We start from the raw sequence: 57,671 nt of genomic DNA on the forward strand, positions 1-57,671 counted from the left end.
GTAGCGACATCGCTCATCGCACTTTTCATCTTCAAGGAATTCATTCATAAAAGACTCTGGATCGCCATTGGCCTTATTACGCTTTCAAGCATCCTTCTCTCTGTAGAGGATTTCGGCAGCCTCTCATTTTCTGCAGGTTCCATACTGGTCCTTCTTGCCGCGATCAGCTGGGGACTGGAAAACAACATGACAAGGATGCTGTCTGTAAAAGACCCTCTACAGGTGGTCATACTGAAGGGATTCGGTGCAGGTACAGGCTCGCTGCTCATCTCCTTTATCCTCAAGGAGACCACAACTGACATTCCATATATTCTTTTCACGCTCTTTCTTGGCTTTGTTTCCTATGGCCTCAGCATCTATCTCTATGTATATGCTCAGAGGTACCTCGGTGCAACCAAGACCAGCGCCTACTATGCGGTGGCACCATTTATCGGTGCCGCACTGTCATTTATCATCTTTCTGGAGCGCCCGTCTCTTACCTTTATTATTGCCCTCACCATTATGATCATCGGTACGTACTTTGCCACAACAGATTCAAAATAAGAACCGATCCACCCGCCTGATTCAGCTTAGGCTCAACAAGCTGAATCGATCAGCATAATGATCATGCCAGGCTATACGCTTAAGAACCGAAAAAGACAGAAGCTTCTTCGCTCCTGTCTTTTTCTATTATCCTCAGTTTTCCAGATCTTTTAAGTTATTTTCTATCTAACTTCCAGCTGCCCCATCATCCCTGCTTCTTCATGTTCCAGAATATGGCAGTGATACATAAACAGGCCTTTATAGTTGAATCTGACGATAATCCTTACCGTTTCTCCTGAACCCACAAAGATGGTGTCTTTCCAGCCACTCTCATTCGGTGGAGGTTCCCGGCCGTCCCGCGTCAGCACCTGAAACTGCGTCCCGTGAATATGGAAAGGATGTCCCGAAGAACCCATCATCATGGATCTCTGCGTGGAGATTTCCCATATCTCGATTTCTCCAAGAGTCGCATCATCATCGATACGATCCATATCGAACTGCCTTCCGTTTAAGGTGACCATATGGCCCATACCATCGAGTTCTATGGTTTTCACTGCAGATGCCTGTTCCTCGGCTAATTTCTCGATGGTGGTGAGCTTCTTAGGCATTTCTGTGGTATCCTCTTTATCTTTGCCCACTGTAAAGGTCATGACGAGCTCCCCGTCACTTCTAAGTTCCAATGTATCGCCTTCAGCATATTCAGCGAAATCAATAATGATCTCCGCTCTTTCGCCAGGGGAGATAAATAACGAACTTTTCTTCACCGGAGCTTCAAGTAGTCCTCCGTCAGAGGCGATCTGGTGAAAATCACTACGATCGCTCAGTTCAAGATCAAAATTTCTCGCATTGGCGCCATTCACAACCCTGAATCTCATCTTAACCTGCTCAACTTCCAGATCAGGCTCCAGAGCACCATTTACAAGGATGTACTCACCTATCGCTCCATCCATCATATTGTCATAGTAGAAGAAGGATCCATCCTCAGCGAAGCTTCTGTCCTGAATAATCAGAGGAATGTCATTCACGCCATAGTCGTCCGGCAGATTGAGACTTTCGGAATATTCATCTTCAATGATGATCAGCCCCGCAAGACCATAATAGACCTGCGTAGCAGTTGATCCGATCACGTGCGGATGAAACCAGAGGGTAGAGGCCGGCTGATTTACGGTAAATGAGGGTTCCCAGATATCTCCTGGGCCAACGAGCTGGTGAGGTCCACCGTCTAGAGCTCCTTCAACGAGAAGTCCATGCCAGTGAACGGAAGTATCTTCTGTCAGCTCATTTCTGACATGCATGTTTACTGTCTGTCCTCGAGTCATTCGGATAACAGGGCCCAGATAGTTTCCGTTATAGCCTAAAGTCGGGGTCATCTTATCCCCTATAAATCGGGTTTCTCCCGCCTGAACATTAAGGTTGTAATCCGATACAGTTTCATCAGGATTATCATCTTTAAGAAGTGCGGGAATGGGCAGCTTTACCGCTTCTCCTCTGACCCTGTCTTCATTGTCATCATCAGCCACACCATTATCGTTTCCGGGATTCATAAACCTTTCTCCTGGAATCCTGTTCAGCGCAAACACGCCAAACAGGATCAGAAGTATTCCGATCCCGATTCCTGCAATCCATTTTCCTTTCAAAATCCCTCACCTCCTGTTTCTGCGAGAGAATAGGGAGACGCTCCTTATCTTGTCAACTAATCTTCATCGATTACCCGTTTCTTAGCCCGATATTCTTCCTCTGTGATCTGTCCGTTAATGAGTTTCTCCTTCAGGAGTTTTCTCAGATGATCCTTTGAATCAGTCTTGGGTCTCCGATCTGACATTATTTTCACCACTGAAATAACGAGTATGATGACGCCTATTAGAATCAGGATATGCCAAGGACTGAAGCAGTTGAATCTGCCGGAAAAAAACCTCTCTGGATCATAGTAGTTTCTGTTATACATCATAAGGATTTCCCTCCTTTAATCATTCTAATCTTCATCGATGACCGACTTCATCTTGTAGTAGGTCTGTTCATCGATTTCGCCTCGGATGAATCTTTCCTTTAAACGGTTCTGCGGATCCTTGCTGTCTTTTGTCAGATTGACTTTGTTGTCTTTTGTGAGGATATAGAATAGCCCCGCAATAAGAACAATCGGTATGAACATCATAGTATCTTCTCTCCTTTATTCCTTATGACCATTTCCTGATCATAAGGGTATCGTGAGACTAAGTTCAGATGGTTTAAACCCGTCACTTTGCTCACGCTATCTTCATTTATCTACGCCCTGTTATGCTTAATGCTGTGAATCCGTCGAGTAAGCGCTATTTACTGTTCTCGCGGTTTATGTTACAGCAGTCCAGTCTTTTTCCTCCGAACTCTTTTCTGTTTGATTCTCCCAGTCTTTTGATGAAATTCTTCCACCATTTCAGCACTATACGCCACCTCTTTCTTTTATTCATATCATCCTGATATCATTATTTCTACAATATGATCGTATCATACAATTGTGGCGAAACTAAGGCAAACCTTACTGCTATAGATAATAACCAGCCCGAAATCATCCGCTTGAAATCACCTGAGATTATCCGCCATAAGGCTGCTTGATTTTCAGGCTTATCCGTTGTACCGTTTAGATATCATAAATTAAATGAGTCTTCTGACAATGTTTAAGTTTAGAACCTATCTTTGAGATTGTCGGAAGCGCAGGTTCTCACTATTTCAATGAGAACAGATATCCTGATGCTGGATTTCGCGATAACACAAATGAGGAGGTCGTAAAAATGGCTAAACTGATCTACCCGATCAACATATCTCTGGACGGCTACATGGAGGATAAGCATGGCAATCTTGAATGGTCCATTTCCGATGACGAGGTATTTTCATTCTGGACTGACTTTCAGCGTTCCATCGGCACTTACCTATATGGACGCAGGATGTATGAATCGATGGTATTCTGGGATACATCAGATATAAAAAAAGGAGATGAGTCTCAGAAAATCCGGGAATTTGCCTATATCTGGCGAGATGCAGAGAAAATCGTCTACTCAAAGACGCTTTCTTCTGCATCAAGCGCCAGAACGAGTATAGAACATGAATTCAATCCTCATGCAATCCTCAGGCTTAAGGCATCCTCAGATAAGGATCTTACCATCAGTGGTCCCGAACTTGCCGGACAGGCAATGAGTGAGGGACTGATTGACGAGTTTCGTGTGCTTGTTCATCCCGTCGTTTTAGGTGGTGGTAAAAAAGCATTTCCGGAAAATCTGAGCATAAAACTGGAACTGCTCGATGAGCATCACTTTAGAAGCGGAGCTGTTCATCTTCACTACCGCGTAATCGTCTGAATCCGTCATGAAACTTATCACAAATGAACAAGCAGTCAGGCTCCGCATTATGGAACCTGACTGCTTTTCGTTAACTTCGTTAAGACTTAAATGACTTCTTCTGCCCACGTATCGGATCTGTAGATCCAGAAACCGTAGAGTACGACAAGAATATTTGATACGTTCATTGCAATCCATATTCCTCTCTGTCCCAGGCCCGTAAAGTTCGAGAAGATGAGGATCAGAGGTATTCTTATGAGCCACAGACGCCCGATGGCCATAAACATGGAATACCTTGTATGACCTGAACCCTGAAAGAGTCCCTGGAAAATGGAGAAGAGTCCCATGAGCGGTATGGTCGGCAGGATATAGATAAGATATTCAAGGCTCTGACTCACCATCAGATCATCCGCTGTAGGTGTGAAGAAGTAGATGAGCCTATAACGGAAGAGGTAAATCACGACTGCTCCGATGACACTGATGAGCGTCGAAAGCTTCACCGCCTTCCAGAAGCTGTCCCTCACCCTTGAGGGCTGACTTGCGCCCATGTTCTGTCCCACTATGGAGGTCAGTCCAGATCCGATTCCCATGGCAGGCATCATAATCATATTGTTGATGCGGTTGATCAGTGAAAATGCTGCGAGAAGGGAAGTTCCATAGCCGGCAATGAAGGTATTGAGCAGGATGAATCCGAAAGCTGAACCGGAATGTCCAGCAGAGCTAGGAAGACCGACACGTATGATCTTCGCAAGCTTTGCTTTGTCAAAAGGGATGTTCCTGAACTTTACAGGAACCGTCCTGCTTGTTTTTCTCATGACATAATAACCGAGGATCATAAGGACAAGATGGGAAATCGATGTAGCTATCGCAGCTCCGCCCACACCAAGTCCAAGGCCCTTAAGACCTATAAACGGGATCCTTTCAAAAATGAAGAACGGATCCAGTATGATATTGACGATTGCGGAAAAGGAATTGACTAAGGTTGACGATCTGGTGTTTCCCTGAGCATTCATTATGGCCACAAAACCCATAAATACAATCTGAGGCGGAACGCCAAGAAATATAAAACGCAGGTATTCCAGAGAGAGATCTCCGAACCGTCCGGTTCCGCCCATGAACTGGATGATAAAGGGCGAAATATAAAATCCTGCAAATCCCAGAAAGAGACCCGCTCCAACGGTAAACAGGATGACATGATAAGCATACTCTTTGGCATCATGGATTTTATCCTTACCGATCAGCTGTGCAAGAATCGATGTTCCTGCAATCTGGATGCCCATTCCGATGGACTGAAAGAGAAACATGACCGGATTGACAAAAGATACAGCAGCAAACTCCGTGGTACCCAGCTGACCCACGAAAAAAGCATCAGCCATATTATAGAGCGTCATGATGAGATTGTTGATGATCAGAGGCAAAGATATGGCAAGGATGACTTTGTACATCGGACCGCTTAGAATCATCTCAGTTTTTGATCTGTTTTTGACTATAGGTATAGGCTCATTTACCGCCATTTCGTTTCTTCCTTTTCTCACTGTCCCTTAAACTGTCCACTTTCTTCAGAATCCTTGTAAGGGAAGGAAATATTTTTCATCTTAAAAATAATATACCACGTAGGCGTGAGAAGACGTTTTTCTGAGGATACAGATTATCCCGAAAAGGATACACAATACCTGAAACGTATTGAAAAAATGTATAACTTTTCATAACCTTGTTTTTGTTATGGTTTCCTTCCTGAAGATACGGTAAAATGAAACTGCTGAGCAATCAGGCAACCTGTTCTCGCTCAATAATTAAGCCTTGGCATCCTCGCTTTTATGGGCATAGCCATCTACGGCTATCTGGTTCTCAAAACAAGAGTTGCTGACCGTGTAATCGGTGCGAAAGCGGCAGGTGCACGTCGAAGATTCAGAATCAGCTGATGTGTCCATAGGATTTGAGCCTGTATCAGGATAACTTCAGTTTCGCCATCGATCATGTCATAACCGATTCTGGGTCCTGCAGTTCAGATGCAGGACCTTTTCTTATGGTATGATCTTGAGAAATCTGAGATATTCAGCTGCTCTTTTTCAGCTGATTCCTTCTCCCATCTGAAAAGGAACCCAAAATAAAGGCCAGCTGCAGAGCAGCTGGCCTTAAAGGTTATTAAGGAAGGCTATTTTCCGAACTGGGCATCATTGTTTCCTGAGTCTGATGTCCACATTTCAAGCATGTTGATCGGATCATTGAAGTCTGCAATCCAACCGTTTCTGGCTACATCGAAGTTTCCTGCTTTTCTTTCATTCAGGAATACACTCCACTCCAGAGTCTTGATCTTCATGTCGATTCCTACAACTGCCAGATCCTGCTGAATGGCTTCTGCGACAGCTACGTGAGCTGTTGCATCATTGGTCAGATATTCAAAGCTGATCGGATTGGATGCATCAAGCATACCGTCTGCAGTCATTTCGAATCCGGCTTCTTCAAGAAGTGCAACTGCTTCATCCACACTTGCATCTGAGTATTCAGGATCGAAGTAACCTGCACTGTCTTCTACAGGATAGGTATAGCCGTCATTGTTTTCTTTGAATATGCCACCGTTACCATCCATCATGCCTGCTGGAATAAATGCGTTGGCTGGCTGCTGTCCTGTCTGACCGATATTCTCTGCAATGTATCCTCTGTCGATGAGAAGCGCGATGGCTTTTCTCATTGCATTAGCCTGCTCTGCAGTTTTACCTTCAAACAGCGGACTCTTGACGTTGAATGTTACATAGTATGTACCAAGCTGGTCTACAATATTGAATTCTGGATTATCAAGAAGAGACGCGATTTCATCTGTTGGTATGACATCGATAAACTGAAGATCTCCGGAATTGTATGCGGCAAATATTGCTGCATCGTCATCACTGAGCATAAGTTCCAGTTTTTCTATGGTGACCTTGTCTGCTTCATAGTAATTAGGATTCTTGACATAGACCATGTTCTCGTTATGGCTCCATGACTGAAGTGTGTATGCGCCGTTTGATACAAATCCAGCTTCCAGTGCCCATGCTCCAGGATTGGTTGCATAGTCGGCAGGAGCTTCTACGGCTTCTTTCTTAAGTGGAAGATAGGTTGGGAATGCAACCAGGTCAAGGAAATAAGCTGTCGGAGCTGCAAGAACTACTGTTAGTTTCTTGCCGTCTTCTGAAGCTGTGACCTGAAGATCGTTGTCATCAAAACCTGCAATGGTATTGAACATGTAGCTGTAGTCAGCTCCTGTATCAGGATTTGCTGCACGTTTCCATGCATATTCAAAATCCTTAGCGGTAAGTTCTGATCCGTCGCTCCATTTAAGTCCATCTTTCAGGGTGAACTCGTAGGTCAGGCCATCTTCTGACTCGGTGTAGTCTGCTGCTAGTGCAGGAACCAGTTCACCCTTCTCATTATAGGTGAACAGTCCGACAAATGTATTGGCAGCAAGTGTTGCACCGTCGACTGTACTGTTCAGCGCTGGATCTAGTTTGTCCGGTTCGCTGGCCAGCTGCAGTTTAAGAACGTTATCTGGTGAAGTTCCATACATAAAGTACTTGGTACCGTATGGATTGGAGTAAATACCTTTAACATCCGGTTTCTGAAGATAGATATCATTGTAGTAATAGAGGGGAACGAGTCCGAAAGTCTCCATGAGCATATCTTCTGCTTCATGCATCAGCGCTTCACGGGCTGCGAAGTCTGTACTGGATTTGATTTCCTTGATGAGCGCATCGTATTCATCCCACTCTGGTAATGGATTGGCTTCCCCGGTCGGTTCTTCAGCTGGTGTTTCTGCTGGAGATTCCGGTGTTGCATCTGGATTGTCATCATCGTTGCCGCAGGCTGCGAGCACCGACAGGGACATCATTAAAGCAAGTAACAGTGCAGTTAGCTTTTTCATACAATTTCCTCCTTTATCGTGAGCTTGACATCATTTATTCAACACTTCCGGTCGATGAAAAATCCGTTGCTGTCCGGAAATGTGAGAATCAGAAGTGATTTTTTATTTGTTCCAGCAGGCTACGAAATGTTCACCACCACGGTCGATGAGCGGCGGAACTTCCTCCGCACACTGTGCGGTGGCATATCTGCATCGGGTTCTGAAAGAACATCCGCTAGGCATATTGAGAGGACTTGGCACATCTCCCTCAAGAATGATCCTTTTTCTCTGTCTGCTGATAATAGGATCCGGTATGGGTACTGCAGATAAAAGCGAAAGTGTATAGGGGTGGATTGGACGATCATTAAGATCATCAGCCGCAGCAACCTCCACGATCTTTCCCAGATACATCACAGCGATTCGATCCGCAAGATGGTGGACGACTAGAAGATCATGGGCAATGAAGAGATAAGCAACACCCAGTTTATTCTGAAGGTCTTCAAACATATTCAGCACCTGCGCCTGGATGGAGACATCCAGTGCAGAAACCGGTTCATCGCAGACGATAAATTTCGGATTCACTGCAAGAGCTCTTGCGATACCGATTCTCTGTCTCTGACCTCCTGAAAATTCATGGGCATATCTTGCAGCATGCTCTGCATTGAGTCCGACCAGTTCCATAATAGACAGTATCTTTTCTCTGCGTTCCTTTCTTGTCTTATACAGTTTATGTACGTCAAACGGTTCGCCGATGATATCCTCTACGGTCATTCTCGGATTCAGCGAGGAGTAGGGATCCTGAAAGACCATCTGCATATTACGGCGCATGGCCTGGATATTCTCCCCTGACACCAGTTCACCTTCAAAGAGCACTTCTCCTGCAGTCGGTTCATAGAGACGGAGGAGAGATCTTCCTACTGTAGTCTTTCCGCAGCCTGATTCCCCGACAAGTCCCAGGGTTTCCCCATGTCTGATCTTGAAGGACACATCGTCCACCGCTTTTAGATTTCTGGTTTTAAACCACCCCATTTTTATAGGGAAGTACTGTTTCAGATGATCAACTTCAATCAGATATTCTTCAGCCATGGTCCACCTCCTTAATTGTTTCTTCTGTCAGTTTTCTGACATTCAGCCAGCATGCCGCTTTATGAGTATCACTGAGCGTCAGCTCATCAGGGACCACTGTGAGACAGATTTTCATGGCATTGTCGCAGCGGGTTGCAAATGCACATCCAAGAGGCATACTGAGAAGGTTGATCGGAGTACCCGCAATGGGCTTCAGTCTTTCTTTGATTCTAGTGATGTTCGGGATGGAATTCAGAAGTCCTTTGGTATATTCATGGGAGGGATGATAAAAGATATCCTCCGCAGTTCCACGTTCACATACTCGTCCGCCGTACATCACGATAATCTCATCACACATCTCCGCGATGACGCCCAAATCATGAGTGACGAGGATAATGGACATCCCCATCCTCTCCTGCAGTTCCTGCATCAGTTCTAGAATCTGAGCCTGAATGGTCACATCAAGCGCAGTGGTTGGTTCATCGGCAATCAGAATATCAGGCTCACATGCCAGTGCCATGGCAATCATGACTCTCTGTCTCATGCCTCCTGAAAGCTCATAAGGATACTGTTTCACTCTTTTCCCAGGTTCATTGACCCCCACAAGCTCCAGCATTTTTATAGCATGTTCTCTTGCCTCTTTTCTGCTTCGTCCAGTATGAAGAAGAATGGCCTCCTCCAGCTGATTGCCTATGGTGAATACTGGATTGAGACTTGTCATAGGATCCTGAAATATGATACTGACATTTTTTCCTCTGAAATTATGGATCTTCTTTTTACTGTACTTCAGCACATCTTCTCCGTTATAGAGAATCTCTCCTTCGGTCACTTTTCCTGCATCATCAAGGATACTCATGATGGAATAGGCTGTTACACTTTTTCCTGATCCGGACTCTCCTACTATACCCAGTATTTTCCCTTTTTTGAGGGTGAAGGATACGCCGTTTACTGCCTGAACCTCACCGGCATCTGTAAAGAATGATGTATGGAGATTCCTGACTTCCATTAAATATTCACTCATAAGATCACTTCCTTAATTTTGGATCGAAGGCATCTCTCATGCCGTCACCCAGAAGATTGAGGGAGAGTACGATCAGGCAGATGATCAGTGCCGGAAAAAGCAGCTTGGAGGGATAACTCTGAAGACCTTCTCTCGCGGCATTCGCTAGACTTCCAAGTGAAGGCATCGGAGCCTGAACGCCAAGCCCCACGAAGCTCAGGAAGCTTTCGGTAAAAATAGCCGATGGAATCTGAAGCGCTGTTGAAATGATGATGACGCTGATGCTGTTCGGCAGGATATGTTTCAGTATGATTCTTGGCGCCTTTGCCCCTACGGCTTTAGCCGCAAGTACATAGTCGTTTCTCTTGATGGACAGAATCTGCCCTCTGACAAGTCTTGCCATTCCTACCCAGTAAAGCAGACCGAAAACGGTGAATATACTGATCATGTTACTGCCTAGTTTATCGACAAGTCCTCCACCCATATTCGTGAACACCTGATCCAGTACCACAGAAAGCAGTATGATGATCAGCATGTCCGGAAGCGAGTAGATGATGTCGACAATTCTCATCATGACAAGGTCTGTCCGACCGCCCACATATCCTGAAACACTTCCATACAGAAGTCCGATGACCAGTACGATAAGGCTGGCAAAAAGTCCGACACTTAGGGATACTCTAGTACCATATACCACTCTTATAAAATAGTCTCTTGAGAGCGCGTCCGTTCCGAAGATATGCGGAAAGACTTCTCCTCCATTTTCGATGTATTCCTGTTCAAGTTCCGAATACTCAAATGGCGCCAGATTCTTGGCCCCTCTGTCTCTTACTCCGTTGACCTGTATGATTTCGGAATACTTGTAAGGCACGATTAATGGAGCTGCAAGAATTGTGACCAGTATGACTGCAAGGACAACCAGACTGAATACTGCCAGAGGATTTTTAAGAAGTTTCTTCACGCCATCCTTCAGAAAGGTGGTTGATTCTCCCATGACATCCTGCTGTCTCTTCTCTTCTTCCGTCGCCAGTTCAAATACGGCGGGATCAAGCTGCATACTGAATGGTCTGACTACTTTAGGCTTTTCGATGTTTTGCATGTCCTGTTCCCTCCTAATCAAAACTGATTCTTGGATCGACCATCTTATAGATCAGGTCACTGATCAGATTGGCAATGACCATGAGCGTTGCGAGGAATATCGTTGTGGCCATGATCATCGGATAATCTCTGTTTGTAATGCCGCTTACAAATTTGGAACCGAGTCCGCCTATGGTAAATACGGTTTCCACAACAAGGCTTCCTGTGAGGATATACGCCGTCATAGGTCCGACATAAGTGACGATGGGGATAAGTGCATTTCTTAATGCGTGCTTGAATATGATCTTCCAGCCGGATACGCCCTTCGCCTTTGCAGTTCTTACATAATCCTGTCCCAGTGCATCCAGCATGCTGCTCTTTGTGAGCCTTGTGATGTAGGCCATCGGATACAGGGATAGCGCAATTACAGGCAGGATATAGTTTGTCTTCTCAGCGCTCCATACCTGAATCCATCCAAGCTGAATGGAAAAAATCAGAAGCAGAAGAGTCGCCAGCACAAAACTTGGTACCGCTGTAGAAAGAGTTGAAAAGAAGATGATGATCCGGTCGGGGAGTTTGTTTCGTGTCAGGGCCGCCAGGCTTCCAAGAACAAGTCCGACTGTAAGGGCTACGATAACAGCCATTCCACCGAGTCTTGCTGAGATTGAGAATGACTCGGATATGGTGAGTGCGATGTCTCTTCCGGTCTTCAGTGAAACACCGAAGTCTCCATCAAAGATATCACGCAGATACAGTACATACTGTTCGGGAATCGGCTTATCCAGATTATAACGCGCCTGAAGCACTGCTTTCACCGCTTCACTAGGTGCTTTCTCTGAATCGAAAGGCCCTCCGGGGATCGCGTTCATTGTAAAAAAAGTGATGGCAGTGATGATCAGAACAGTCAATCCTGCAAGACCGACACGTTTGATAACATAACGAAGCAAATCTAACTCCTCCTTCCAGATGCTTTATTGATTAAAAATTAAATAATTATAGATTATATTAACACTTATGTTATTCCTTTATTAATAAATTGTCAATTATATAATAACATAGGTATTAGTTTATCAATTTAAAGCTTCGTCGTTATAATTCAGTCAAAATATTCTAATAATTAACACTTAAATTTAATAACCTGTGAAATTTTCAATTTTCCGCCAATTATCAGTATGTTCATTCTTTTATACCACCGTTAATCTCATGTGATATGATGAGGATATTAAATAATTTCAGGAAAGAAGGACTGCCATCATGGCTGGTTTTAATGACAGTGAAATCACCATCACCTATCTTTCAGATGCCTATCAGAAATCCAACCGAGAAGAACTGGACAGACAGAAGTTCGAGTTTCGGAAGAAGACAGATATTACGCCCATCTACAGATTCCTCAGCAATGTCAGTCTCAGAAATCGCGAGCGCATCAACCGTTAATAAAAGAAAGCAGAAAGAGCCCAGCGCAGGTTTATCCTGACGTCCTGTGACTCTTTCTGCTTTTTGTCCTGAACTATAGAGATTCGAAGGCTAGTCTTCTGATGATGGATTCATGCTGAGGATAAAGCTCCATGAGTTCCTTCTGTGAAAACAGCCTGAAATCGGCAAAGTCGAATCCGGGAACCACCATACAGCTGACAAGGGCATATCCCTCTTCCACTGTGGATCCGAATACGGTCCCTGAAGGTACGGTATGGTTCAGCTTCTGCCCTTCTCCAAGCCCTAAGATAACCGCCTCATATCTGCCGTCCGGGTAGATCGAATGCACCGTCAGCGGACTGCCATCGTGAAAGAACCACAGTTCATCCGATGTAAGCTTATGGAAATGAGACGGATTGTCTTTCATCAGAAGGAAGTTGATGTTCGTATATAGTGGTAGACCTTTCCGATCGATGTTGTATTCAAAAGGGGAACGATCCGTCTGTCTGTAATATCCCCCTTCAGGATGAGGTTCCAGTTTCAGTTCTTTTACCCATTCTTCTGCAGATTTCATTGTCATTCTCCTTGTACCAAGCTTTTAGTTATATTGTAACAAAAATGAAATGAAGATGGATACCTCAGGATATAAAATATGAAGTGAGCTAAAAGATTTTCAGAAACCGGCTGAAAACCGGTACGTGTTTCATCAGCCATAGATGATATAGGGGGAAAGACTGTGGAATATGAAATTATTCATCTGCCTAAAGACAAATGGAAAGGGACACCACTGCCCATCGGATATACGACCACTCAGTATTATGACGTGAGCGTAAAGGAAAATTCAGCCGGATTTTCTGTGGAGATGATTCGCAGAAATTTCCCTGAACCGGTGACGCACTCACCTGAAGAATACGACTACCCCGATAAACTGTACCAGGATCATTATGAGAATGCCCATGCCTGGGGAATCGTTCATGAGAATCAGCTGATCGCTGCAATGGAAACCGATCCTGAGCTATGGTCGAACAGACTGAGAATAACGGAGCTGTGGGTTTCTGAGCCTTTCAGGAGAAAAGGCATCGGACATGCACTCGTAGAAATCGCAAAAGAGCAGTCAAGACGTGAAAGAAGACGTGCTGTGATTCTTGAAACCCAGTCCTGCAATGCAGACGCTCTGGATTTCTACAGAAATGAAGGCTTTACGCTCATCGGATTTGACAGCTGCTGCTATACAAACAGCGATCTCGACAGAAATGAAGTCAGGCTAGAGATGGGATGGTTCCCACAAGTGAAGACGAAGCTCAGCCTTCTGGATCTCGAAATCAGAAAAGAAACCGAAGAAGATCATTATGCGGTTGAACTCATGACCAGAAACGCTTTCTGGAACAAACATCACCTTGGCTGTGATGAACATTATCTTGTACACAGAATGAGAAAGCATGAAGACCATCTGCCAGAGCTTTCCAGAGTAGCCGTGAAAGACGGTAAAATCATCGGTTATATCATGTACTCCAAAGCGAGAGTCGCCAGTGAGACGGAAACTCATGAAGTCCTGACCTTCGGCCCCCTTTGTGTGGATCCACAGTGGCAGGGTTTCGGCGTCGGAGAACTGCTTGTCAAGGAAACCATGAAGGCTGCAGAAGAAATCGGCTATAAAGGCATCGTGATCTTTGGAGAACCGGACTATTATCCGAGACTGGGATTTGTCACCTGCGACCATTTCGGCATCACCACTTCCGAGGGAAAGAACTTTGATGCATTTATGGGGATCGAGCTCCGTGAGGGCAGCATGAAGGGTATTACCGGTAAATATTACGGCTCGGAAGTCTTTGATGATCTGCCGGAAGATGAAGTCGAGAAATATTCAAGGAATTTCCCTCCTCTGAAAAAGCAGAGGTTCCCGGGACAATGGGATTAGATGGGAAACCGCATTGTACATAGATCAGGAAACGTTCAGATTACTCCACTTTTTACTGTCTGGTACTAAGAATCGTTTCGTGTTAGACATTAAGATGTCAGGAGGGATATCATGCCTAAAAAAATTGCTGTTTTACTGCTGCTCGTCCTGTCTGTGATCACTTTCACTTATATCTTTTCGCTGAAGGAAGCTGGTGAGCCGCAGCTGCCCCCTGAAGAAACTGAAGTTCCATCAGATTCAGAAGCTCCGGCGAAAGGCAGGAATACCGAAATAATCACTGAAATCTATACACAGTCTCTTAAAGGAATGCTTCCGGACATCTCACTTATTTCAGGAGAATCCGAAAAGGAAGAAGTCCTGAAAGAATATGGGAAGCCTTCCACATCTGATGACACCCAAACGGGCCGTTATGAGACGTATCCAGGGGAAAGCCTGACCGTGGGATATGAGGGAGCTGCAGTATATGATCTGAGAAGTGATAAAGCCACGTATCAGGCGATCAAGAAGAACGAAATCCTTGATGAGCTGGGTCAGCCGGATGAAACGACCTTCTATAAAGAAAGCGGATATGATCATACGATTATAATCTACAAAGTAAGCAGCTCCTATGAGCTGAAGTGGATTCTTGATAACAGTCTGAATTCTGAAAATCCTCCTACGGATCATATCTCAGTAGTCAGTACAGCTGCAACAGCTGACGAGCCACCCGCATCTCAGGATAATCCGCCGTTATCCCAGATCGAGGAGACTTTATCCAGAATGACTCTTGAGGAAAAAATCGGTCAGATGATCTTTGCCGGAATTTTTGGAACGAAGCCTGATGCGGCATCGCTGAAACTGATCACCGATGATCATGTCGGCGGAATCATCTTCAACAGCAAGAATCTTTCAGATCCTCATCAGACGGTCAGATATGTCAATTCTCTGAAAGATGCCAACAAGAGTAATCCTGTTCCGCTTTTCTTCGGAATCGATCAGGAGGGCGGCAGAATTTCAAAACTGCCCGGTGACATTCTCCCTCTCCCCTCCGCTGCAGCGACCGGTGAGAAAAACAGTGAAGCGTATTCCTATGAACTGGGTCGTACACTTGCAGAACTTGTGCGTGCCTATGGCTTCAATCTGGACTTTGCACCGGTTATGGATGTGAGCAGCAATCCCGATAACCCCGTCATCGGTGACCGCTCTTTCGGAAACACTCCGGATCTTGTGACAAGGCATGGCATAAAGGTTATGAAGGGACTCCAGGATGGAAAAATCATCCCGGCAGTCAAGCACTTCCCCGGTCATGGAGATACCTCAGTGGATTCCCATCTGGCGCTGCCTACAGTATCAAAAACCAGAGAGGAGCTGGAGAAACTGGAATTCATTCCCTTTGAGCATGCGATTTCGCAAGGCGCAGACATGGTGATGATTGCTCATCTTCTTCTTCCTGAACTGGATCCGGATTTCCCCTCATCGCTCTCCAGAATCGTCATAAACGATCTTCTCAGAGAACGCATGGGTTTTAAAGGTGTCATCATAACTGATGATCTTTCCATGAATGCCATTTCAGATCACTACAATCTTGGGGATGCCGCTGTCAGGACTGTTCAGGCAGGAAGCGACATCATCATGGTGGCACACGATCATACTCTTATAATGAGTGCCTTATCCGGCTTAAAGAAAGCTGTGGAAAGCGGAAGTCTTACCGAAGAGAGAATTGATGAAAGCGTAATGAGAATCCTTCAGCTTAAAGAAAAGTATGCCATAGCTGACAATCCGGTAGAAAACCCGAACCTTGAAAAACTGAATTCCAGGATCAGATCGCTGGAAGATGTCAATTAGAAATCCTGAGTTCTAGACTTGTGGACGTAGCAGGAGACAGGCTGAATGTTTTTCATTCTACCTGTCTCCTGCTCCCCTTTAAGTTCCGGGTTTAGTCTTCATGTTCAGTTTCGAATTCTTCTATCTTTCCGCTGAAAGCGCTGATCTTCATTTCGTACTCTTTTCCATCCAGTCTGATTTTGAAATCATAAGAGTCATCGTCGATTTCTTCCTCTATGATCGTTCCATTCACGTTATCCAGAGCAATCCTCCTCGCTTCTTCCAGCGTAATGCTCGCCCCTTTTCTTCCTTCATTCTTTTTGACTTTGTCCTCTTTCCTATTCTTCCCTGTATTTCTGTGGTCATCCTCTTTGAATTCTTTTAAAGCTCCTGTGACCGCATTGATTTCAATCTCGTATTTCTTTCCATCCAAGAGGATATCGAACTCGTAGCTGTCATCATCTCTTTCTTCTTTGATTATGGTTCCACTTACTTTTTCAAGGGCGATTTCTCTGGCTTCTACAAGAGAAATATCTGAGTTTCTTCTGATTCTTTCTTTATGATCGTCGTCCTCCTCTTCAAGCTCTTTCACTTCCCCTGTAAAAGCATCGATCTTCAGCTCATATCTGACACCATCCAGAAGAATTTTGACCTCATATTCATCATGATCATCCATTTCCATCCTGATGATTTCGCCTGGCACTTTCTCGAGGGCAATGGACCTTATCTGTTCTGTCGTCAGCATTCCTTCCCTGACTGTGCTCTCTTTCGTCACATACCCGCTGACTACTCTGAATAAAGACTCTTCTGAAATATTTTCTTCTCTGCTGTATGCGAAGAGTTCTTTTAGGGTCATCTGAGACAGCTCTTCATCACTCAAATGGACACCAAGCTCACGCATTTTGCCGATTATCCTCTCTCTGCCTGTCGTGTCATCAGAAGTTTCATCCATATCACTTAAAAGAAGGGTTGCTTCGATCTTTTTATTTTCAAGATAAGCCTTAATCGACTCATTGATTCTGGCAACAAGTTCTGAATCTAAGACTTCATCCTGAACACTGATCATTACAAGATTGTCCTCTCCTCCGTGGATGTAACCTTCCAGAATCATACGATCAACAAGGCCGTTGATGGTATTTTCCAATGAGCGGTCATTAACCACATAGCCGCTGAGCATTTTTTCTGCATCCTCATTGAGCGGATTCACTTCGACCACCCGTTCCAGTCTGTTGGTGACAATTTCAATACTAGGATTAACATCCATGGTCATTCTGAATGATGGCTGTGTAAGATACACCATCACAATGATCACACCAGCCATAAGAGCACCGGGTATAAACCACACTTTCTTCAGCATCTTAATGTTCATCTTTCATATCCTCCTTTGTTCTATATCAGGTTAACTGACAAACCGCTTCTTTTATTGCACCTGATGTGAAGTTTTTTAATCATCTTCTTCATCGTCTTCTTTTTCATCCTCATCATGCTCATCTTCTTCATCATCATGCTCGTCTTCTTCTTCATCCTCATCGTCATCATGTCCGTTATCCTCATCGTCTACATCATCATCGTCATCATGATCCGGATTCTCTATTTCAGGGTCATCATGAATTTTTTCCAAGTCCCGACTTTCAATGATGTTTCCAAGATCCAGGCCCAGCTGTCTGCTTAAATACACCAGATCCTGAAGGGACATGGGCACCAGCTCTTCTATGGTCAGATCCGGGTGAAGAATCATGAGATTTCTGATAAAGGTCATTTTGCTTTCAGATACTCCATATTCCTTGGCATATTCAGTGATGGTACTGGTCTTGTCAATTTTCTGTCCCAGAATCACCGGATCAATGCCTCTTTGTGTAAGGTAATCATGTATGAAAACATCAAGCTCTGTCAGCTGACTGCTCTCTTTATTCCCGTTCTGATTATGAACAGAAAGCAGCATCATGCCCTCAGTCTCATCCAGATAACCGTTCAGGATCATAAGATCCAGAATTTCCTCAGTAACCGCCATATAATCTTCACCTTTATAGCTTAGGCTTTCGATCAGATTCTTTCCGTCATCATTTCCCGCCTGAATATCAATGACCTCATTTCTTCGGTTCGTCACAAGCGCTATACTTGGATTGATATCCATATAGATTTCACTGTCAGGGGATCTGAACTGATACTTCCAGGTCCCGAATATCATAAAAACTGCAGCGGCGGCAGCCAGTGGAATGATTTTCTTAACCCTCGAACCTTTTTTCTTCTGAGCGGTGATCTCATCATGTCTGAGCATTTTTGAGACAGGCTGTGCTTTGATTCTGTCCAGAAGATCAAGAGGTGCCTGGTCTACAACCCTTTTGATGCTCTCTTCGATTTTTCTGTCATTCATGAACTTTCTCCCCCTTCTTCCAGATGACTTCTTAACTTCTTCAGCCCTCTGTGATACTTCGACAGTAAAGTTGAAAGCTTCATATCGAGACTTTCGGCGATCTCCCGGTGCTTCATACCGGATACCGCGTAAAGCATAATGATTTCTCTTTCTTCTTCAGTCAGTTTTTCAAGCACCCCTTCCAGCACCAGTCGGTCATCGGCATCTGTCACGTAGGAGAACCTCCTGTCATTCATGATATTCGAAGGATCCTCTATCGAGAAACGGCTGCTTCTTTTCATTTCCGTATAGTAGAGGTTCCTGGCAATGGTAAACATCCAGGCGAGCGGCTTACCCATGGGTTTATAGAGATGTGCAGATGAAAGTATCTTAAGGTAGGTTTCCTGCATCAGATCCTTAGCCTGTTCATGATCCCTCGTCAGAGAAACTGCATACGCATAAAGGGTTCTTTCAGACTTATGATACAGCTCGTCCAGTGCACTGGAGTCACCCCTGCCGATTCTTTCGAAAATACGCTCGTCTATCTCGGGGGAATGATCTCTATCTTTAATGGGTTCATCACTCATGACGAAAGTAAAAAGCATCATCTCTTCAGTCCTCCTATTGATATAACGTTCAGCCTTACGATTTTATTGCATGTTTTTAAAGCTTCATGAATTTTTAACAATTTAAAACGGAGAAAGCCATGATGACCTCCCCCGCAGTTCACTTTATTTATACTGATATCTGGATTGTATCATATATCCTGAAACCAGTTGTTAATTTTTGTCATGAATATGGTTCAGGGAATTTTCTAAAGACCTGCCTCAAAAGCTTCTGCTTACCGATCAATATTGAAATATGCTATGATTATCCATATCACCATCTGATGGGAAAGTATGAGGTACCCTATGATACAGTTTGAAAAAAATCCGATGCTTACGGAAACCATGAAGAATCTAATGAAGTCCATGAGAGATATGCGCAGCTATCTGTCTGATGTGCTCAATTATCTGGAAGACTATATGACACCTGCAAAGGAAAAAGAACTTTTATCTTTACTGAAAAAATACGATATTCCAGAAGATCATCTGGACAGGGATATCCGAAGTCTCCTGGAAAATCCCTACTTCAAAGACATCAGACTGGAGAAAGTGGAAACGGATACCGTGAGGTATCAGAGAACCGTCATTCCAAAAAGAACCCTGATGAATATGGATTTTCATGTTCCACTTGGTATGTACCTTTTCCATTACCATCCTATCGGATATTTCAATGAAGACCTGGAACTTCCAGTACTCATGGAAGGAAAGAACGTCTGGATGTCTCCTGCGGTCAGTGAGATAGAAAGCATGCGCATCGGCATAGACAAAGGTCATGGGAAATGCGTGACCTTCGGGCTGGGTCTTGGACTCATCATCTATCTCTGGCTTTTGAAAGATGAGGTGGAAAGCGTCACTGCAGTTGAAGTGAATAAAGATGTCATCGATCTCTTCGAGAAATACATTCTTCCCCAGTTCAAGACAGATAAAAAGGTCCAGATCATTCATGCCAGCGCCTATGACAAGTGGAACAAGGACTTTCTGGATGAATTTGATTATGTCTATGCTGATTTCTGGGAGTCCAATGAAGACGGCCTTGAGTGTTATACAAAACTCATGGAAAAGAAGATTGACCTGCCTCATATCGATTACTGGATTGAAGACTCCATACTTTCTGACATCAAATATATGGTCACATCGTATCTCAATACATTGTATAGAGGCGAGAGCGTCATGGTTTTCATGTCATCCATTGATGCAGACATGAAAAAATATGCCATCAAAATCAATAAGTATTTCAAAAGAAGAACAGATACTATAAGGACTGAAGAAGAGCTCCTTGAGCTCATTCATTCTAGAAAAGTATTAAGAGAGATTCTATCCATTTAAAATGTTTACTGAATAAAAGCAGACAGCTGATATGCGCTCTCTATGGTAAGAGGATATCCACTGTCTCTTCATTTGTATTCTTATTTAATATCATCAATCTCGATGAAGTAACCACCCTTTTCCACCTGGTAATCCTGGGTGTAGTATAGAATCAGTTTATTACTGTCGATATGTGTGGCCACATACATCGGGATCTGAAAACCATCTTCAAGCTCAACAGGATAGCCTTCTTTCTTCCAGTAAACTGTATAACCCGTATTCCCCATTTCATCTATTGGAATCAGATCGAATCTGTTAAAGCTGAATTTATCCTTATCTGGAACAGAGTAGCTCATCAGAACTTCGTAGAGAAAAAGATCTCCGATTCTCAGATCTTCAGGATAAGTATCCATCTTTCTTACAGAATCCACGGTAATGGTGTAATCTATCTTTGCATCCACGAGAATCATAGGTTCTCCGATCTTATATGATTTTTTATACTCAGGCATTTTACCTTTCATATCCGCGATGATTCTTTCACCTATATCAGCCTGAAACTCTGTTGACTCACCCTGATAGTCTGGAAATCTAAAATCGAAGCGCTTTTTTCCTGATTCATTATGATAGACGAACTTCTGCAGTGACTTAGTTCCAACAGGAGTATGCTGGACCACTTGGCTGTATGATAAATCCATACTATCTCCAATACTGGGCACTCCATCATTCAGGCCTAATTCGAAACCGTTTGACTGTGAGGTTTCAAGTTTATGCACAGGATGATTCTCATCTATGGATATATTCTCATATAGAAATTCAATGAGCAGTGTCTGAGTACCGTTTGAGATTTCTGCATCAGTGATCTCAGTCACACCTATAAGGGTAACCGCATAATCTCCCCTTACCTGTACTCGATCTCCTACACCATAAACAGCTTTCTCCTCCACCACTTCTTTTTCTTTCCGGATAATTGTCGGCTTATCTGAATTCGTCTCCACATCTGATTCCAGAGTGTTCTCTGTCTTATTGCAGCCAGCGGATATTACCATGGCCAATAAGGTGATTATAATCGATAACTTTTTCATTCTAGTCCCCCGAATCTGCGTGATTAATTTATATTTTTATTATATCATAACCTTTTAATTAATATCAATTATATTGATTTGATAACCTTATTTTACCTCTATTATTGTATGTTTATGATATAATAAAACTCTAATTGCGTGATATCATAGAAAGAGCATCCCGCTTGTCAGATGAATCTGATAGGATGCTCTTTCTACTACTTATTCTATTCTTCTGGAAATACCGATTCCTCGATGATCTCTTCTGTTTCCGCATCGATATACTGAAGGTTGAGTTTAAAATCCTCGCCCTGAATCGTGTGATAGAAGCCTACTGAAAAGAATATGGTCATCCCCGACAGATCAAATGAATTCTCATATCCTGCGCGATCAACAAACACTTCCACTTTCCGGTAATCTTTGGAAGATTTGATGTCCAGGATATAAGGAGTTTCCTCTCCTTCGATCAGCTCATTGAAAGAAGTGATCATATTTTCTTCCATCTGTTTTATAAGCTCTTTATGTTTTGTCCGGGACATCTTCAGCCATAAAGAACCATCGTCTAACACCTTAGCATCGCTGATCCCAGGATTTTCTTTGAGATAGGTATCCCTGCTAAAGCCTCCAAGATCACCTGCAAACTCAGACGGTAGTGTCAGCTCCACGCTCATTAGGTTTTTCTCCACATTGAATCCTTCTGATTCCTCGTTCTCTTTCTTTTCCACTTCCCCTTCAACTTCGGTTTCAGTGCCTGTTACGTCCTCAGGTACCCCAGCGGGATCATTTTTCATCTCCTGGTCTGAGCACCCCATCATGGCTATAAGAAGTAGAGACAATAACAGAATAACTATTTTCTTTTTCATACTGACCTCCTGTTTCTATTTGATGCCATCTAGGCTGATGTAGCAGTCGGAGTTTGTGGTGAACATATTGTCCTTAAAGGTAAGGATGATACTGCTGCTGTCTTTGTGTGCCGCAAGATACATGATTCCCTTACTTCTTGCACCTTTAACCGTTTCGCTGGGATAGACATCCGAGAACAGAGGGTAGCTGTATCCTGTGTTTCCATGTTCATCTATCAGTGTAAAAGAATACTCAGTGATCAGCAGGGGTTCATCCAGGCTGATATTGGAATAGGTATATTCAATCTCATATACCGCTTCAGGTTTTCTGCGCTCAAACTCATTTCTTTCCTCAGTTTTTTTCACTGAATCGATTGTTACAGTATATGCACCCTGCTCAGTGCTCACTTCAATAATTTCGCCCATAGTGAATGTGTTGTCATACTTCGGCAGGATTCCTTCCATGCTGACCTCGACGGATTCACCTACAGGAAGAGAAAAGGTGCAGTCAGATTGGGATGAAAAAATGTTGTCATAGTAATGCATATCAATTTTACCGCTTTCAGATGTTGTCCCTACCGCAAATGAAGCTAAGGTCTTCGCGCCTTTAGGTGTATATACCGAAGTGTGTGTAGCTTCTACAGGGTAGGTATCCATCATATTACCGCCTTCATCTACGAGCTTGAACTCCATTTCAGAAATATAGATTTCATCGTCGCTGTTCAGATTCTCATACAGATACTCAATAATCAGCACCTGTTCCACTTCCTTCTCCGAAAACTCGTTTCTTTCATCTGTTTCCTTTACACTGATGATGGTAAGCGCATACTCATCATCAAAGAGGATTCTGTCTCCTATTGTGTAGACTTTATCTGCTGCAGGAGCATCCTCTTCTGTATTTTGAGCATCTGCCTGAAGAGGCGCATCTGTATCGGTTTTCTTTACAGACTCCACACTTGAACCACATCCCGTCACGCCAAGCATAAGAATAAGCATCAAGACGACCCCAGTTTTTTTCATGATCTTCCCTCCTGATTATGGTTGTTCAGCATCGAGCAATTCGAGGCTTTTCTATATCTACACCATACCAGATCAGGTGTCCTCAATTAAGGACAGTTAATTCTCCACTTCCTTGATCCGTTACTGTTCACACCCTTAAATAGCTGCAACAAAAAAAGAGCGAATGAATACGCTCCACTTAAGTGTCCTTGAATCACTTCCTCAGAGGTGACCAGATATCATCCTCATCACTGAATATGTTACGGATTGTCTGATAAACTGGGCTACCTTTGCACTTTGAAGTTTCTGATATGCTGAGAAAGTCACAATATCTTTGCAAACCATCTTTCATGCTCCGAAAGGTGCCTGCAACTTTCGTTTTTCCTTTAGCCACTCTCAGTGATCGTTCTGATAGGTTGTTGTCAAAAGGAACCAGGAAATTCTCTAGAAACAGAAGGTGATTCTTTTTATATTTACCAAGCCTTGCGGCGAGATTGAACCCATTAATATAGTATTTGGTTGGCGGATGAGTCGAATATTCTTTGCTGGACTCACTGAGAATCTCTTCGTATTTATGACGATATTCTAGCAGAGCTTCCTCAGCGAAGGACGTTTCTCCAGCTGCAAGGAGGACCTTGCGGTCTCTATTCATGTCCAGCAGAAGTTTTCTCATCTGGATATGCCACTTCAAATGAGGCTCATTCTCGGCTGCATCTAGGAGATAGCGTAGCACATGTACATTACATTCCTGATGGTCCGCACCAAAACGGTAAAAAGAGCGATCATGATCATGCACGATTATTCCGCCATAGTCATCGATAGGACTGCCCGTAAGGGCAGCGATTCCTTTATGAGCATTTGCAGAGTAGACCTTTCCGTTTTTGTTGGCATACACATAGATATGGGCATTCTTTCCACTTACTCTTGCGTTTGTCGCATCAGTATGGATCACCGGAGACTGTCTAAGGTCTTTGATGATTTCATTGAGAGATGAAGATGCCCTGTTAGAGAATTCCGTTGATAGGTTGCTTAGGGTGCCTTTGGAGATGGAGATTAATCCATCGCTCATTTCCCATAGTGTTTCTGCGGTCTTATCAAGAGAAACGTTACAACGGTTGTTGAGAAAAACAGAAAGCGCTTTGATCTCAGGACCATAATTGACTTCGTTTGGCAGGCCTTCAGGAAATTCCGTATAGAAACTAGTGCCGCATTTGTCACACTTGAATTCTTTCGATATATAGTCCGTGGCAGAAACGGTCACCTTAAGGTCAATCAGCTGCCTTGTCTTGGATCGACCTGTCGTGTGAAGATTATCAGAAGAACAGAAAAGGCAGGCACAGGGAATCGAAAGATTCACCTGGCTGCTGGAAATCTGTTTTTTTCTATGATATCCCTGATGTCCAGGCTGACCTCCGGGCTTTCGCCTGGTTTTCTCTCTGCCGTTATGGATTGTTTCATGTCCCATACACAGCGAAGATGGAATGGATGAGTTGGTATAGTCCCGATTGATTTGAGCCTTAAGTTTCTGGATGATTCCATCCCGCTCAGAGAGATCTTTACAGGAGATTTGCATCTGATGTTCCATCTGGACTTTCAAATCTGCTGCATCAAGTTCGGCGATGCTAAGATCGAACTCCAAGCTTCGGATTCTTTTGAGGTCGGATGAATGCTGTTCTGAAAGTTTCGCGTTTTTCTTCTCTATTTGCGCGATTCTGCGGTCTTTTTTAGCAATTTCTTCCTCGTGGAGTGAAATCAATGAGCCTAAATATCCTTCTGACTGAATTTTATTCAGCTGCGTACGCAGCTTGAAATTCTCTGCGTGAAGACGATTATCTTGCTTAAACAAAACAGGCATAAGACCCCACCTTCTTAAAAGAACTGTAAACTTTCATATAATATCAATATAATAATTATATCATATACAACCAATAAAGTCCAGTTATTTAAGGATTATTTTTTATTGAAACATAGTTATTTCAATGGTTATATGGATTTTAGCACAAGAAAATAGACCAGTTTTTATACTGGTCAAATGGAACTATTTCAGCCAAGTTATATCATTTAATTGTTTAAGGGTGTGAACAGTAACCTTGATCCGTTCGTTTAAATTTTCTCATTTTAAATGTATAATATTCATTAATATATATGCTATGCAAATAGAATTATGAGGGATTAAAAATGAGATTAACATGTGAAAAGTACAAGAAGAACTACATACAGGAAATAAAGAATCTTCTCACAGAGGATGAATTCGTCAGAAAGGATACACTTGGCTGCCTTGAAGATTTTCCTGAGTGTGCGGTAGTTGTGAAATCAGACCATGACACTGTAGCCATAGGCGTTTATACCGGTAGAACAAAAAGGACCAGTATGACTTTTACAGTCAGCCCAGGTCGAAGAAATGAAGGGATAGGGTCCTTTCTTCTAAGCGCTCTGGAAAATGAGATGCTGGAATACGGAGTAGAAGAAATCATCTGTGATTATAAGGTAGACGATTCAATCCGCGCTTTTCTCCTGAAAAGAGGATATGAGAACTGGTTCCGCTCCAACCATATGATCTATTCAGGGGACAAATTCGATGTTTCCCAAATCTCTGTATCAGATTACTCAGACAAAGATTATGACGCTGTGCAGAAAATACTCAGCGAAGCCATCCATAGAATGCGGCTTTCTGTGGGTCTTGAATCCGTGCCATCAGAACCTTCGGAGGAAGAAAAAGAGACATATCAGAAAAAATCAGAAGATATCTTTGTGCTCAGAGAAAACGAAGAAATTGCAGCGGCAGTAATGGTCGAAAATAATGAAATCGACAAACTGGCAGTATCCGTCAATAAGCAGGGTATGGGTTACGGGAAAGAACTTCTGGCTTATACCGTAAACAGGCTGAAAGAAAGAGGCTTTTCTGAAATCAGTCTGTGGGTGGTGGAAAGTAATCCGGCAAAAATACTCTATGAGAAAGCAGGCTTCAGCCTGAACAGACAGCACGAATTCATCAGAAAGAAACTCATATAGTAAAGAAGGATTGACGGATATTTCATCTAAGTCGATCCTTCTTTCATTTCTTTTCACATTATGATCTGGAATAGTTCATGATCATCTTCTCAAGGATTTCTTTTTCACCGCTTCCATTGGTGGAAAACCTCACGAGCGGAATCCGGTACAGGTTGAACACTCTGTCTTTGATGATGTCTCTCTCCTTCTGTCTCGTACCTTCTTTATGGAAATGGAATCCGTCCACTTCTATGGCAAATACCGGCTTCTTGGTTATTCTGCTGTAAATCAGGAAGTCCACATGGGTGGCCTTGTTCATGACATACCTGCATTCCTCGTCCGACAGATGTTTCGGGTCTCTGATGAGCATATTCAGCGGCTGATGACAGATCACCCCTAAAGACAGATGCTCATGCTTTCTCAGAACATCCGTAATGGTCCCGAACATGAGATTTTCGGAGTCATACTTCGATTCTCTTTTATGGCTTCTTAGAAATGCCAGTCTTTCTTTCGTGTACTGAGTATAGAGATAGTCAAAAACAGAGTAAAGTTCACTTTCGACCACCTGAAAATTGTTGTACTCGATATAGGATATGAGATCACCGATATTACTGTCTGCTGGCTGCTCATTCCCTGAAACCACCAGACAAAGTCTTTTCTTTGCTCTGGATATGGCTACATTAAGAAGATAGGGGTCATCAGAAAAATCAGTGACCACATCATCCACAGAGGTCATGATGATCGTGTCCTTTTCTCGTCCCTGAAACTTATGAACCGTTGCCACATCGATGCTGCCCGTACCTTCCAAGGTGCTCACTATTGCATTCACCTGTTCGTTATAAGGTGCAATGACACCTATATCCGGACTGCCCGATTTAGAGAGTGCGGGCAGCGCTTCCTGAAGAAGTATATCAATCTGTCTCTGATTGAAATGATCCCTTTTATGGTTACCCATAACTGTCTTGTAAACCGACAGCGCATCTGCCTCTCCTCTATCCTCGGTCATGATGATCAGTTCATTGTTATAGAACTTCTGGTTGCAGAATCCGATGATTTTCGGATGGCACCTGTAGTGTTCTCTTAAAAGAGTCTGGGGCAGATCAGGGATGACTCTGCAGACGGACTTCAGAAAACTGTTGCTGCTGAAGGCATATCCTTCGGAGATATCATATTTCCTGAAGATGTCATCCGTCTTTTCCTTCATCTCCTCGCTGATCACATTAGGCAGCTGCTTCAGATCACCAACAATCACAGCGTTTCTTGCACAGGACATGGCTAGTGCACCAGTTGCCACATCCACCTGGGAAGCTTCATCCATGATGAGATAGTCAAACATCGCATCTTTACCCAAGCTGCTTCTTGAGGAGAATGTGGTGCTCAAGGTGATCGGATATTCGCTGATTACCTCTCTGGGGCTTTTCCAAAGATCATGAGACGTAAATACTTTGCGAACTGCGCTTCCCCCATATCTGTCATAAAGTGCTGACTTTAAGTAAGACAGCGATACCCGTGTCAGATCCTCTATCTTGTTCCGATCCAGTTCCTTATACTGAGACAGCTTTTCAATTTCTGATTTCAGCTCAGCGTGTTTAGCCTCATAGTATAGCTCCTGAAAGTAAGTGATCACTTGAGGCAGTCTTTTTTCATACAGCTTCCAGCTTCTGATGCCGATGATTCTGATGTTTTTCAGTTTGAACCATAAGGATATCTTGTTATCCTCTTCTGAATAGGCATAGCATTCCTGCCAGATGTTCATGAGCTTTTTAGATGAGTGAGCGCGGTCATTTCTCCTGATTTCAATACCGGTTTCTTTACAGTACTTCCTGAAATGTCTGATTTCCGTCTCAAGAGCTTCAAACTCCTGACGTGCTCTGGCCAGACGCTCCTGTCTGTCAAAAACCTCCCCGAGCTCCATGGATACCTTTCTGATTTTCCGATTAAAGAATCCCTGTTTTTCTTCATCTGCACGCCATCCTGAGAACGAGGGATAGCTGCCAGTCTGGTTCTGTATGAAGATATCCTTGTTTTTTACATTGCCTAAAGAAGCAGCAAGAAATCCAAGTCCACATTCCTCTGATGACAGCTTTTCCTCCACATTTGAAATGGCGGAATTGTTGTTTGAGACAACTAATACGGATTTCCCCTCCATCATGATGTTTGCAATGATATTGAGGATGGTCTGGGTTTTCCCGGTTCCAGGAGGACCCTGTATGACACTGATCTGATTCGTCATGGCATTTCTGACAGCTTTGAACTGGCTGGCATTTCCACCGAAAGGAAATATGAGAGAAGGTTCCTTATAGCTGCGCATCGGGTATCTGTCGGGATTCATATAGGTTGCCATGGCAGAATCCCTGTCGATGAAATCCAGTTTCTCATACTGTTTATGAAGAAGAACCTGTCCATCTTCCGTACGCAGCTCATTTACAGATGCGATTCTTCTTAGATATTCCAGGGTACTTGTTGTGGACTCATTGTTCAGGCAGGAGCCAAGAATATCCAGATGACGTTTGTCGTAGCAGTTCCCGCTACCGTCATTGAATCTGATGACCCAGTATTTATGACGGGCTCCAGAAAATTCCCATATCTCACTGATGTTGAAGAGTTCCCTGTCACTATGTCTGATGCTGATCCATTGCGTACTGATCTGTTTCGGATTCCGGATCCATTCGATGGACGGGTAATTATAGTGATATACTTTTCCGTTTGTAAAAGTGACATCAAATTTTTTGGAAAGAAGATTATATACACAGAACCGGACGTTCTCCGTAATGTCCTTTTCTTTGCATAGGATCAGATTCTCACTGGTATTCATTAAGCATCCTCCACACGATATTTAGGATATTGAGCTGATGGCTAAGCTCATCATTCTCATCTGACTTAATTCACTGATGGAGGATATTCAGAATATCCTGTCCGTATTTACTTACCTTGACCTCTCCGAATCCCGTAATCTGTCTTAAACTCTCCAGCGATAAAGGTCTGACATGAACCAGCTCCTCCAGCTGGGCATTGGTGAAGATATAATATGCCTTCACCTCTTCCTCACGACTTCTGTTCAGCCGGTATTCTTTCAGCATCTGGTAGAGAACATCGGGATTTTTCGGTTCTCTATCTGAGGGTGAAGAAGACTGTGCCGCCTTCTCCTTATCTGACTCTTCTTCAGCTGCATCCACAAGATTCTCCCCCTGAAGAACTCCATACTTAGCCGTATAGTCCTTCCTGTTCGGTCTGTGCATCCTGAGAAATCTGTCTGCGATTTCATACATGGTCTTATCTGAAGAGGCAACATCCCTGCTTGCACCATTGACAGCTTTTAAATGACTGATCAGCTGGTCATTACGTAGGATCAGATTCCGGATCCCTTTATCCGCCTTACGTGTACTTAGAACCGTCTTGCTGTTGGCCAGCACGACAACAGACTTATAGTTTTCATCAAAATACTTTTCAAACATGCTTCTCATGAGGAGATTACTCATCTCATCTTTCCTGATGGCTTTAAGGAGATCAAGATGTCTTCTGTTCTGAGTGGTGGGGCTGTAGATTCCTTCCCTGTATTTCCTGCCGCCGTAACTGAGTGTTCTGACGAAATCACCCGCTTCATTGACCTCGATATCTCCGAACAGATTTTTGCACTCGATGACGAAGATCACTTTTCTCATGATCACCACAAAGTCGATCTGAGCACTTAGATCGCCAGATTCAAGATGAAGATCTCTTAGAATAATCATCGGCGTAAAACTGTTCATGAGTTCAAATAGAAGAGATTCCTCGCCCTGCAGTCCATATTCCAGAAGCTTCCTGTCTTTCAGAATCAGTTTTTCCGTTTCTCCCGACGTTCTGTCTTTAAGTTCCGAGAGAATTTCAATCTGTCTCTTCATTCCATTCGAGTCCTTATATAGAACTGGTCCTTTCAGCTTGTCAAATAAACCCATATGATACCTCTTTATCCTATTGATTGTTCTTTATATTAGTCTCTGTATGAGCGTAGTGTTGATATTATGTTATTTATTAAAGGATTCTTAGAACCCCTTAAATGCATCAAGCCTTATTTAGTTTCCTTTTTTCTTTTGACTTAATAATGGCAATCCATCCGATAATTACCGCAAACAATGCAGGAAACTGATATATTGCATTCTGCAAATCATGGCGACCCAACCAGAAAATAATGAGAAAAAGAAATATATTCACGAATCCACTTATATAATGCATCTTACCCCCCCCTCTTGAGTAGCTTCTTTATGTTGGTTCAGTGATAATCGGTACTCAATATAACTCATCTTTTTGTGCATAAAAGAAAGAATGTATATCTTTCTTAATAAATTCTTCGAGAAAGTATATATTTTGATATTATAACATATCTCATTTAAGTAATCTATTTTCAACATAGCATTCATACAGAGCCTTATATTAACTATACTAAATATTCCTCTGAAATAATACCTTATATGATCATTCTATATTGATTTACTGAAACACATTTAATGGTACTTTATGGCATCAGATAGTCTCAGGTACCTGCCCTCGCAAAAAATACTTCTCTCAGACGAAGTATGACTAAACTTCCTCTGAGAGAAGTACAGATGAATAAGCCTATCGCACTATATATTCATTACAAGACGTATGGAAGCATAGCTGTGAACACTTGGAAGAAGAGTATTTACACCGATATAGGTAAAGAGGACACAGATGAATCCGATGACAGCAAAAAGTGCCGCTTTCTTTCCTCTCCAGCCTCTTGTGATGCGAAGATGGAGATAGATGGAGTAAATGATCCATGTGATGAAGGACCAGGTCTCTTTCGGATCCCATGCCCAGTACCTGGACCAGGCCTGTTCTGCCCATATGGCTCCTGTAATCATGACCAGAGTGAGAAAGAAGTATCCTGCTGCCACCGCTCTGTAGCTGATGAAATCCAGCTGCTTAAGCTCCGGTACATGCTTTGTGATGAAAGCTTCCTCGCCCATTCTGTCTCTTACCAGATACATGGCGGAAACTCCGCAGGCAACACCGAATGCACCATAGCTGATGACCGCTGTCGCCACATGGAATACCAGCCAGTTGCTCTGAAGAGCCGGCATCAGCGGATGGATATCCTTACTCTGCATTGCTGCATAGCCGATGACAAGAAGGATGAGCGGCATGACGAACGTACCCATGGCTTTGAAACTGAATCTTCTCTCGAAAATCAGAAAGAGCAGAACAATTCCCCATGCAAAACTGGTGGCAAATTCATACTGATTGGTTAAAGGAACTCTTCCTGAGGCGATACCTCTTATGATGAGGGCTGCAGTATGTGCAAGAAACCCGCCATAGAGGATATAGGTTGCGATCCTTCCAGACTTCTCCCGTCTTCCGATGAAAAAAACGATGTATAAGATCATGGAAATGGTATAAATAATCAGTGCCAGATAAAACAGAATATTCTCGGCCTCCGTCAAATCATTTCCCTCCCTTTTCTAAAAACCTACTGAGTCTGTCTTCCATCTGCAGCCTGTATGCCTCCTTGTTTTTGTACGAACCGCCAGATAATATGAGCTTGCCTTCTCTCTCCTCAGCCATGATATAGCCTGGTACATAGTAGAAGGTCAGAAGCAGCCCGATGAGCATAAAGAAACCGCCAAGAGCGGCAAATATGGCTCCAGGATCCCTGATCACCTGCAGTACCGTGAAGAGCTTAGGGTCAAATGCCTGAAATTCTATGTCCCCATAACGTATGGTCTCACCAGGGGATGCCACATTCATATATACGCTCTTTCCCCCTTCATAAAGGATAAAAAGGTACTTCGGCCTGTTCAGAAAAGGTGTCTTTGTATAAGCCTTTCCTTCAGAAAGCACAAAATCCGGATAGAAGCTGCGAAATTCCAGAGCAAGATCCTGCTCCTCAAGCATGACTGCTCCTGACTGATAGAATCTTTCTCTGAGGATTTCCTCTCCTCCCCTTTTAGCAACAAGCTCCATCATCCATCCTGTTCCGCTCTGATAGATTTTGTATCCTCTTGTTCTCATGGGACTGTTCACAGAAATATCCCCCGATTCAATGACTTCATTATCTCTTCCTTTAAATTCAGCGGATGAGATATATTGATGGATACTATGGTCGGCTCTGTAAAGAATATCAAAATCAGTGAGATGAATGACATAATCCGTATCCGTAACCGCAAGCTCATCTCCCGGAATTCCCGTAAGAAAAGTCTCATAGCCGAACAGCTTTCCCGAAGCCAGGGCAAGTATAACCACGAGGATCCCAAGATGCACAAGATAGGATCCGAAATATCCCCATCTGCGTCTGACCGCATAGGCTATTCTTTTCCCGTCTACCTCAACCGTACGGAATTTTCTGTATCCGAGAGCATGAAAAAGAGCCTTGCTATCCTTTATGCCTTCAACCGGAATCTCAAAAAGAGGATTTTTAATCAGAAGACTGTCGATATGAAGATCCTTCTTATAAAGCCTTATGGTGCCTGGCAGTCTCCTCAGACTGCAGAAAATAAGATTGCCGGAGAAAAAAAGTGTGAGGATGATGAAATAGACAGAGCTGTATACCTTATGAAGCTGAAAAATCCTGATCAGAGTGAAAACCAGCTCACTGTAGTTTTCCTCATAGAACCCCAGGGGTCTTTCCTGTGGGATGAGTGTCCCAAGAGTCGAATATCCTGCAAGAAGCAGTAAAAGGATCATACCGAATTTCATCGACGCGATAAATTTTCCCGGTGAAAAAGAATGCTGTTTCTTAACCATTGCCCCCTCCACTCTAAAACAAGGCTCCAGTTTTAAAGGAGCCTTGCCTTAATACGATTGTCATCATTATTCAAGAAGCGCCAAAGCTTCTTCCGTCAGACTTCTGGCATCATCAAGCAGTCGGTGTGAAAGCGCATTGTTATGGAATCCCTCACTGTTCTCCACAAACACAAAATCCCAGTACCACTGTGCAGCTCTATGAAGTTTTCTGGCTTCCGCAATATTCTCATCTGAAACGCCATTGCTTTCAGCATTCTTCAGAGCCTCAATGAGATCCACGATAAGCAGTGCAGTTTCATTCGTCTTTTCCTCTACCTCGCCCTGCAGATTCTCAACTCTTTCTTTAAGAGACTCTACCGTATCATCCTGATGACAGCCAAGGCATGATGCTTCAATGCCGTCTTTAAGCGGACTTGTCCAGTGGTGGCTCTTAAGGGCTTCTTCACCCTCGCCTTCCATTTCAGGCATATGGCAGGTGACACAGGTTACGCCCATACTGTTATGAATGCTGCCCTGGAAAGTCTCCCATTCAGGATGCTGAACCTTAAGAAGTTGCGTACCCGAAACCGGATGTACCCAATCGGAGTATCCCGCTTCATCATAGAACGCCATCATGGACTGAGGATCAAGCCCGCTGACTGAAGGCATAACGACTTCCTTCGTCTCCGGATCCAGATGATACTCCACATGACACTGTGCACAGACGAGATCGCCATCTTCAAATTCTCCATCGATGCCTTCCAGAGCTTTATTGAGATGTTCACGTGTAATACTGACCACGCCTGGTTCATTTCTGTGACAGTCATAGCAGCTTATGGTCTCCATCGTGCTCTTATCCACTTCTTCAAAGTCCATGGCATTGGCATCTATACCGTGCTCATCGAGAAGCTCCAGAAATCCGCTGGTTTTGCAGGACAGGCAGCTTGCTCCAGGTTTCGGTCTTTCGATATTTAAAATATCCTCCATCGCATAGACATGCCCTCTGGCTCTCTGATAATCGATGCTGAAACCATTTCCCTCATAAAGGACTTTCAGGTACGGATATTTCTCAAGATAATCTATTGGTACCGATCCCCCGTAAGCGGTTTCCTCCATTTCACTGTTTTCCTGATAACTTGCGTAAATCTCCGGATGATCATCTTCCCATTCACTAGCCGAAATAATACCTTCTGCATCTGAACCCGAACATGCCGTGATGAGTACAGCCAGTCCCAGCACACACAAAAGCAGCAGCTGTTTTTTCATGGGTACCTCCTTTCATACCGTTTATAATTTATCTAAATATTCAATCAACGATAGAATTATATCATTCTTTATCTTTCACTACATTAAAATACCCGTTTCTCACAGAAACTTAATGATTTAGCTTATTTCATTTAGCCCACGAAGGATTTTCGGACCGATCCCAAGACAGCGGACTTCGTAACCTATGTCTGTTCCGTACATTGACGTGCATATCCGAAAAGCCCCTCTGGAGTAAACGATTTTTAGACTGCAAATATGAATAAATCATGACGTGCCGTTTTTACATATTTTGCGCATGATTTATTTCATCACTTAAATTGTATTAAGATATCTGCTAATTAACCTCAATTCCCTCAATAAATACACATATTCTCTTTAAGATCAGGGGTTGAGCTGCCTTGACGCTCAAAATTCATAGGCATAAAATATATCCTGTTGGTTTTTTTTGTAGAAAGGAAGTATATATGCAATTATTGATACTGATACTCAAAGACATCGATTGTATCGACACCTTGATCACCTCTCTCGCTGAAGAGGGCGTCAAAGGTGGGACGATACTGGAAGGAAAAGGCATGGCCAATGTACTGATGAAGAATGAAGATCTTCCGGTATTCGGTATGATGAGACACCTTATGTCGGACACTGTAAGAGAATCAAGCCATGTGCTGCTTTTTGTTTTGAGAGACGAGCAGATCCTGAAAACAAAATCTGCAGTCAAAAGAATCACAGGTGATCTCAATGAACCCGGAAAAGGAATCATGTTTTCCATTCCCCTCACTTCAGTGGAAGGGCTAGGTGAATAGAAATGGAACTGGACTTATTTATTTATCTTGGACTTGCACTCATTCTGGCTCTTTTATCCAGCAAAATGATCAAAAAATTTCATCTGCCCAATGTCACAGCCTATCTGATCATGGGACTCATCTCAGGTCCGTATATGCTGAAGCTTCTTCCCCACGAGAGCATTGTTGCCTTCGAACCCATATCGGAAATCGCTTTAGGATTCATCGCATTTTCCATAGGGTCCGAATTTAAACTGAGCTATCTGAAAAAAGTAGGCAAGGCACCTATGGTGATTGCCCTGTTTGAGGCGCTGACAGCAGTTGTTCTTGTGGATCTTGCACTGATTCTCACAGGACATGACCTGTCCTTTTCTCTTATGCTTGGTGCCATTGCGGCAGCAACAGCTCCCGCTGCAACTCTGATGGTCGTCAGGCAGTATAAAGCGGATGGACCTGTAACAAAGACACTGATGCCTGTTGTGGCCATAGATGATGCCATTGCACTCATACTTTTCGGGATTTCGCTCGCTGTTGTAAAGACCCTGGATGCGACGGCAGAAATCTCACTCTTTATGACACTTCTCAAACCTGTTCTTGAAATCACCTCAGCACTCCTATTAGGCGCCATCATGGGATTCATCCTGACGCTTATGACAAGATGGTTTACCGGACGAGGAAACAGATTGTCCGTTACCATCGCTATGGTCGCCTTGACGCTTGGCCTATCCAAGTATTTCGGCCTTTCCGAGCTTCTCTCCTGTATGGCCATGAGCGCATTCTTTGTCAATGCTTCAAGCATTTCAGAAGACGTCTTTGCTCAGATCGACCTGTTCACGCCTCCGATCTTCATGATGTTTTTCTTCACGTCGGGTGCAGATCTCAACATCAGACTCCTGCCCTCAGTAGGTATCGTAGGTGTGATTTATATCGTTACGAGAGTGATCGGAAAAATATCCGGTGCTACACTTGGTGCTGTATTATGCAGGTGCGAAGAACCTGTAAAGAAATACCTGGGCTTCACCCTCATTCCTCAGGCAGGTGTTGCCATAGGACTCGCAACCGTAGCCCTGTCTGTCCTGCCTGAATACGGCCAGACCATCAAAGTCGTGATCCTTGCGGGAACCGTCATATACGAACTGGTAGGACCCGTGACCACAAAGATTGCCCTCACAAAAGCCGGTGAGATCGAATCCCCGAAAGAAAAAGAATTCAGTGTTGCCTAGAAAATCAGCCTTCTCACACAGGCACTGATTCTATCCCCTTCAAAAATAAACCGCCTCCAGTCTGAAACTGGTCAGGCGGTTTATTCCATATTTAGACCTTCCTAGGTCACTCTATCTATGCTAAAATGAAGGCTGTAAATAATGATTTGCCATAAAGAATGAATATTATCTATAATTTGACATAGATTCAGATTAAAGCGCCACATCTTAAGGAGGATAAAAAATTGTCCAAAGTATATACCGCATCCCGATTCAATGCTCTCTCGCAGACTGAAGAAGACGGTCTGATTTTATATAACAGCTATACCGGAGCCCTCGTCGATTTCTCGAAAGACGAAAAAGAAGAAGTCCTGACTCTACTCAAGTCCTCATCTGCCATAAATGAAACCGAAATCAGTACTGTTCTCATGGAAAACGGATTTCTCGTATCAGAAGACGTCAATGAACTGAAGCGTGCCGAGCATCTTCATCAGTCCATGCATCGGACAGATATGCTGCATCTCGTTCTGATGCCGACAGAAGCCTGCAATTTCAGATGCACCTACTGCTATGAATCCTTTACACGCGGACGAATGACCGATGCGACCATAGAAGGGGTCAAGGCTCTGGTCAAATCAAAGGCCAAGACATTAAGCAGCCTTCATATCAGCTGGTTCGGCGGTGAACCTCTGCTTGAGATCGACCTGATGGAGGAGCTCACAAGAGACTTTCAGAAAACTGCTGAAGAATCCGACATGCAGTATTCTGCAGATATATCTACCAACGGCTACTTTCTGAACAAGGATGTCTTCGAGAGACTCATTTCCATGGATGTCCGCCAGTTTATGATCACCATCGATGGTATCGAGGCTGTACATGACAGCAGACGTTTCCTCATCGGAGGAGGCAAGACCTTCAAAGACATCATGGACAATCTGAAATCTGCAAAAGACAGCCAGGAAACCTTCGACATCTCCATACGTGTCAATTTCGATGAAAACAATCTGATTGAGACTGAAGAACTGACTGAGTATCTTCAGGAATATTTCTCAGGAGACAGACGTTTCGGAATCCTCTATCGGCCTGTGGGAAGATGGGGAGGAGAGCACGATGAAGACATTCCGATCTGCTCCCATATCACAGCAGGTAAAAAGATGTGGCAGTTCACAAATGATGCAGTGGACAAAAAACTGGCATTAAGCTCTGCTATTCCTGGAGTCATCATGCCAACCGGTTCTGTATGCTACGCCGCAAAGCCCAACGCAATGGTCATCGGCTCGAACGGTCAGCTCTATAAATGCACCACCGCACTTGATGCCGAGGTGAATCACGTGGGACATCTCCTTGAAGATGGTTCCATGGACCTGGATTATGATAAAATCATTAAATGGGTCACATCCGGTGAAGAAACGGACTCCACATGTCAGTCATGCTTCTACAGACCTTCCTGTCAGGGTAACCATTGTCCCTGGTATAGAATGCAGACCGGAGAAAGACCCTGTCCTTCAGAGAAGACGAGCATCAGAAAAGTGCTCAATCTGATCTGGAAAAACAGTCTGAATTTCTAGACTGACCTTTATCCTTTGAAAGGAGGTGAATCCCGATGCGTATCGTAAGACCTGCAGTTTCTCCTGTTAAAACAGTGAATTCCGGAAGAATCCTTAAGGCTGCTCCTGGAAATCTGAAGTAGTATCATTTTTTCGTATAACTTATTGAAGGCGTCCTCCATGAGGGCGCCTTTTTTATCTCCTCAGGTTCTTCAATATCCACAGGAATAAGGATTTCACCCTCAGACATTCCCGGTTTATCCACAGAAATAAAGAAGCCTCCCTGACGAACTTTACGCTCGGCCAGAAAGGCTTTCTGAACTGATCTATACTATAGATGCATCATAGATTTCTCGGACAGATTTCTCCATAGTGGTGTTGAAGGTGTTTTCATCCTGATCATGACTCAGTCCTTCAAGCAGCGCTCTTGAGAAGCTGGCGATAAGGCCCTTATTCTTCTTCAGCTTTTCCACTGCCTCTTCCCTTGTGTATCCTCCAGAAAGTGCAACCACACGCATGACTTTCGGATGTTCGATGAGCTCTTTATAGAAATCCGGAACATCAGGAATGGAAAGCTTCAGCATCACTTTCTGGTCATCTGGAAGCTCTTCCAGATGACGTAGAATTTCTTTCTTGAGCATTTCCTCGGATTCTTTCTTGTCTGCGCTCTTAATATCCACTTCAGGTTCTATGATCGGTATCAGACCTTCGGAAAGGATGATTTTCCCGAACTCGAACTGCTGGTCTGCAATCTGCTTTATTCCTTCAGGATCCGCTTTTTTGATTACAGAACGCATCTTTGTACCGAAAATATGTCTTTCCTTTGCACGTCTTAGGGTTTCCTTAAGATCGTCTATCGGCTTCATGAGCTGAACACCGTTTTTCTCTTCGGCAAGCCCCTTATCCACCTTGAGGATCGGGACGATATTCTTTCTTTCCCATAGATAGTCTGCCGTATACATTCCATCAATGGTTCTGTCCATGGTCTGCATAAACAGAATCGCAGCAAGGATATGCTTTGAATCAAACGCTTCGCTCCTGATGATCCTTGATCTCATCTTATGGACCATGTCGAACATTTCCTCTTCATTTCTGTACTGATCTTTCTGGATTCCATAACCAGCCAGGGCTTTCGGAGTACTTCCTCCACTCTGGTCAAGTGCCGCCACAAATCCCTTGTCCTCAGTCATACGCTTTGCCTGCTTCATATTCATATTGTCATCCCTCTCTTTTTATATTTTATGGTGCATTCACCATTTCCATACCTCTATGGTATTACGTATGAAATATATTGTCAAAATATTTGCGAAATTTATGCTGGTCCCTGAATTTTCATTATGAATACTATAATGCTCCTTCTTTCATGAAACCCGGAGGGGAGTCCTTAAAAGAAGGAGCATTGAGTCAGCTATATGTTATTTCAGGTTTTCCGCAGCATGCTGGCCTGCTATTCGTCCGCTTGTCAGCGCAAACTGTACGGCACTGCCTGACATGTATACCTGATTGTAAAGTACCTTGTTGGCGTTTTCTCCTGTAGCATAGAGATTGCCGATGACACTACCGTCTGCCTTGACGACACGGAAGCTTTCATCTGTTTTCACTCCACCGAAAGTGCCCATGGTTACAGGATAGAATCGGATGGCATAGTATGGAGCTTTCTCTACGGATACGAGGTAATCCTTGGATTTCCCCATGACATCATTTCCGGTTCTGACACCCTCATTAAAGGTGTTCATGCTCTTTACAAATGTTTCTTCAGGAACATTCATCTCTTTGGCAAGGGCTTCAAATGTTTCACCCTTCACCACTTCCTCTGACGGCATAGCCGCTTCAAGTGAAGCCACAAGATCTTTGTTCGCCTCAGTTGAGTCTACGATGAGCCATGTACCATTCTGCTCGATCAGTCTGTTTGTTGCAATAGAGTAATGTACTTCTTCATTCGTGAATCGTTCACCTTTATTATTCACATATACTCTAGTCCAGTCCATGCCCAGCGCCTGTGTTCCAGGAACCTTGCTGCCGATACCTACACCCATTATCCATGGCTCTTCATAGACTGCAGCACCTAATTTCTCAGCCATGAGGATTCCATCTCCTGTACTGCCTGCTGATGCCCAGCTGAGCTCTGAAGTGCCCTTCGCTTCAGGAACAAATCTCTCTAAAAGTTCTTCGCTCTTGGCAAATCCGCCTGCCGCCAGAATGACTTTCTTTGCATGAACGGTCACTTTTCCGTCCTTGCCCTTTGCAATGACACCTGTGACGTTACCTTTCTCGTCTGTAATCAGTTCTGTAGCCTCTGTTTCTGTAAGAATCTCTACTCCCTCACCGGTAATGAAGTTCTCGATATTCTTTGTAAGAGTCGTTCCGCCTTTTGTTGTCGCGTCGCTGTATGCAAAGTGGAGTCTTCTTACAGGATCCAGTCCGAATCCCATGATTGCGGAATACTCATGCTTGATATAATCCACCATCCACTCTGTAGTCACCACAGCGGCATCCATAAACCGGTCCACTACTTCGTAGTTCGGATACATGCCATCAGCATTCGAGGAGGACTGTCTCTCTTTCCAGAGCTTCATCCATGATTCCTTGGTATCCTTGATTCCTTCAGCTTCCTGAAACTTTGTTCCTGTAGCTGAAATTCCTCCACCGGAAAGTGCAGTGGAACCTCCGGTTACAGCAAGTTTTTCCAGAACGATGACTTTCGCACCGTGTTCTTCAGCTGAAGCCGCAGCCACAAGTCCAGCTCCGCCTCCACCGATGACCACAACATCAGTGGTCAGTTCAACATCTTTCGCTTCTTTATCTTCGCCCGTCTGCTTCACCTTAAGCTTTGCCGCATCTCCTCCGGCCTTCACAACGCATGCTTCAACCGCTGCAAGAATGGCATTTGATGTCACTGTCGCACCGGCAACCGTATCCACAGCAAGTGTCTGTGCTTCAATAATTTCCTCTGGTATCCTTTCAATCGGTGCATCACTTATGCCTGCGGTTTCCTCATGGGAAAGCACCTTAACGGAGAGGATTTTCTCCGTATCAAATGACACTTCAACCTCGAGGTCTCCATTATGTCCCTTCACGGTTTCTGTATATGTTCCTTCCGTGTAGTTCCCCGCCTTTGGTTTCTCGTCCGTCTTTCCCTCAGTATTTCCGCAAGCCGTAAATCCCGCCATTATGAATAATGTCAGTACGCCACAGATTATTTTTCTGGTATTTTTCATCCTTTCTTCCCCCTTGATGAGTATTTTTTGTTTGTTAATATACAAACTAATTACATGTATAATACTAAATGCTGGCCTTATGACCATGTCAATAATCTATATTGATAATTTTTAATCAAAATAGAAGAAACCATGGTGTCAGCTCCATGGTTTCTTTTGTATATCATTATATATTACTTAGCATCATAGGCCTCATCAGAATCTTTCCTTAGCGAGCGGCATCTAATCCAAAGTGGGCCTTTTGGGGGTTAGCGCTTTTCTGCATTTACCACAAGCTGATAAAGTTCCATATCATCAAGCTCGCTGGTAGGAGATCCTACCTGAAATGCAGGTCCTACGCTGGAATGATCTCTGATCTCAAGCCCGGCATCCATGAGTCTCTTCATCTGACTGGCTGCGCAGTATTCAAAATTCGGATCTCTTAACCTTGGCGAGATTCTGGATTCTTCACCGAAATAAATCGAGGAACTGACAAATTTACCACGTGGTTTAAGGATATTCAGAATAATATCCGGCAGATAACGGTCGACTTCCATCTTATAATGTCTAGTCATCCCATAATCCACCATAGCATCCACTGAACCCTGTTTTAAAGGAAGGGAGTCATAATCGCAGCATAAAAAGATGAATCTCCTGTGGTGGTAATACATCTCAAGGTTCTTCTTCAGCCTTTTCATCCGGTCGAGATCATAGTCTACCAGAATATAGACCATATTTTCAGGCAGGTAGCTGATGTACTGCAGAAGGAAAAAGCCTACGCAGTTATTGAGCTCCAGGATATGACCCGGTTTCTCACTCGAAAAATCCATATATTTCATCATTGCTGCCATGGTCTGATACAGATAGTTGATATAGGTAGGGGAAGAGCTTTCCAGAAATTCTTCCTTCGTGGGCATAGGTCTGTCACCCATCAGTTTTTTTCTCACTGCAGACTCATGGATGAATATTCCTTCTCTTACTTTCGCATCGTATCCGCAGCTGCAGGACAGATTCGCTTTGATCACCATATTGTCCTGAAGAGAGCCTTTATTCAGGTGAAGAGAAATCCCGCATCTGGGGCATACGATATTTTCAAGAGAGGATAAAGGCAGTCCCAGGGTTTCGGTCGTTTTAATATCTTCTAGTCTCAGCTCGTCTATCTTCCTGCCGATTGTTTCGCTGAGACTCTTCAGTCTGTACGCTTCGCCGTCTATTTCGTCTTTCTGCCGGATAAGATACGGCATAAAATAGTTTCTGAAGACATCCGTGTTCTCTCCGCTTAGTCTCTGGACGGTGAGAATATCCGAAATGGAATTAAGAGAAAACTCAAGATTCTTGAGTTCGATTATTTTTTCGAGATCCTTACCATCAGCCTCGGTAAAAAAATACTGTTCTCCCCTTTTCTGCGCAACCAGCAGTCCTCGTTCGATATAGTACCGGATTGCATCAGGAGTTACCCCATATTTTTCCGCGAATTTCCCAATCTTCATATAGCCCCCATAGTTTTCCAAGAATTTTTAACAATATAGTCTGATAGACATTTAACCCAGTTTAACATCTGCATAAGTATATTTCAACGAAAGAGCAGAGGAATAACCTTAGATGATTTTCGCATCGCCATTGATCAGGGTCTCTTCGTTTTCCTCCACCGGAATCACAAGATATCGCTTTCCATCAATGATCTGTGACTTGATTTCGGGTATTCTCTCTGCCTTGACCTTAAGGATGACATCATATTTCTCCGACTCTTCCCCCTTATCCTCCAGTTCCTTTGCCTTCTCCAGTTCTCCTTTTAGCAGAACGACTTCTTTCTTCAGTCTTTCTTCTTTTCTTCTCTGATCTTTTTCTTTCAGCACCTTGTTGTCGATGAGACTTTCTGCAAGGGGAGGCTGGTCTCCGTAATAAGCTTCAAAGGATTCCGCAATTTCCTTGGTCAGATTCTCCGATACCCCGCTGTCTTTCAGTATCTCCTCCACTTCCCGGTGGGTGAGCACCATGGGCTCCATATCCACATCCGAGTATAAGGATTTATGTTCTGTAACCATCGCATGAAGCTGATCCTGAACTTCCATGAACAGTGTCTCAGATTCCTCATTGCCTGCATGAAGCGTCCCCTTCACCATCGCCTGGAAGGATTCTTTCTGAAGGGTCGCGGTTTCTTTGATGTGACAGCCCAGAACATCTTCCATGAATTCCGGATGAGTGTCCTTGGCGTTCTTCGTGAAGTACATCACCGAATCCAGATCCTGGCTGCGGTCGATGAATGCAGGGTATGCAAATCCTGTCTTCGGCGCTTCCACTACCCAGTCCCTGTGACGCGCCTTGATCCTGTTTTCATTCTCGGCATAGCTGAGTCCCGGATCAGACAGCGAAACCGGACAGACGGCACACAGGACATACTCATAGACCTCTTCAGATTCATCGATCTTTATATTATCTTCTGTCTTTGTAATGACGTCATAAAGATCATGAAAGAGAATGATGATATAGTTGCCTACATACTGGTAGTGATCGATCACATTCTGATAAAAACTGTCCAGCAGGTCATCCTTTAGGAGTCTGCTTCTTTTAAGATCCATATAGAAATTCTGCTTCTCACTAGCTTCACCAACTTCATCAAGGAAATTCAGTTCCAGAAGGTTATTACCTACTGTTCCGCTAAGCACTTTCTTCGCAATCTCCAGATACTTGTGGTACTCTTCTTCCTCCAGGTTAAGGAAGGTTTCTCTGAACTTCGTCACGATGTTCTTCTCTCCGTTGACATAACATCCGCACATCTTTGTAAATGTCGCCTGGTCTTTCTTGTATCTTCGTTTGATTTCAAGTAAATCTTTTTTCAGCATTTTATCTCCTTAACCGTGTTATTTAAAACTTTGTCCTTTCATAATTTAGCACAGAAAAAGGTTTCAATCAAAGGTCAGATCACATCCGATTAAAGATTCCGTCTACTAAATAGAGGGATTTGAATATCAGTTCCATATCATGCTATGATGTCTTCATAAAGAATAGAGAGTAAAGGAGAAACGATCATGAACACAGCCAGAATAAGAACAGAGATTCTCAACGCTCATCCCGATTTTTCGGGCGTGATTTCACTTAGCGAGCATGGCACAGTACTCTTTGAGGAAGCTTTCGGCCTTGCAGTGATCAACGAAGAAGTGCCTAATCACATTCATACACGGTTTCCCACAGCTTCCGGTTCAAAGATTTTCACTGCAGCTGCAGTCCTTAAACTCGTAGAAGAGGGCAGGCTGTCACTTGAAGATCCGGTTGCCTATTATCTTCCCGATCATTTCCCTCACATGGATGAACATGTGACAATATGGCATCTTCTTACCCATACTTCTGGATTCATGGATTACTTCGATGAAGAGGAGAACGATGATTATACCGGCATCTGGAACGATCTGCCGATGTACAGGATGAAACATCCTGACGATTTTCTGGTCCTTCTCAGAGACAGGAAAATGGAATTCTCTCCAGGTGAGCGCTTTAAATACAATAACGGTGCTTTCGTCATCCTATCCATGGTGATCGAACATGTATCGGAGAGAAAATTTATAGACTATGTCAGAGAAAATGTATTTGATGCCGCAGATATGCGAGACAGTGGATATTTTGCGATGAACGATCTGCCGAAAGATACCGCCATCGGTTATACAGTGAATGAAGAGGGCAAACTGATCTCCAACATCTATTCCATCCCTATTATAGGTGGCGGAGATGGCGGTGCCTATACCACGGCAGGCGATCTCAGGAAGTTCTGGAATGCCCTTGTAAACGGAAAAATCCTGTCTGCCGATATGGTCAAGGAGATGATCAGCGCCAAGGTTTCTGCTGATGATGAGGATGACTACTACGGCTTAGGGGTATGGATCAGAAAGAATGGCGATGAAACAGAAACCATCTATATCGTCGGAGCGGACCCCGGCTTGACTCTGATCAGTCAGTACAGTTTTACTGATGAAAAGATCATAACTGTTCTCTCCAATCAGGATGATGAAGGTTTTGCTGTAAGGAAAACCTTTCTTGCTCTCCTTAAAGAGGAATGACATCACCCCAACATACTCAATGTATGTTGGGGTTTTTTATCTTGATTTTCCATCACGTGCCTGCCTGATCGGGAATTTTTCTCTCTCGGATTCTCATTGTATCCAATGCTGCAGGAGTATGAATTGTATGATTTACAAAAAAGCTCATTAATGAAGTTGTTTGAGTCGCAAAATATTTAACACAATTTACCATAATCGTAATAATTTCAGCACACCTAAGAAAAGTGTTGATTTATAACTATCAATTTTTATATAATCAGTGGTATAAATTCAAAAAATGATAGTATTAATTTACTTTTCTTGCATAACTATCAATTTTGAATAAAAAGGGGGAATTATCATGGAGCAAAATAAGCCTCAACAGACACAAGAAAAGCGTGGCATGTGGTCATCCCGATTCGGTTTTCTGATGGCTGCTGTCGGATCAGCAGTCGGTCTTGGAAACTTGTGGAAATTTCCATACCTTGCCGGTGAAAACGGCGGAGGCGCTTTCGTACTTGTATATGTCGTCCTTGTAGTCATCCTAGGCTTTACGCTGATGCTGGCTGAACTTTCCATCGGTCGTAACACAAATTCCGATGCATTCGGCGCATACTCCAAAATCAAAAAAGGCTGGGGATTCGTCGGTGGATTCGGTATTCTTGCTGGTTTCCTGATCCTCTCCTACTACTCTGTAGTCGGCGGATGGGTAATCAAGTATATCGTTGCCAGCATCACTGGCATAGGAGCAGATAAAGGTGCATACTTTACAAACTTCATAACATCCCCAGTAGAACCGATCGTTTATCATTTAATATTCATGGGTCTCACAGCACTTATTGTTATTCGTGGTATCTCAGGTGGAATTGAAAAAGCTTCCAAGATCGTTATGCCAGCCCTCTTCATTATGCTTGCGGTGATCGTATTGAGATCCGTAACACTTGAAGGTGCATCAGCAGGACTGAAATACTACCTGACACCAAATTTTGACGAAATCACACTTAAAGTTATTATCGCCGCTCTCGGGCAGGTATTCTTCTCTCTGAGTCTTGGTATGGGCTGTATGGTCACTTATGGCAGTTATCTGAACAAAGACTCTGATATTGAAAAAGATGCCCTGCTTATTCCAAGCCTTGACTCACTTGTTGCCATCATGGCAGGATTTGCAATACTGCCTGCAGTATTCGCCTTCGGATTCGAACCTTCACAGGGACCTGGTCTGATGTTCGTCACTCTTCCAGCAGTATTTGAAAATATGCCTCTGGGTATGTTTTTCTCAGTCATATTCTTTGTACTGGTTTTCTTTGCAGCAATTTCCTCATCCATTTCACTTATGGAAGTTACCGTAGCATTTGGTATAGACAGACTGAGATGGAGCAGAACAACTTCCGTTATGGTCTTTACAGCAGTCATGTTCGTTATCGGAATCGGCGCTTCTCTATCTATGGGTGCATGGAGCGGGTTCCTTATCCCTTGGATCGACGGAAACAGCTATGGAATCTTCGACTTTCTGGATGTTGTCACATCCTACTACCTGCTTCCACTTGGCGGACTGCTTAGTGCAATCTTCATCGGATTTGTATGGGGCGTTCCTAATGCAGTTAAGGAAATCAGAATTGGAAGCAAGTTCAGATCCGAAAAGATCTGGTCTGTACTCATCAAGTTCGTTGTACCTGTACTTGTGTTCATCATCCTTCTAAGCACAACAGGTCTGCTGGATAAGATCATCGGATAACACACCAAAAGACAGACAGGATAATTTTCAATTTCATAAAAGAAGACCAGAATCAGAATTCTGATTTCTGGTCTTCTTTTATGATCTAGTTTGAAAGAAATGCCTCATAGCCTTTTTTGGTCTCATAGACATCGGCTTTACTGACCACTTCCCATGGTGCATGCATGTTGAGCACTGCCACACCGCAGTCGATGACTTCCATACCGTAAAGAGCAAGGATATAGGCTATGGTACCGCCACCACCGACATCAACTTTTCCAAGTTCTGCAGTCTGGTAGCTGACTTTATTCTCATCGAGGATTCTTCTAAGGTCCGCCATATATTCAGGATTTGCATCATTTGATCCGGATTTTCCGCCTGATCCGGTAAACTTGTTGAATACCATTCCTTTTGCCAGATAGGCAGTATTCTTCTTTTCAAAGGAAGAGGCATACGTGGGGTCATAGGCAGCGCTGACATCTGAAGAAAGCATTCTGGAATTGGCCAGAGCTCTTCTTAAAGTCAGTTCACTATATTCACCCATGGCTTCAAGAAGCTCGGCAAAGGTATTCTCGAAGAACTTGGAACGCATTCCTGTAGCCCCTACACTTCCTATCTCCTCTTTGTCTACAAGAAGAGTACAAGCGGTCCTCCTGACTTCAGTGAACTCCAGATGAGCTGCCAGAGAGGTATAGGCACATACACGGTCATCATGTCCATAAGCCATGATCATACTTCGATCAAGTCCCGCTTCTCTTGCACGACCTGCAGGTACAACTTCAAGTTCTGCTGAAATGAAATCTTCTTCTTCCATGTCATAGGTTTCCTTAAGAAGCTTCAGTATCCCCTTCTTCACCGCATCCTTTTCCTGACCTTTCACTGGTTTGTTTCCGATGATGATGTTGAGATCATCACCCTCAATGACCTTACCCGCTTTCTTCTCCATCTGTTCTCTGGACAGATGAATGAGAAGATCTGAGATGAACACTACAGGATCCTTTTCGTCTTCACCGATCACCACATCAATGACGCTTCCGTCCTTTCTGACAACCACTCCGTGAATGGCCAGAGGAATCGTTACCCACTGGTACTTTTTGATTCCACCATAATAATGGGTATCCAGATACGCAAGATCGGTATCTTCATAAAGCGGATCCTGCTTGACATCCAGTCTTGGTGAGTCCACATGAGCCCCGAGAATGTTCATACCCTTTTCGATGGGTTCTTCGCCGATCAGAAATAATGCGATGGCTTTTTTCATAAGCGTTGCATAGACTTTGTCTCCAGGTTTCAGTTTTGTCTTGTTTCTGATGATTTCCTGGATATCCACATAACCTGCTTTTTCAGCCATTTCCTGTGAGGTCTTTACAACCTCACGCTCTGTCTTTCCTGCATCAAGATAAGCCATATATTCTGTGCTGACTTTCTCAAGACTCTCCAGTTCACTCTGATCATACTTGTTCCAGATGTTTTTTCTCTCCAATTGCATAGTCCCCTTTATCTGTTTAATATCACTATTTCCCATTATATCACAGGACTTTTCATCACTTATATCTGACCAGTACAGATTTCGCTTCATTCCGTTCAGCAAAATTATTCAGTGCAATAAAACAACCCGGTGCACATGGCACCGGGTAAATGGTTGAAAGACTTTTAAGAACGCTTACTGAGATGCTCCGATTTATCTATGGTCATCTCTTTTATGGTCGTGCTTATCGATCTTATCGTTGATTTTTTCGGATAGATCATCTTTTGTATCGTGATATTCATCTTTTATTTCAGCTTTTTTCTGCTGCATTTTTCCTTTCAGTTCCTGAGATTCATTATCGGTGATCTTACCGACGGTTTCATTTGTTTTACCTTTGATCTTGTCTTTTGTATTTTCCATTTTATCTTTAAAGTCAGTCATTTAATTATCCCTCCGATTCTGATTTTGGATTACGCTTTTAGTGACTTTGCAGTTGCACTAGTCTTTCATCCCTTGGATACATGGTAACATCTAACACCCCAGTGAATCTACAAAAAAGCAGGGAATTAACTGATAATTCAATGTCCATTTACTTATGACATAAATCACTCATTATTGTCTTTATTATCCATTTCTGTCAAAACGTCAAGAATAATCTCTGTAACTTCTTCAATTCCTTTTGTACCGTCAACGGAAACGAGGAGATTCTTCTTCCTGAAAAAACTGATCAGAGGCTTAGTATGTTCTTCATATACCTTCAGTCTTTCTTCTACAGCTTCAACATGATCATCCCTTCGCTGCACCAGCTTATGACCGCATTTGCTGCAGACGCCTTCCTTTTCAGGGGGATTGAACTTAATGTGATAACTCGCTCCACAGGAGGTGCATATTCTCCTGCCTTCCATTCTTTCCTTGATGTCTTCAAAAGGAACATCAATAAGAAGTGCAGCATCCAGATGATCCCCCATCTCTTCCAGTGTCTGAAACAGGACTTCACCCTGATTGAGATTTCTGGGGAATCCGTCAAGCAGGTATCCGTTTTTCGCATCATCTTCTCTGATTCTGTTTATTACAAGGTCTATGGTGATTTCGTCAGGAACCAGATATCCCTTATCCAGGTATTCCTTTGCTTTTTTTCCCAGTTCGGTTTCACCCGTGATGTTCTTCATGAAGATATCTCCGGTGGATATATGGGGAATGCCAAACTTACCGGAAATATGTCTGGCCTGTGTACCTTTTCCCGCTCCAGGGGGTCCTAATAAAATCACTCTCATCTTAATCACTCCTCGTATTCTGTATTAGGCCGAATTTTCAGATCATTTTATTTCAGCTTATCACGGTTTTCTCATTTATTCCAGATACATACAGAAGTATGTGAAATAATATGCTTTCTTTTCTGTTTTTTTCGAGAAAAACAGGAATCCTCTGATTGATAGTCACTCGCAAAATAATGCTATACAACAGTTTTCTGAAGCAGTCCATTTTCATCACATATTTCAAACCGAGCCTTGTTGTATGGACATCCTCTTCTCCCTCCTTAAAGGCACATAGAAAAAAATCTATTATTCATAGGAGACCTTCTCTTCATATCCTCTGATGAATCCCTTAACTACAGCACCTTCATCAGAATACATGGAAGGTTAATCATTTTAAACCGTGGCTAAAATCCTTATCTCTTTATGCTTGGCTTGATAAAATGACCTGCATACTCAACACAGCTTCTCTTCAAAACCTGCTGGTCATCCAATTTTCAGGTTTACTTTATCAATTAATTAACCATAAGAACATAGGCTTGAAAGGCACAATTTTGTATGATGAACTTAGTCGATAGTTCATGACCAGCAGAATATAGGGGTGAGATGATGATTGGAATCAAACTTAAAGATTTTATATATATACAGCTTCTTATGATCGGGCTTTCCCTTGCAGGTGTTCTTGGAAAGCTTCTCTCCACTACGCCCTTTCTTTCGGCAAGATTTTTTCTTTATCTGTTCGGCCTTAATGTACTCCATATGACCTATGCGATTTTCTGGCAGCAGCTCCTGAAGAAACTCCCTCTCAGCCAGGCCTACATGAATAAGGCCATCGGAATTATCTGGGGACTGATTCTCGGAGCGGTCATCTTTCATGAAGTCATAACCCCATTTATGATCGGAGGCTCAGTCCTCATCATCTACGGACTCATACTGGTGGTGACCCCTCATGCATGAAATCTCCATCGGCGTATATATCGCATCGGCATTTCTCGTGGCGGTAGCCCAGGTTCTTCTAAAGATCAGTGCAGACAGGGTTTATTCTACAAGAATCAGGGAATACCTGAACCCTCTGGTTCTTTCAGGTTACTTCCTTTTTACCATCTCTCTTGTCGTCTCCATTCTGGCATACAGATACCTGCCCCTATCCACCGCCAAGATGCTTGATTCCACAACATATCTTTTTGTCGCGGTACTCGGATACTTTCTGCTGAATGAAAGACTTCAGCTAAGGCAGCTTTTAGGTATGTTCATCATAATCGCCGGTATTCTTGTATTTTCCATCTGAGCTGCTGTCATCCGCTTACATTCTGTAGAGTGATGAGGTGCAATAATATGAAATCAAAGGGAATGCTTCACTATGTGTACTATGCATTAAGAGATCGAAACCTATCAAGAGATGACGTTTCAAAGATTCAGAAGGAAAGACTGAAAGAGCTTGTAAGCTTTGCCAGAGAAAACAGCCCCTATTATCAGGATCTGTACAAGAATCTGGGCAGTGACCCCGATCTTTCAGCTCTTCCTGTGACCACAAAACAGTCCCTCATGCAGTCCTTCAACAGATGGCCGACTGATCCCAGCATAACACTGGAAACAGTAACGGAGTTCATGTCCACGAAGGACAATGTGGGCAGATACCTCTTCGATAAATGCTCGGTGAGCATGACTTCAGGCTCGACCGGAAGGCCTTGCGTCGTTCTTACGGACAAAGGCGCATTCCATCTGACCATGGCTCTTTATTTTATCCGCTCGTTCCCCTTCAAAGATCTCATCAGTCTGGGACTTAAACGCGGAAAATATTTCGTCATTGCAAACGACGGATTCAGCATGTCCTACAACTCCTACAGGAGTCAGATCCTCGCAACGCCACTGAACAAAATGAGATGCCAGTCCATAAGTGTGGATTCAAAAGAAGAGGACATCATATCTGCGATAAACCGCTTCAAACCCGCTATACTTTATGCCTATCCGACAACCATGGAACTTCTCCTCCCCCATATCAGGAGTAAAGCGGTCAAGGCAAAACCGGCAATCATGATCCTCGGAGGTGAGAAGTGTTCAGATAAACTGCGCACTGAACTCTCCACGCTCATGAAAAGCTACGTATTCAACACTTACGGAACTTCAGAAGCCAGTCTGATTGCGCGTACCTGCAGAGAGGGACATCTTCACCTTTTTGCGGACTGGGTGATCATAGAACCTGTAGATAGAGACTATCGGCCTGTATCTCCTGGAACCCCCTCCGATAAACTCCTCATCACAAACCTCAGCAACTTTACACAGCCTTTCATCCGCTATGAAATTACAGATCGAGTAACACTTCATGAAGAGCCCTGTTCCTGCGGAAACAGGATGCCCTATATCGAAGTGGAGGGGCGAACGGATGATATCCTTGAATTCAATCATCCAGGTGGAAAAGTCAGAATCTCTCCGATTGTGCTGACCGACCCTGCCGATAAAGAAGGCATAATAAGATATCAGCTGATTCAGAAAGACTACGACCATCTGGAACTGAAACTTAGGACCGAAGAAGGCTACAGCAAAGAAGATCTGTTCGAAAAAATCGAAAAGGAGCTTCGCTACATCCTGTCCAATATGGATGTACATTCGGTAACCATCACCCTCTCTCAGGACCTTCCAAAGATCCATCCTGTGAGCGGAAAATACTCCATGGTGCTCAAAGATCTGCCTACAAAGTGATCTTATCATCCCCAAGCATACATGTCAGGAGGATATCCCCATGAAGACTTTTGACCGGATCAGTTCAATGCTTGACTACATCACGAATCTGCCTGAAGGTTTAGATAAAGATATCTATTCTTCCATTATGAAAGATCATGAAGAGGAGCTCTCTCTGCTCGATATGCTTGAAGAAACCAGTCCGTCAGGCCAGAGATATCATCTCTTCAGACATGTGATCTTCATCACTTTCATCAAGAAGAAAAGCTATCTCAGCTTAGGCCGCTTCACTTTGGATATCAATGTCACCTTTGTGGGATTTCCCATGTCCATACCTTTATGCGGCTACCTCTGCCCTAAGGATCTTAACACTTCTTCTCTTCCTGAGATTGTGCGCGCTTTTGCCCGCACCCGGAAGGGTACCGTCGTTGTCCTGAACTCAGGTATTGATCTCCATAAGGGGTATCTTACCGAATCGGTTTTTGTTTTTGAACATGATTTTGATACCTTTGAAGCATATATCAGAGCAACCCGCTCGAATTACCACAAGAAAATCATCCAGAGCCTGAAAAAAGGAAACAGCCTTATTATCCGAAGGATTAACCCCTGCGAGTTCAGTGAGGAACACTATGAGCTCTATTTAAGTGTGCACGAAAGAATGAAGCAGAAGCTCATTACCATGCCGATCGGCTATTTCAGAACGTGTGATGCGGTGATCTATGAGATCAGAGATGAAAGGCAGCTTCTTGCCTTTGTTCAGCTTAAGGAAGTTTCAGGTATTCTGTACTTTATTCTTGGAGGCTTCAGAAAAAATGAAGAGGAGTATCTATTCACACCTTCCCTATCTCACATCGATCTCTACTACAATATGCTCCTTCTTGTCATAAGGTACGGCATTGAGCATAATCATAGAAGAATTGTCCTCGGACAGACCGCAGCGGAGTCAAAGTGCAAGCTTGGCGCTCATGAAGAACTTGCCTATCTTTATGTCACCTCTTCGAATCCTTTTGTACAAGGATTCCTCGGCGTATTCCCCGATCTTTATTCTTTTGCTCCCTACGGGGTTCAGCATAATGTATTTAAAGAAACAGAAAAAACGAAGGATCGCGTGGCCCAGGAAACCATGGCATGAATAAACCTCTTACCTTCCTTATTGAAGATAAGAGGTTCTTTCTATACGACCTGTTCCAGAGCCATTTTCATTTTCTTTGATTTCGTCATTTGCAGCATGAACATGATGCCGATGATTGATACTCCTGCAAGATCTGTAAGAAGATTCGGATCGATGAGCATAAGTCCGGCTCCTGCGATGATGATTCTTTCCCATGGCTTCATTGCTGTAAACATAAAACCTTCCATGGCTACAGATACGCCGAAGATACCGATGAGTGAGGTGATGACGATTCTTACAACCTCAATAAGCGTGGTGTCCATAAGCAGCATAGCAGGGTTGAATGCAAAGATGTAGGGAACGATGAAGGCTGTTATCGCCAGCCTTGTTGCCAGTACTCCGGTTTTGAACGGATCCGATTTGGCTATTGCAGAGCCTGCATAGGCGGCCAGTGCCACAGGTGGTGTGATGTCCGCCACAATTCCGAAATAGAAGACAAACATATGGGCTGCAAGCATCGGTACACCCATACTCATAACGATCGGTGCTGTGATTGTCGCCATGATGACATAGTTTGCTGTGGTCGGTACACCCATACCCAGAACGATACAACTGACCATGGTAAGGAAAAGTGCAAGAAGCTTGCTGGTCCCTGCTACACTCATGAGGACATTGAGAAGGTCCTGCCCCAGTCCCGTCAAGGTGACGATTCCTACAATGATTCCAGCAATTGCACATGCAACGGCGACACCCATGGTATTTCTGGTTCCATTGGCCAGAGCTTCGGTGAAGGTGGCTGGAGTCAGACGAGTATCCTTACTGAACATACTGACGACTATGGCGGTCAGAATGGCATAGATTGCAGAGTAGGCAGGGGTTCTGCCCATACTCATGAAAGTGACAAGGGTTACGATGGGCAGAAACAGATAACCTTTCTTGAAGAGAAGCTTCCAGAAGTTTGGGATACTCTCTTTGGGAAGTCCTTTCAGTCCCAGTTTCTTCGCTTCCAGATGGATCATCATAAAGATTCCTGAGAAGTAGAGAAGCGCTGGAAGAATTGCGGTCATCGCGACAGTTGCATAAGGTGTATCGGTCATTTCCGCCATAAGAAATGCAGCTGCACCCATGATAGGAGGCATGATCTGTCCGCCCGTTGAAGCTGCAGCTTCAACCGCCGCCGCAAATTCAGGCTTGTATCCTGTCTGCTTCATGATCGGAATCGTCACACTGCCGCTTCCTACGGTATTTGCAACAGAACTGCCCGAATACATTCCTTCAAGAGCACTGGAAATGACAGCTACTTTTGCAGGACCACCTGAAGCGCCACCTGCGATGGAGTTGGCCATATCGATGAAGAAGGTTCCGATTCCCGTTTTTTCCAGGAACGATCCAAGAATGATAAAGAGGACTATGAATGTTGCCGCTACACCAAGAGGCGTTCCGATGATTCCGTCAGTAGTGTAGAAAAGCTGATGTATGATTCTTTTTATGGAATGTCCTGAGTAGAATGCGTAGACAAGAAAGCCTCCAGCAACGACAAGTATGGGATAACCCACTACTCTTCTGCAGAGCTCGATAAGGGCCAGCGTTCCGATAATACCCATGACGATCTCAACGGTTCCGATATTCACCGCTTTAGCAACGATGGTCTCAAAATTGAAGACATAATAGAAGTATGCACCAGATCCGATAAATGCCAATACAAGGTCATACCATGGAATGTTGTTGACTTTCTTAGCATGATCTTTCTTTACAGGATAGAGAATGAATCCGATGAAGATCAAGAGGCCCAAGAAAGAAGATCTTCTGATCTGCTCCGCTGGTGTGGCAATAAGGGTCATCCAGAAAACATATAAGGCAAATGATACAAGCAGTCCCGTCGTTATATGTTTATAGATTCCCGTGAAATGCCTGACATTGGATTCACGGTCAAATTCAGCCATCAGTTCTTCCACTTTAACGTTGTCTTCTGATAATCTATCTATTTCTTTTTTACTCTTCATTTCTTCATCCCCATTTTCTTCGCGTCATCTTAGTCATCTTACCCGTAGTATGACAGAGGTGTTTCTGCCGCAGAGTTCTCTAAGACTGATTTCTGTTTTGCCGACTGTCAGAATATGATCACTCACCGTGCCTACGATAAGATTCAGTTTCACATAAGTCTGACTGAAACCTGATATGATCATATTTCCATCTTCATCGTATGAGAGCCTCTCGCCTTCATTCAGCTGTGTCTGAACACCTGCACCAAAGGAGCTGTATATGGTTCGGTGTGCTCTGAACCCGCTCTTGATCACCATAAATTCATCCACTACCGGAGTCTGATTCACAGAGTGGATGAATTCAAGCGAAAAAATATCTTTCTCTTTCATCGGCCAGCTTCCATAAACTTCTCCGGTATCGGCATCAATTATGACAAGATTCCGGTCCTGCCACAGGAAAAGAAGTATGCCTCCCAGAAGTATAAGTACCCCTAGGAGAAGCCTGCTTCTGTTTTTCATGTTAATCTATTGCTCCAACTTCACGGAAATACTTTTCAGCTCCACTGTGGAATGGAATCGAAATTCCTTCAACAGCATATGCAAGATCAATTTCCTTTCCTTTTGCATGCGCAGATGCAATGGCATCTTTGTTGTCGAACAGCGCTTTTGTCATATTATATACAGTATCCTCATCCAGATCATTACTGACGATGAATGTGGCTTTTACCGCCAGTGTCTTGATGTCTTCATCTACACCTGTATAGGTTCCACCTGGAATGTCATAAACGGTATAGAATGGATAGCTTGCCATGAGATCTTCCGCTTTGTCCTCATCGATACCCAGGATTGTGATGTCCTGACTGGTCACAAGATCCATAATCGCTGTTGTCGGTGCACCTGCTGTGGCAAAGAAAGCATCAATCTTGCTGTCTTTGTAGGCATCCGCCGATGCCGAAAAGCTCAGGTTCTGTTTATTGATGTCATCGAAGGTGATGCCATATGCTTCAAGAATCTGCTTGGCATTAAATTCAACACCGCTTCCGGCATCACCCACTGAAACATTCTTTCCTTTGAGATCTGCAATGGTCTTTATTCCTGATGAAGGATTTGCAACAATCTGAACCACTTCAGCATATACCGCTGCCATAGCGGAGAAGCTTGTGACCGCTCCGTCGCTTAAGAAGAGGTCAGTTCCGTTATACGCATAGTCCATAACATCATTCTGCACGATGGCCATATCCACTTCTCCGGCATCAATGAGCTGAATATTGGCTTTTGAGGCTCCTGTGGACTGTATGTTGAATGAAATATCCGCCTTTTCCCCGATGATCTGTCCCATGGCTGTTCCAAAGGAATAGTATGTCCCGGTATTGCCACCGGTGGCTAGTTTCACACTGCTGCCTTTGTCTCCGCAGGCTGCCAGGATCATTGTGCTGGATAATATCAGTCCCATCATTTTCAGAATTCTTTTTTTCATATCGCTTCCTCCTACATCACTTAATGGATAATTATAGAATGAATTGTATATGACCGAGAACCGGGTGTCAATAGGATTTGGCCTAAAAATGAATAATTTAATTTTAAATCCTGCATTTTTTTATTTAGTTAAGTAACTTCTCAATAATAGCCGTAAACTGATTATCGCTAAATCTATTGATATACCTACATAATTTGTCATATTCATAAATCTCCACCATTACTTGTATGAAATTTTAATTTCTTAATCCTTCATTTATGAATCAAAGCAAACTATTCCCTAATAGACGCAGAAAAGCCAGGCTTTTCGCCTGGCTTAATCATATAACTGATATCCGTTTAAATCAGAGTATATCGAGTAGATCCAAAAGTGTTCGGATTTCGAATGTCGGATTTATGGATGTATGATTTTCCTTACCCTCTGGATTGTACCAGCAGGTATCTATCCCCGACTTTTCACCGCCTTTAATATCTGATGTCAGGCTGTCTCCGATCATGAGCACACTCTCTGTGTCTTTGTGATCGAGTTTCTCCAGAGTATGGATAAAGATCTCAGGATTCGGCTTTGATATACCGATTTCTTCAGAAATGATGACTTCCTGAAAATACCTGGCAAAAGGAGCATTCCTTATTCTCCTTTTCTGCACCTGTGTCAGTCCATTGGTGATGATGGCCATTTTATATTTCCCCTGGAGCTTTTCCATTAAGGCTTCCGCTTCCGGATAAACAAAGGATGCCTGGGACAGGTGATGCATGTACTTTTCTGCAAATTCATCGGGAGAAAACGTCAGTCCAAGTTCATCTCTGAGTCTTCTGAAGCGTTCCACCTTCAGATCCTTCTGGGTGATTTCACCCATTTCAAACTCTTTCCATATCAGAGTATTGATTCTGTGATAAGCCTTAAGATGGATATTTTCATCATAATTGTCTTCGTACTCCGTCAATGTGGTCATAAACGCATGAGTTTCAGATTTTTTGAAATCGAACAGCGTATCGTCGGCATCAAAAAGCACCACTTTATATTTTGTCATATACATTCTCCCTTGATTTCATATTCCTATTTTTCTCTTTTTAAGATTATAGCAAATAATCCTCGCTTTTTCTCAT

General features: G+C 43.5%; 50 protein-coding genes (1 of these 50 only partly in view). 16 read left to right on the forward strand and 34 right to left on the reverse strand.

Annotation, left to right across the window (positions count from 1 at the left end; all coding sequences use genetic code 11):
• Window positions 1–543, forward strand: partial view of a DMT family transporter gene (locus RTX25_RS06905; RefSeq protein ID WP_312652105.1) — the 3' portion only. 333 nt of this gene lie to the left of the window's left edge; only the last 543 of its 876 coding nucleotides appear in the window; its start codon lies off the left edge, out of view; its stop codon occupies window positions 541–543.
• A gap of 161 nt (window positions 544–704) precedes the next feature.
• On the opposite strand, the gene RTX25_RS06910 is transcribed toward RTX25_RS06905, so the two are convergent.
• From RTX25_RS06910 to RTX25_RS06925, 4 genes are all read right to left on the reverse strand, one after another.
• Window positions 705–2,159 carry a multicopper oxidase domain-containing protein gene (locus RTX25_RS06910; RefSeq protein WP_312652107.1) on the reverse strand — a complete coding sequence of 485 codons (1,455 nt, stop codon included), beginning with the start codon at window positions 2,157–2,159 and terminating at the stop codon, window positions 705–707.
• Between the two features lie 56 nt (window positions 2,160–2,215).
• A complete protein-coding gene (locus RTX25_RS06915) occupies window positions 2,216–2,470 on the reverse strand; it encodes an SHOCT domain-containing protein (protein WP_312652109.1) in 255 nt (84 codons plus the stop codon).
• 24 nt (window positions 2,471–2,494) lie between these two features.
• On the reverse strand, window positions 2,495–2,674 hold the full coding sequence (locus RTX25_RS06920) for a hypothetical protein (protein ID WP_312652111.1): 180 nt from the start codon (window positions 2,672–2,674) through the stop codon (window positions 2,495–2,497).
• 154 nt (window positions 2,675–2,828) lie between these two features.
• Window positions 2,829–2,966 carry an LDCC motif putative metal-binding protein gene (locus RTX25_RS06925; RefSeq protein ID WP_312652113.1) on the reverse strand — a complete coding sequence of 46 codons (138 nt, stop codon included), beginning with the start codon at window positions 2,964–2,966 and terminating at the stop codon, window positions 2,829–2,831.
• Window positions 2,967–3,287: 321 nt separating this feature from the next.
• Here RTX25_RS06925 and RTX25_RS06930 point away from each other — a divergent pair, with 321 nt between their 5' ends.
• The gene (locus tag RTX25_RS06930; protein WP_312652115.1) at window positions 3,288–3,851 is read left to right on the forward strand and encodes a dihydrofolate reductase family protein; all 564 of its coding nucleotides are present in this window, start codon (window positions 3,288–3,290) and stop codon (window positions 3,849–3,851) included.
• Window positions 3,852–3,937: 86 nt separating this feature from the next.
• Here RTX25_RS06930 and RTX25_RS06935 read toward each other — a convergent pair whose 3' ends face one another.
• The 6 genes from RTX25_RS06935 to RTX25_RS06960 all read right to left on the reverse strand — a co-directional run bounded on the left by RTX25_RS06935 (window position 3,938) and on the right by RTX25_RS06960 (window position 11,793).
• Window positions 3,938–5,344 (reverse strand): MATE family efflux transporter, encoded by a 1,407-nt coding sequence (locus tag RTX25_RS06935; protein WP_312652117.1) that lies wholly within the window; start codon window positions 5,342–5,344, stop codon window positions 3,938–3,940.
• A gap of 641 nt (window positions 5,345–5,985) precedes the next feature.
• Window positions 5,986–7,728 (reverse strand): ABC transporter substrate-binding protein, encoded by a 1,743-nt coding sequence (locus tag RTX25_RS06940; RefSeq protein ID WP_312652119.1) that lies wholly within the window; start codon window positions 7,726–7,728, stop codon window positions 5,986–5,988.
• A gap of 102 nt (window positions 7,729–7,830) precedes the next feature.
• A complete protein-coding gene (locus tag RTX25_RS06945) occupies window positions 7,831–8,793 on the reverse strand; it encodes an oligopeptide/dipeptide ABC transporter ATP-binding protein (RefSeq protein ID WP_312652121.1) in 963 nt (320 codons plus the stop codon).
• Entirely contained in the window at window positions 8,786–9,793 is a 1,008-nt protein-coding gene (locus tag RTX25_RS06950; protein ID WP_312652123.1) for an ABC transporter ATP-binding protein, read from the reverse strand. The genes RTX25_RS06945 and RTX25_RS06950 overlap by 8 nt, the downstream gene beginning before the upstream one ends.
• A gap of 4 nt (window positions 9,794–9,797) precedes the next feature.
• On the reverse strand, window positions 9,798–10,868 hold the full coding sequence (locus RTX25_RS06955; protein WP_312652125.1) for an ABC transporter permease: 1,071 nt from the start codon (window positions 10,866–10,868) through the stop codon (window positions 9,798–9,800).
• A gap of 13 nt (window positions 10,869–10,881) precedes the next feature.
• Window positions 10,882–11,793, reverse strand: a complete 912-nt coding sequence (locus RTX25_RS06960; protein ID WP_312652127.1) for an ABC transporter permease — start codon at window positions 11,791–11,793, stop codon at window positions 10,882–10,884.
• Between the two features lie 307 nt (window positions 11,794–12,100).
• Here RTX25_RS06960 and RTX25_RS06965 point away from each other — a divergent pair, with 307 nt between their 5' ends.
• Window positions 12,101–12,280 carry a hypothetical protein gene (locus tag RTX25_RS06965; RefSeq protein ID WP_312652129.1) on the forward strand — a complete coding sequence of 60 codons (180 nt, stop codon included), beginning with the start codon at window positions 12,101–12,103 and terminating at the stop codon, window positions 12,278–12,280.
• 73 nt (window positions 12,281–12,353) lie between these two features.
• On the opposite strand, the gene RTX25_RS06970 is transcribed toward RTX25_RS06965, so the two are convergent.
• Complete coding sequence (locus RTX25_RS06970; protein ID WP_312652131.1) at window positions 12,354–12,833, reverse strand: cupin domain-containing protein; 480 nt, start codon at window positions 12,831–12,833, stop codon at window positions 12,354–12,356.
• 162 nt (window positions 12,834–12,995) lie between these two features.
• Between RTX25_RS06970 and RTX25_RS06975 the strand changes: the two genes are divergently transcribed.
• A complete protein-coding gene (locus RTX25_RS06975) occupies window positions 12,996–14,177 on the forward strand; it encodes a GNAT family N-acetyltransferase (RefSeq protein ID WP_312652133.1) in 1,182 nt (393 codons plus the stop codon).
• A gap of 111 nt (window positions 14,178–14,288) precedes the next feature.
• A complete protein-coding gene (locus RTX25_RS06980; protein ID WP_312652135.1) occupies window positions 14,289–16,001 on the forward strand; it encodes a glycoside hydrolase family 3 N-terminal domain-containing protein in 1,713 nt (570 codons plus the stop codon).
• Between the two features lie 91 nt (window positions 16,002–16,092).
• On the opposite strand, the gene RTX25_RS06985 is transcribed toward RTX25_RS06980, so the two are convergent.
• The 3 genes from RTX25_RS06985 to RTX25_RS06995 all read right to left on the reverse strand — a co-directional run bounded on the left by RTX25_RS06985 (window position 16,093) and on the right by RTX25_RS06995 (window position 18,941).
• Complete coding sequence (locus RTX25_RS06985; protein WP_312652137.1) at window positions 16,093–17,349, reverse strand: PepSY domain-containing protein; 1,257 nt, start codon at window positions 17,347–17,349, stop codon at window positions 16,093–16,095.
• 75 nt (window positions 17,350–17,424) lie between these two features.
• Window positions 17,425–18,354 (reverse strand): hypothetical protein, encoded by a 930-nt coding sequence (locus tag RTX25_RS06990; protein WP_312652140.1) that lies wholly within the window; start codon window positions 18,352–18,354, stop codon window positions 17,425–17,427.
• Window positions 18,351–18,941 (reverse strand): RNA polymerase sigma factor, encoded by a 591-nt coding sequence (locus RTX25_RS06995; RefSeq protein WP_312652142.1) that lies wholly within the window; start codon window positions 18,939–18,941, stop codon window positions 18,351–18,353. The genes RTX25_RS06990 and RTX25_RS06995 overlap by 4 nt, the downstream gene beginning before the upstream one ends.
• 303 nt (window positions 18,942–19,244) lie before the next feature.
• Here RTX25_RS06995 and RTX25_RS07000 point away from each other — a divergent pair, with 303 nt between their 5' ends.
• On the forward strand, window positions 19,245–20,264 hold the full coding sequence (locus RTX25_RS07000) for a hypothetical protein (RefSeq protein WP_312652144.1): 1,020 nt from the start codon (window positions 19,245–19,247) through the stop codon (window positions 20,262–20,264).
• A gap of 80 nt (window positions 20,265–20,344) precedes the next feature.
• Here the strand turns inward: RTX25_RS07000 and RTX25_RS07005 are convergent, their stop codons facing one another.
• The 4 genes from RTX25_RS07005 to RTX25_RS07020 form a co-directional block, all read right to left on the reverse strand.
• Window positions 20,345–21,325 carry a hypothetical protein gene (locus tag RTX25_RS07005; RefSeq protein WP_312652146.1) on the reverse strand — a complete coding sequence of 327 codons (981 nt, stop codon included), beginning with the start codon at window positions 21,323–21,325 and terminating at the stop codon, window positions 20,345–20,347.
• A 206-nt stretch (window positions 21,326–21,531) separates the two neighbouring features.
• On the reverse strand, window positions 21,532–22,167 hold the full coding sequence (locus RTX25_RS07010) for a hypothetical protein (protein ID WP_312652148.1): 636 nt from the start codon (window positions 22,165–22,167) through the stop codon (window positions 21,532–21,534).
• A 15-nt stretch (window positions 22,168–22,182) separates the two neighbouring features.
• Window positions 22,183–23,166: a hypothetical protein gene (locus RTX25_RS07015; protein WP_312652149.1), complete on the reverse strand. Its 984-nt coding sequence runs from the start codon at window positions 23,164–23,166 to the stop codon at window positions 22,183–22,185.
• A 193-nt stretch (window positions 23,167–23,359) separates the two neighbouring features.
• The gene (locus RTX25_RS07020) at window positions 23,360–25,000 is read right to left on the reverse strand and encodes a transposase (protein ID WP_312652151.1); all 1,641 of its coding nucleotides are present in this window, start codon (window positions 24,998–25,000) and stop codon (window positions 23,360–23,362) included.
• Between the two features lie 323 nt (window positions 25,001–25,323).
• Between RTX25_RS07020 and RTX25_RS07025 the strand changes: the two genes are divergently transcribed.
• Window positions 25,324–26,157 carry a GNAT family N-acetyltransferase gene (locus RTX25_RS07025; protein ID WP_312652153.1) on the forward strand — a complete coding sequence of 278 codons (834 nt, stop codon included), beginning with the start codon at window positions 25,324–25,326 and terminating at the stop codon, window positions 26,155–26,157.
• 58 nt (window positions 26,158–26,215) lie between these two features.
• Here RTX25_RS07025 and RTX25_RS07030 read toward each other — a convergent pair whose 3' ends face one another.
• From RTX25_RS07030 to RTX25_RS07050, 5 genes are all read right to left on the reverse strand, one after another.
• Window positions 26,216–28,951, reverse strand: coding sequence for an AAA domain-containing protein (locus tag RTX25_RS07030; protein ID WP_312652155.1), 2,736 nt, complete (start codon window positions 28,949–28,951; stop codon window positions 26,216–26,218).
• Between the two features lie 70 nt (window positions 28,952–29,021).
• Window positions 29,022–30,071 carry an HRDC domain-containing protein gene (locus RTX25_RS07035; RefSeq protein ID WP_312652157.1) on the reverse strand — a complete coding sequence of 350 codons (1,050 nt, stop codon included), beginning with the start codon at window positions 30,069–30,071 and terminating at the stop codon, window positions 29,022–29,024.
• Window positions 30,072–30,737: 666 nt separating this feature from the next.
• A complete protein-coding gene (ccsB, locus tag RTX25_RS07040) occupies window positions 30,738–31,577 on the reverse strand; it encodes a c-type cytochrome biogenesis protein CcsB (protein ID WP_312652159.1) in 840 nt (279 codons plus the stop codon).
• A gap of 1 nt (window position 31,578) precedes the next feature.
• Complete coding sequence (locus RTX25_RS07045) at window positions 31,579–32,877, reverse strand: cytochrome c biogenesis protein ResB (protein ID WP_312652161.1); 1,299 nt, start codon at window positions 32,875–32,877, stop codon at window positions 31,579–31,581.
• Window positions 32,878–32,943: 66 nt separating this feature from the next.
• Window positions 32,944–34,122 (reverse strand): ammonia-forming cytochrome c nitrite reductase subunit c552, encoded by a 1,179-nt coding sequence (locus RTX25_RS07050; protein ID WP_312652163.1) that lies wholly within the window; start codon window positions 34,120–34,122, stop codon window positions 32,944–32,946.
• 464 nt (window positions 34,123–34,586) lie between these two features.
• On the opposite strand from RTX25_RS07050, the gene RTX25_RS07055 reads away from it, so the two are divergent.
• The 3 genes from RTX25_RS07055 to RTX25_RS07065 all read left to right on the forward strand — a co-directional run bounded on the left by RTX25_RS07055 (window position 34,587) and on the right by RTX25_RS07065 (window position 37,674).
• Complete coding sequence (locus tag RTX25_RS07055) at window positions 34,587–34,925, forward strand: hypothetical protein (RefSeq protein WP_312652165.1); 339 nt, start codon at window positions 34,587–34,589, stop codon at window positions 34,923–34,925.
• A gap of 2 nt (window positions 34,926–34,927) precedes the next feature.
• Window positions 34,928–36,127, forward strand: coding sequence for a cation:proton antiporter (locus RTX25_RS07060; RefSeq protein ID WP_312652167.1), 1,200 nt, complete (start codon window positions 34,928–34,930; stop codon window positions 36,125–36,127).
• 224 nt (window positions 36,128–36,351) lie between these two features.
• Window positions 36,352–37,674, forward strand: a complete 1,323-nt coding sequence (locus RTX25_RS07065; protein WP_312652169.1) for a radical SAM/SPASM domain-containing protein — start codon at window positions 36,352–36,354, stop codon at window positions 37,672–37,674.
• Between the two features lie 305 nt (window positions 37,675–37,979).
• Here RTX25_RS07065 and RTX25_RS07070 read toward each other — a convergent pair whose 3' ends face one another.
• The 4 genes from RTX25_RS07070 to RTX25_RS07085 all read right to left on the reverse strand — a co-directional run bounded on the left by RTX25_RS07070 (window position 37,980) and on the right by RTX25_RS07085 (window position 43,693).
• Entirely contained in the window at window positions 37,980–38,867 is an 888-nt protein-coding gene (locus tag RTX25_RS07070; RefSeq protein ID WP_312652171.1) for a fructose bisphosphate aldolase, read from the reverse strand.
• Between the two features lie 201 nt (window positions 38,868–39,068).
• A complete protein-coding gene (locus RTX25_RS07075) occupies window positions 39,069–40,871 on the reverse strand; it encodes an FAD-dependent oxidoreductase (RefSeq protein ID WP_312652173.1) in 1,803 nt (600 codons plus the stop codon).
• A 248-nt stretch (window positions 40,872–41,119) separates the two neighbouring features.
• Window positions 41,120–42,340, reverse strand: a complete 1,221-nt coding sequence (locus RTX25_RS07080; RefSeq protein ID WP_312652174.1) for a MerR family transcriptional regulator — start codon at window positions 42,338–42,340, stop codon at window positions 41,120–41,122.
• 108 nt (window positions 42,341–42,448) lie between these two features.
• Window positions 42,449–43,693 (reverse strand): DUF4317 domain-containing protein, encoded by a 1,245-nt coding sequence (locus tag RTX25_RS07085; protein WP_312652175.1) that lies wholly within the window; start codon window positions 43,691–43,693, stop codon window positions 42,449–42,451.
• A gap of 186 nt (window positions 43,694–43,879) precedes the next feature.
• Here RTX25_RS07085 and RTX25_RS07090 point away from each other — a divergent pair, with 186 nt between their 5' ends.
• A complete protein-coding gene (locus RTX25_RS07090) occupies window positions 43,880–44,902 on the forward strand; it encodes a serine hydrolase domain-containing protein (RefSeq protein ID WP_312652177.1) in 1,023 nt (340 codons plus the stop codon).
• A 340-nt stretch (window positions 44,903–45,242) separates the two neighbouring features.
• A complete protein-coding gene (locus RTX25_RS07095; RefSeq protein ID WP_312652179.1) occupies window positions 45,243–46,616 on the forward strand; it encodes a sodium-dependent transporter in 1,374 nt (457 codons plus the stop codon).
• A gap of 85 nt (window positions 46,617–46,701) precedes the next feature.
• On the opposite strand, the gene RTX25_RS07100 is transcribed toward RTX25_RS07095, so the two are convergent.
• From RTX25_RS07100 to RTX25_RS07110, 3 genes are all read right to left on the reverse strand, one after another.
• Window positions 46,702–48,084: an aminopeptidase gene (locus tag RTX25_RS07100; protein ID WP_397428527.1), complete on the reverse strand. Its 1,383-nt coding sequence runs from the start codon at window positions 48,082–48,084 to the stop codon at window positions 46,702–46,704.
• Window positions 48,085–48,276: 192 nt separating this feature from the next.
• Window positions 48,277–48,504, reverse strand: coding sequence for a CsbD family protein (locus RTX25_RS07105; RefSeq protein WP_312652183.1), 228 nt, complete (start codon window positions 48,502–48,504; stop codon window positions 48,277–48,279).
• Between the two features lie 164 nt (window positions 48,505–48,668).
• A complete protein-coding gene (locus tag RTX25_RS07110; RefSeq protein WP_312652184.1) occupies window positions 48,669–49,337 on the reverse strand; it encodes an adenylate kinase in 669 nt (222 codons plus the stop codon).
• Between the two features lie 588 nt (window positions 49,338–49,925).
• Between RTX25_RS07110 and RTX25_RS07115 the strand changes: the two genes are divergently transcribed.
• Genes RTX25_RS07115 through RTX25_RS07130 form a run of 4 tightly spaced genes read left to right on the forward strand, consistent with a single transcriptional unit; the run spans window position 49,926 to window position 53,127 of the window.
• Window positions 49,926–50,273, forward strand: coding sequence for a transporter (locus RTX25_RS07115; protein ID WP_312652185.1), 348 nt, complete (start codon window positions 49,926–49,928; stop codon window positions 50,271–50,273).
• On the forward strand, window positions 50,266–50,604 hold the full coding sequence (locus RTX25_RS07120; RefSeq protein WP_312652187.1) for an EamA family transporter: 339 nt from the start codon (window positions 50,266–50,268) through the stop codon (window positions 50,602–50,604). Before RTX25_RS07115 ends, RTX25_RS07120 begins: the two co-directional genes overlap by 8 nt.
• A 47-nt stretch (window positions 50,605–50,651) precedes the next feature.
• Entirely contained in the window at window positions 50,652–52,016 is a 1,365-nt protein-coding gene (locus RTX25_RS07125; RefSeq protein WP_312652189.1) for an AMP-binding protein, read from the forward strand.
• 40 nt (window positions 52,017–52,056) lie between these two features.
• Complete coding sequence (locus tag RTX25_RS07130; protein ID WP_312652191.1) at window positions 52,057–53,127, forward strand: hypothetical protein; 1,071 nt, start codon at window positions 52,057–52,059, stop codon at window positions 53,125–53,127.
• A 41-nt stretch (window positions 53,128–53,168) separates the two neighbouring features.
• On the opposite strand, the gene RTX25_RS07135 is transcribed toward RTX25_RS07130, so the two are convergent.
• The 4 genes from RTX25_RS07135 to RTX25_RS07150 all read right to left on the reverse strand — a co-directional run bounded on the left by RTX25_RS07135 (window position 53,169) and on the right by RTX25_RS07150 (window position 57,595).
• Window positions 53,169–55,109: a TRAP transporter permease gene (locus RTX25_RS07135; RefSeq protein WP_312652193.1), complete on the reverse strand. Its 1,941-nt coding sequence runs from the start codon at window positions 55,107–55,109 to the stop codon at window positions 53,169–53,171.
• Window positions 55,110–55,142: 33 nt separating this feature from the next.
• Window positions 55,143–55,607, reverse strand: coding sequence for a DUF1850 domain-containing protein (locus RTX25_RS07140; RefSeq protein WP_312652195.1), 465 nt, complete (start codon window positions 55,605–55,607; stop codon window positions 55,143–55,145).
• Between the two features lies 1 nt (window position 55,608).
• The gene (locus RTX25_RS07145; protein ID WP_312652196.1) at window positions 55,609–56,565 is read right to left on the reverse strand and encodes a TAXI family TRAP transporter solute-binding subunit; all 957 of its coding nucleotides are present in this window, start codon (window positions 56,563–56,565) and stop codon (window positions 55,609–55,611) included.
• Window positions 56,566–56,908: 343 nt separating this feature from the next.
• A complete protein-coding gene (locus RTX25_RS07150) occupies window positions 56,909–57,595 on the reverse strand; it encodes a YjjG family noncanonical pyrimidine nucleotidase (protein ID WP_312652198.1) in 687 nt (228 codons plus the stop codon).
• Between the last annotated feature and the right edge of the window lie 76 nt (window positions 57,596–57,671).

The organism is Proteiniclasticum sp., from assembly GCF_032054185.1.
Lineage (GTDB): Bacteria > Bacillota > Clostridia > Clostridiales > Clostridiaceae > Proteiniclasticum.

Excerpts from the sequence above, each read along its gene's own strand:
- RTX25_RS06915 (WP_312652109.1), bottom strand. The coding sequence starts at position 2,470 with ATGATGTATAACAGAAACTACTATGATCCAGAGAGGTTTTTTTCCGGC.
- RTX25_RS06920 (WP_312652111.1), bottom strand. The coding sequence starts at position 2,674 with ATGATGTTCATACCGATTGTTCTTATTGCGGGGCTATTCTATATCCTC.
- RTX25_RS06925 (WP_312652113.1), bottom strand. The coding sequence starts at position 2,966 with ATGAATAAAAGAAAGAGGTGGCGTATAGTGCTGAAATGGTGGAAGAAT.
- RTX25_RS06930 (WP_312652115.1), top strand. The coding sequence starts at position 3,288 with ATGGCTAAACTGATCTACCCGATCAACATATCTCTGGACGGCTACATG.
- RTX25_RS06935 (WP_312652117.1), bottom strand. The coding sequence starts at position 5,344 with ATGGCGGTAAATGAGCCTATACCTATAGTCAAAAACAGATCAAAAACT.
- RTX25_RS06940 (WP_312652119.1), bottom strand. The coding sequence starts at position 7,728 with ATGAAAAAGCTAACTGCACTGTTACTTGCTTTAATGATGTCCCTGTCG.
- RTX25_RS06945 (WP_312652121.1), bottom strand. The coding sequence starts at position 8,793 with ATGGCTGAAGAATATCTGATTGAAGTTGATCATCTGAAACAGTACTTC.
- RTX25_RS06950 (WP_312652123.1), bottom strand. The coding sequence starts at position 9,793 with ATGAGTGAATATTTAATGGAAGTCAGGAATCTCCATACATCATTCTTT.
- RTX25_RS06955 (WP_312652125.1), bottom strand. The coding sequence starts at position 10,868 with ATGCAAAACATCGAAAAGCCTAAAGTAGTCAGACCATTCAGTATGCAG.
- RTX25_RS06965 (WP_312652129.1), top strand. The coding sequence starts at position 12,101 with ATGGCTGGTTTTAATGACAGTGAAATCACCATCACCTATCTTTCAGAT.
- RTX25_RS06970 (WP_312652131.1), bottom strand. The coding sequence starts at position 12,833 with ATGAAATCTGCAGAAGAATGGGTAAAAGAACTGAAACTGGAACCTCAT.
- RTX25_RS06980 (WP_312652135.1), top strand. The coding sequence starts at position 14,289 with ATGCCTAAAAAAATTGCTGTTTTACTGCTGCTCGTCCTGTCTGTGATC.
- RTX25_RS06985 (WP_312652137.1), bottom strand. The coding sequence starts at position 17,349 with ATGAACATTAAGATGCTGAAGAAAGTGTGGTTTATACCCGGTGCTCTT.
- RTX25_RS06990 (WP_312652140.1), bottom strand. The coding sequence starts at position 18,354 with ATGAATGACAGAAAAATCGAAGAGAGCATCAAAAGGGTTGTAGACCAG.
- RTX25_RS06995 (WP_312652142.1), bottom strand. The coding sequence starts at position 18,941 with ATGATGCTTTTTACTTTCGTCATGAGTGATGAACCCATTAAAGATAGA.
- RTX25_RS07000 (WP_312652144.1), top strand. The coding sequence starts at position 19,245 with ATGATACAGTTTGAAAAAAATCCGATGCTTACGGAAACCATGAAGAAT.
- RTX25_RS07005 (WP_312652146.1), bottom strand. The coding sequence starts at position 21,325 with ATGAAAAAGTTATCGATTATAATCACCTTATTGGCCATGGTAATATCC.
- RTX25_RS07010 (WP_312652148.1), bottom strand. The coding sequence starts at position 22,167 with ATGAAAAAGAAAATAGTTATTCTGTTATTGTCTCTACTTCTTATAGCC.
- RTX25_RS07015 (WP_312652149.1), bottom strand. The coding sequence starts at position 23,166 with ATGAAAAAAACTGGGGTCGTCTTGATGCTTATTCTTATGCTTGGCGTG.
- RTX25_RS07020 (WP_312652151.1), bottom strand. The coding sequence starts at position 25,000 with ATGCCTGTTTTGTTTAAGCAAGATAATCGTCTTCACGCAGAGAATTTC.
- RTX25_RS07025 (WP_312652153.1), top strand. The coding sequence starts at position 25,324 with ATGAGATTAACATGTGAAAAGTACAAGAAGAACTACATACAGGAAATA.
- RTX25_RS07030 (WP_312652155.1), bottom strand. The coding sequence starts at position 28,951 with ATGAATACCAGTGAGAATCTGATCCTATGCAAAGAAAAGGACATTACG.
- RTX25_RS07035 (WP_312652157.1), bottom strand. The coding sequence starts at position 30,071 with ATGGGTTTATTTGACAAGCTGAAAGGACCAGTTCTATATAAGGACTCG.
- RTX25_RS07045 (WP_312652161.1), bottom strand. The coding sequence starts at position 32,877 with ATGGTTAAGAAACAGCATTCTTTTTCACCGGGAAAATTTATCGCGTCG.
- RTX25_RS07050 (WP_312652163.1), bottom strand. The coding sequence starts at position 34,122 with ATGAAAAAACAGCTGCTGCTTTTGTGTGTGCTGGGACTGGCTGTACTC.
- RTX25_RS07055 (WP_312652165.1), top strand. The coding sequence starts at position 34,587 with ATGCAATTATTGATACTGATACTCAAAGACATCGATTGTATCGACACC.
- RTX25_RS07060 (WP_312652167.1), top strand. The coding sequence starts at position 34,928 with ATGGAACTGGACTTATTTATTTATCTTGGACTTGCACTCATTCTGGCT.
- RTX25_RS07070 (WP_312652171.1), bottom strand. The coding sequence starts at position 38,867 with ATGAATATGAAGCAGGCAAAGCGTATGACTGAGGACAAGGGATTTGTG.
- RTX25_RS07075 (WP_312652173.1), bottom strand. The coding sequence starts at position 40,871 with ATGAAAAATACCAGAAAAATAATCTGTGGCGTACTGACATTATTCATA.
- RTX25_RS07080 (WP_312652174.1), bottom strand. The coding sequence starts at position 42,340 with ATGAAGATTGGGAAATTCGCGGAAAAATATGGGGTAACTCCTGATGCA.
- RTX25_RS07085 (WP_312652175.1), bottom strand. The coding sequence starts at position 43,693 with ATGCTGAAAAAAGATTTACTTGAAATCAAACGAAGATACAAGAAAGAC.
- RTX25_RS07090 (WP_312652177.1), top strand. The coding sequence starts at position 43,880 with ATGAACACAGCCAGAATAAGAACAGAGATTCTCAACGCTCATCCCGAT.
- RTX25_RS07095 (WP_312652179.1), top strand. The coding sequence starts at position 45,243 with ATGGAGCAAAATAAGCCTCAACAGACACAAGAAAAGCGTGGCATGTGG.
- RTX25_RS07100 (WP_397428527.1), bottom strand. The coding sequence starts at position 48,084 with ATGCAATTGGAGAGAAAAAACATCTGGAACAAGTATGATCAGAGTGAA.
- RTX25_RS07105 (WP_312652183.1), bottom strand. The coding sequence starts at position 48,504 with ATGACTGACTTTAAAGATAAAATGGAAAATACAAAAGACAAGATCAAA.
- RTX25_RS07110 (WP_312652184.1), bottom strand. The coding sequence starts at position 49,337 with ATGAGAGTGATTTTATTAGGACCCCCTGGAGCGGGAAAAGGTACACAG.
- RTX25_RS07115 (WP_312652185.1), top strand. The coding sequence starts at position 49,926 with ATGATTGGAATCAAACTTAAAGATTTTATATATATACAGCTTCTTATG.
- RTX25_RS07120 (WP_312652187.1), top strand. The coding sequence starts at position 50,266 with ATGCATGAAATCTCCATCGGCGTATATATCGCATCGGCATTTCTCGTG.
- RTX25_RS07125 (WP_312652189.1), top strand. The coding sequence starts at position 50,652 with ATGAAATCAAAGGGAATGCTTCACTATGTGTACTATGCATTAAGAGAT.
- RTX25_RS07130 (WP_312652191.1), top strand. The coding sequence starts at position 52,057 with ATGAAGACTTTTGACCGGATCAGTTCAATGCTTGACTACATCACGAAT.
- RTX25_RS07135 (WP_312652193.1), bottom strand. The coding sequence starts at position 55,109 with ATGAAGAGTAAAAAAGAAATAGATAGATTATCAGAAGACAACGTTAAA.
- RTX25_RS07140 (WP_312652195.1), bottom strand. The coding sequence starts at position 55,607 with ATGAAAAACAGAAGCAGGCTTCTCCTAGGGGTACTTATACTTCTGGGA.
- RTX25_RS07145 (WP_312652196.1), bottom strand. The coding sequence starts at position 56,565 with ATGAAAAAAAGAATTCTGAAAATGATGGGACTGATATTATCCAGCACA.
- RTX25_RS07150 (WP_312652198.1), bottom strand. The coding sequence starts at position 57,595 with ATGACAAAATATAAAGTGGTGCTTTTTGATGCCGACGATACGCTGTTC.